This is a genomic window from Novosphingobium sp. SG754 (assembly GCF_013149315.1).
GTDB lineage: Bacteria > Pseudomonadota > Alphaproteobacteria > Sphingomonadales > Sphingomonadaceae > Novosphingobium > Novosphingobium capsulatum.
Map to the genome: position 1 here is coordinate 1 of NZ_JABGCC010000012.1, position 55527 is coordinate 55527.

The 55527-nt window shown below is 65.8% G+C and carries 52 protein-coding genes and 1 other RNA gene (1 of these 53 only partly in view); 23 read left to right on the forward strand and 30 right to left on the reverse strand.

What is annotated here, in order from left to right; genetic code table 11:
* The first annotated feature begins 461 nt into the window (after positions 1–461).
* The 5 genes from FHW97_RS19580 to FHW97_RS19600 all read left to right on the forward strand — a co-directional run bounded on the left by FHW97_RS19580 (position 462) and on the right by FHW97_RS19600 (position 7064).
* Positions 462–1496 (forward strand): glycosyltransferase family A protein, encoded by a 1035-nt coding sequence (locus FHW97_RS19580; RefSeq protein ID WP_171799562.1) that lies wholly within the window; start codon positions 462–464, stop codon positions 1494–1496.
* Between the two features lie 47 nt (positions 1497–1543).
* Positions 1544–2560, forward strand: a complete 1017-nt coding sequence (locus FHW97_RS19585) for a glycosyltransferase family 2 protein (RefSeq protein ID WP_171799563.1) — start codon at positions 1544–1546, stop codon at positions 2558–2560.
* On the forward strand, positions 2557–4089 hold the full coding sequence (locus tag FHW97_RS19590) for a lipopolysaccharide biosynthesis protein (RefSeq protein ID WP_171799564.1): 1533 nt from the start codon (positions 2557–2559) through the stop codon (positions 4087–4089). The genes FHW97_RS19585 and FHW97_RS19590 overlap by 4 nt, the downstream gene beginning before the upstream one ends.
* A gap of 110 nt (positions 4090–4199) precedes the next feature.
* Positions 4200–5192: an aspartyl protease family protein gene (locus FHW97_RS19595; protein ID WP_171799565.1), complete on the forward strand. Its 993-nt coding sequence runs from the start codon at positions 4200–4202 to the stop codon at positions 5190–5192.
* A gap of 54 nt (positions 5193–5246) precedes the next feature.
* On the forward strand, positions 5247–7064 hold the full coding sequence (locus tag FHW97_RS19600; protein ID WP_171799593.1) for an ABC transporter ATP-binding protein/permease: 1818 nt from the start codon (positions 5247–5249) through the stop codon (positions 7062–7064).
* Positions 7065–7215: 151 nt separating this feature from the next.
* Here FHW97_RS19600 and FHW97_RS19605 read toward each other — a convergent pair whose 3' ends face one another.
* Positions 7216–7416: a DUF1737 domain-containing protein gene (locus FHW97_RS19605; protein ID WP_062788295.1), complete on the reverse strand. Its 201-nt coding sequence runs from the start codon at positions 7414–7416 to the stop codon at positions 7216–7218.
* Positions 7417–7481: 65 nt separating this feature from the next.
* Here FHW97_RS19605 and FHW97_RS19610 point away from each other — a divergent pair, with 65 nt between their 5' ends.
* On the forward strand, positions 7482–8882 hold the full coding sequence (locus FHW97_RS19610; RefSeq protein WP_171799566.1) for a peptide MFS transporter: 1401 nt from the start codon (positions 7482–7484) through the stop codon (positions 8880–8882).
* 18 nt (positions 8883–8900) lie between these two features.
* On the opposite strand, the gene hslU is transcribed toward FHW97_RS19610, so the two are convergent.
* From hslU to FHW97_RS19625, 3 genes are read right to left on the reverse strand one after another with little or no spacing between them, the layout of a single operon-like run.
* The gene (hslU, locus tag FHW97_RS19615) at positions 8901–10202 is read right to left on the reverse strand and encodes an ATP-dependent protease ATPase subunit HslU (protein ID WP_022676925.1); all 1302 of its coding nucleotides are present in this window, start codon (positions 10200–10202) and stop codon (positions 8901–8903) included.
* A complete protein-coding gene (gene hslV, locus FHW97_RS19620; RefSeq protein WP_305082211.1) occupies positions 10202–10759 on the reverse strand; it encodes an ATP-dependent protease subunit HslV in 558 nt (185 codons plus the stop codon). Before hslV ends, hslU begins: the two co-directional genes overlap by 1 nt.
* Before the next feature lie 48 nt (positions 10760–10807).
* Entirely contained in the window at positions 10808–11326 is a 519-nt protein-coding gene (locus FHW97_RS19625; RefSeq protein ID WP_107716935.1) for an outer membrane protein assembly factor BamE, read from the reverse strand.
* 233 nt (positions 11327–11559) lie between these two features.
* Here FHW97_RS19625 and FHW97_RS19630 point away from each other — a divergent pair, with 233 nt between their 5' ends.
* From FHW97_RS19630 to FHW97_RS19640, 3 genes are read left to right on the forward strand one after another with little or no spacing between them, the layout of a single operon-like run.
* Entirely contained in the window at positions 11560–12075 is a 516-nt protein-coding gene (locus FHW97_RS19630; protein ID WP_107716936.1) for a ubiquinol-cytochrome C chaperone family protein, read from the forward strand.
* Positions 12072–12593: a DUF177 domain-containing protein gene (locus FHW97_RS19635; RefSeq protein ID WP_171799567.1), complete on the forward strand. Its 522-nt coding sequence runs from the start codon at positions 12072–12074 to the stop codon at positions 12591–12593. Before FHW97_RS19630 ends, FHW97_RS19635 begins: the two co-directional genes overlap by 4 nt.
* A gap of 5 nt (positions 12594–12598) precedes the next feature.
* Positions 12599–14059 carry an MATE family efflux transporter gene (locus tag FHW97_RS19640; protein ID WP_168352557.1) on the forward strand — a complete coding sequence of 487 codons (1461 nt, stop codon included), beginning with the start codon at positions 12599–12601 and terminating at the stop codon, positions 14057–14059.
* A 42-nt stretch (positions 14060–14101) separates the two neighbouring features.
* On the opposite strand, the gene ssrA is transcribed toward FHW97_RS19640, so the two are convergent.
* Positions 14102–14498, reverse strand: a transfer-messenger RNA (tmRNA) gene (gene ssrA / locus FHW97_RS19645).
* A gap of 174 nt (positions 14499–14672) precedes the next feature.
* Positions 14673–15113: a large conductance mechanosensitive channel protein MscL gene (mscL, locus tag FHW97_RS19650; RefSeq protein WP_062788302.1), complete on the reverse strand. Its 441-nt coding sequence runs from the start codon at positions 15111–15113 to the stop codon at positions 14673–14675.
* Between the two features lie 169 nt (positions 15114–15282).
* Between mscL and FHW97_RS19655 the strand changes: the two genes are divergently transcribed.
* Genes FHW97_RS19655 through FHW97_RS19670 form a run of 4 tightly spaced genes read left to right on the forward strand, consistent with a single transcriptional unit; the run spans position 15283 to position 17908 of the window.
* Positions 15283–15888, forward strand: coding sequence for a LemA family protein (locus FHW97_RS19655; RefSeq protein ID WP_043609664.1), 606 nt, complete (start codon positions 15283–15285; stop codon positions 15886–15888).
* A 4-nt stretch (positions 15889–15892) separates the two neighbouring features.
* Entirely contained in the window at positions 15893–16693 is an 801-nt protein-coding gene (locus tag FHW97_RS19660) for a YgcG family protein (protein ID WP_171799568.1), read from the forward strand.
* 1 nt (position 16694) lies between these two features.
* A complete protein-coding gene (locus tag FHW97_RS19665; protein WP_171799569.1) occupies positions 16695–17366 on the forward strand; it encodes a TPM domain-containing protein in 672 nt (223 codons plus the stop codon).
* Positions 17363–17908 (forward strand): NUDIX hydrolase, encoded by a 546-nt coding sequence (locus FHW97_RS19670; protein ID WP_171799570.1) that lies wholly within the window; start codon positions 17363–17365, stop codon positions 17906–17908. The genes FHW97_RS19665 and FHW97_RS19670 overlap by 4 nt, the downstream gene beginning before the upstream one ends.
* Before the next feature lie 49 nt (positions 17909–17957).
* Here the strand turns inward: FHW97_RS19670 and FHW97_RS19675 are convergent, their stop codons facing one another.
* Positions 17958–19262: an MFS transporter gene (locus tag FHW97_RS19675; RefSeq protein WP_168352554.1), complete on the reverse strand. Its 1305-nt coding sequence runs from the start codon at positions 19260–19262 to the stop codon at positions 17958–17960.
* A gap of 69 nt (positions 19263–19331) precedes the next feature.
* On the reverse strand, positions 19332–19802 hold the full coding sequence (locus tag FHW97_RS19680) for a MarR family winged helix-turn-helix transcriptional regulator (RefSeq protein ID WP_168352553.1): 471 nt from the start codon (positions 19800–19802) through the stop codon (positions 19332–19334).
* Between the two features lie 77 nt (positions 19803–19879).
* On the opposite strand from FHW97_RS19680, the gene FHW97_RS19685 reads away from it, so the two are divergent.
* Together FHW97_RS19685 and FHW97_RS19690 are read left to right on the forward strand one after the other, a co-directional pair.
* Complete coding sequence (locus FHW97_RS19685) at positions 19880–21349, forward strand: carotenoid oxygenase family protein (protein ID WP_028658022.1); 1470 nt, start codon at positions 19880–19882, stop codon at positions 21347–21349.
* Positions 21350–21397: 48 nt separating this feature from the next.
* Entirely contained in the window at positions 21398–21859 is a 462-nt protein-coding gene (locus FHW97_RS19690) for a DUF3237 domain-containing protein (RefSeq protein WP_062788312.1), read from the forward strand.
* 146 nt (positions 21860–22005) lie between these two features.
* On the opposite strand, the gene FHW97_RS19695 is transcribed toward FHW97_RS19690, so the two are convergent.
* The 7 genes from FHW97_RS19695 to FHW97_RS19725 all read right to left on the reverse strand — a co-directional run bounded on the left by FHW97_RS19695 (position 22006) and on the right by FHW97_RS19725 (position 30065).
* Complete coding sequence (locus tag FHW97_RS19695; protein ID WP_171799571.1) at positions 22006–23625, reverse strand: MFS transporter; 1620 nt, start codon at positions 23623–23625, stop codon at positions 22006–22008.
* Between the two features lie 2 nt (positions 23626–23627).
* A complete protein-coding gene (locus FHW97_RS19700) occupies positions 23628–24467 on the reverse strand; it encodes an NAD(P)H-binding protein (protein ID WP_054132671.1) in 840 nt (279 codons plus the stop codon).
* Positions 24468–24501: 34 nt separating this feature from the next.
* On the reverse strand, positions 24502–25557 hold the full coding sequence (locus FHW97_RS19705; protein WP_168352549.1) for an amidohydrolase family protein: 1056 nt from the start codon (positions 25555–25557) through the stop codon (positions 24502–24504).
* Positions 25558–25594: 37 nt separating this feature from the next.
* A complete protein-coding gene (locus FHW97_RS19710) occupies positions 25595–26272 on the reverse strand; it encodes a DUF2490 domain-containing protein (protein ID WP_171799572.1) in 678 nt (225 codons plus the stop codon).
* 93 nt (positions 26273–26365) lie between these two features.
* Positions 26366–27802 (reverse strand): NAD-dependent succinate-semialdehyde dehydrogenase, encoded by a 1437-nt coding sequence (locus FHW97_RS19715; protein ID WP_168352547.1) that lies wholly within the window; start codon positions 27800–27802, stop codon positions 26366–26368.
* A 10-nt stretch (positions 27803–27812) separates the two neighbouring features.
* Positions 27813–28568 (reverse strand): nuclear transport factor 2 family protein, encoded by a 756-nt coding sequence (locus tag FHW97_RS19720; protein ID WP_022676907.1) that lies wholly within the window; start codon positions 28566–28568, stop codon positions 27813–27815.
* 54 nt (positions 28569–28622) lie between these two features.
* The gene (locus FHW97_RS19725; RefSeq protein ID WP_168352546.1) at positions 28623–30065 is read right to left on the reverse strand and encodes an MFS transporter; all 1443 of its coding nucleotides are present in this window, start codon (positions 30063–30065) and stop codon (positions 28623–28625) included.
* Positions 30066–30242: 177 nt separating this feature from the next.
* Between FHW97_RS19725 and FHW97_RS19730 the strand changes: the two genes are divergently transcribed.
* Positions 30243–31187 (forward strand): SDR family NAD(P)-dependent oxidoreductase, encoded by a 945-nt coding sequence (locus FHW97_RS19730; RefSeq protein WP_171799573.1) that lies wholly within the window; start codon positions 30243–30245, stop codon positions 31185–31187.
* Complete coding sequence (locus FHW97_RS19735; protein WP_022676904.1) at positions 31184–32104, forward strand: SDR family NAD(P)-dependent oxidoreductase; 921 nt, start codon at positions 31184–31186, stop codon at positions 32102–32104. The genes FHW97_RS19730 and FHW97_RS19735 overlap by 4 nt, the downstream gene beginning before the upstream one ends.
* Positions 32105–32241: 137 nt before the next feature.
* Here the strand turns inward: FHW97_RS19735 and FHW97_RS19740 are convergent, their stop codons facing one another.
* The 3 genes from FHW97_RS19740 to FHW97_RS19750 are packed head-to-tail and all read right to left on the reverse strand — an operon-like array spanning position 32242 to position 35880.
* Positions 32242–33552, reverse strand: coding sequence for a dihydrolipoamide acetyltransferase family protein (locus FHW97_RS19740; RefSeq protein WP_107716949.1), 1311 nt, complete (start codon positions 33550–33552; stop codon positions 32242–32244).
* Between the two features lie 4 nt (positions 33553–33556).
* A complete protein-coding gene (locus FHW97_RS19745; RefSeq protein WP_231627798.1) occupies positions 33557–34588 on the reverse strand; it encodes an alpha-ketoacid dehydrogenase subunit beta in 1032 nt (343 codons plus the stop codon).
* Positions 34585–35880, reverse strand: coding sequence for a thiamine pyrophosphate-dependent enzyme (locus tag FHW97_RS19750; RefSeq protein ID WP_022676901.1), 1296 nt, complete (start codon positions 35878–35880; stop codon positions 34585–34587). Before FHW97_RS19750 ends, FHW97_RS19745 begins: the two co-directional genes overlap by 4 nt.
* Before the next feature lie 143 nt (positions 35881–36023).
* Here FHW97_RS19750 and FHW97_RS19755 point away from each other — a divergent pair, with 143 nt between their 5' ends.
* Both FHW97_RS19755 and FHW97_RS19760 read left to right on the forward strand, forming a co-directional pair.
* Positions 36024–36527, forward strand: a complete 504-nt coding sequence (locus FHW97_RS19755; protein ID WP_022676900.1) for an Lrp/AsnC family transcriptional regulator — start codon at positions 36024–36026, stop codon at positions 36525–36527.
* A complete protein-coding gene (locus FHW97_RS19760) occupies positions 36524–37120 on the forward strand; it encodes a nucleotidyltransferase family protein (RefSeq protein ID WP_171799574.1) in 597 nt (198 codons plus the stop codon). The genes FHW97_RS19755 and FHW97_RS19760 overlap by 4 nt, the downstream gene beginning before the upstream one ends.
* A 74-nt stretch (positions 37121–37194) precedes the next feature.
* On the opposite strand, the gene FHW97_RS19765 is transcribed toward FHW97_RS19760, so the two are convergent.
* From FHW97_RS19765 to gabT, 5 genes are all read right to left on the reverse strand, one after another.
* The gene (locus tag FHW97_RS19765) at positions 37195–38052 is read right to left on the reverse strand and encodes a nucleoside hydrolase (RefSeq protein WP_370525482.1); all 858 of its coding nucleotides are present in this window, start codon (positions 38050–38052) and stop codon (positions 37195–37197) included.
* Between the two features lie 214 nt (positions 38053–38266).
* Positions 38267–39145 carry an XdhC family protein gene (locus tag FHW97_RS19770; protein ID WP_171799576.1) on the reverse strand — a complete coding sequence of 293 codons (879 nt, stop codon included), beginning with the start codon at positions 39143–39145 and terminating at the stop codon, positions 38267–38269.
* Between the two features lie 23 nt (positions 39146–39168).
* Positions 39169–40284: an alanine dehydrogenase gene (gene ald / locus FHW97_RS19775; RefSeq protein ID WP_054132664.1), complete on the reverse strand. Its 1116-nt coding sequence runs from the start codon at positions 40282–40284 to the stop codon at positions 39169–39171.
* 135 nt (positions 40285–40419) lie between these two features.
* Positions 40420–41901, reverse strand: coding sequence for an NAD-dependent succinate-semialdehyde dehydrogenase (locus FHW97_RS19780; RefSeq protein WP_171799577.1), 1482 nt, complete (start codon positions 41899–41901; stop codon positions 40420–40422).
* A complete protein-coding gene (gene gabT, locus FHW97_RS19785) occupies positions 41898–43184 on the reverse strand; it encodes a 4-aminobutyrate--2-oxoglutarate transaminase (RefSeq protein ID WP_171799578.1) in 1287 nt (428 codons plus the stop codon). The genes FHW97_RS19780 and gabT overlap by 4 nt, the downstream gene beginning before the upstream one ends.
* A 110-nt stretch (positions 43185–43294) precedes the next feature.
* Between gabT and FHW97_RS19790 the strand changes: the two genes are divergently transcribed.
* Positions 43295–44233: a LysR substrate-binding domain-containing protein gene (locus FHW97_RS19790; RefSeq protein WP_171799579.1), complete on the forward strand. Its 939-nt coding sequence runs from the start codon at positions 43295–43297 to the stop codon at positions 44231–44233.
* Here FHW97_RS19790 and FHW97_RS19795 read toward each other — a convergent pair.
* The 3 genes from FHW97_RS19795 to FHW97_RS19805 form a co-directional block, all read right to left on the reverse strand.
* Entirely contained in the window at positions 44210–45121 is a 912-nt protein-coding gene (locus tag FHW97_RS19795) for a LysR family transcriptional regulator (RefSeq protein ID WP_171799580.1), read from the reverse strand. The genes FHW97_RS19790 and FHW97_RS19795 overlap by 24 nt on opposite strands.
* Before the next feature lie 6 nt (positions 45122–45127).
* The gene (locus FHW97_RS19800) at positions 45128–46492 is read right to left on the reverse strand and encodes an aminotransferase class III-fold pyridoxal phosphate-dependent enzyme (RefSeq protein WP_171799581.1); all 1365 of its coding nucleotides are present in this window, start codon (positions 46490–46492) and stop codon (positions 45128–45130) included.
* 121 nt (positions 46493–46613) lie between these two features.
* Positions 46614–47582, reverse strand: coding sequence for a LysR substrate-binding domain-containing protein (locus tag FHW97_RS19805; RefSeq protein WP_171799582.1), 969 nt, complete (start codon positions 47580–47582; stop codon positions 46614–46616).
* Between the two features lie 152 nt (positions 47583–47734).
* On the opposite strand from FHW97_RS19805, the gene FHW97_RS21960 reads away from it, so the two are divergent.
* Complete coding sequence (locus tag FHW97_RS21960) at positions 47735–48211, forward strand: cupin domain-containing protein (RefSeq protein ID WP_199223729.1); 477 nt, start codon at positions 47735–47737, stop codon at positions 48209–48211.
* Positions 48212–48355: 144 nt separating this feature from the next.
* Here the strand turns inward: FHW97_RS21960 and FHW97_RS19815 are convergent, their stop codons facing one another.
* Positions 48356–49423, reverse strand: coding sequence for a PotD/PotF family extracellular solute-binding protein (locus FHW97_RS19815; RefSeq protein WP_022675408.1), 1068 nt, complete (start codon positions 49421–49423; stop codon positions 48356–48358).
* A 103-nt stretch (positions 49424–49526) separates the two neighbouring features.
* On the opposite strand from FHW97_RS19815, the gene FHW97_RS19820 reads away from it, so the two are divergent.
* A complete protein-coding gene (locus FHW97_RS19820) occupies positions 49527–51473 on the forward strand; it encodes an NAD(P)-binding protein (protein ID WP_171799583.1) in 1947 nt (648 codons plus the stop codon).
* Between the two features lie 139 nt (positions 51474–51612).
* Here FHW97_RS19820 and FHW97_RS19825 read toward each other — a convergent pair whose 3' ends face one another.
* The 3 genes from FHW97_RS19825 to FHW97_RS19835 form a co-directional block, all read right to left on the reverse strand.
* Positions 51613–52527: a DUF2806 domain-containing protein gene (locus tag FHW97_RS19825; RefSeq protein ID WP_171799584.1), complete on the reverse strand. Its 915-nt coding sequence runs from the start codon at positions 52525–52527 to the stop codon at positions 51613–51615.
* Between the two features lie 128 nt (positions 52528–52655).
* The gene (locus tag FHW97_RS19830) at positions 52656–53000 is read right to left on the reverse strand and encodes a hypothetical protein (protein ID WP_171799585.1); all 345 of its coding nucleotides are present in this window, start codon (positions 52998–53000) and stop codon (positions 52656–52658) included.
* A 268-nt stretch (positions 53001–53268) separates the two neighbouring features.
* On the reverse strand, positions 53269–54078 hold the full coding sequence (locus FHW97_RS19835; protein ID WP_171799586.1) for a GntR family transcriptional regulator: 810 nt from the start codon (positions 54076–54078) through the stop codon (positions 53269–53271).
* A 160-nt stretch (positions 54079–54238) separates the two neighbouring features.
* On the opposite strand from FHW97_RS19835, the gene FHW97_RS19840 reads away from it, so the two are divergent.
* Positions 54239–55527, forward strand: the 5' portion of a protein-coding gene (locus FHW97_RS19840; RefSeq protein ID WP_171799587.1) for an aminotransferase. The gene runs 94 nt beyond the window's last position; 1289 of the gene's 1383 nt are visible here — the first part of the coding sequence; its start codon is at positions 54239–54241; the stop codon falls past the right edge of the window.

The window sequence follows — 55527 nt, forward strand, 5'->3', positions numbered from 1 at the left end:
CTTGCTTTAAACTGGACGTCGGAGCCCAAAGACCCCCGACACCAGGCGCCGTCGCCCACATGTCCCTTCATCTAATCAACAATGTCAAAGACCAAACCCAGACAACAAAACCCGGACAACAATCAATCCCCGGTTCTCACCGGAAATCCAAGCCGTCCGTAGCTATCTGGCGACCAACGCAACCCTTCAGGAAACACCCGAAGAACCGGAAAAACCGGCTGAACCGCGTCGGTGAAGCGGCATATATGGACGGCTCACCCAACCGTCAACGACGTTTTGCAATTTTGTTTCAAAATCTTTGGAACCCATTGGAAAAGAACGCGTTTTTTCACGCACTTTGGTGCCCCTCGACCGCGTTAGCCTGCCCTTGTGGCCAGATGGCGCCGACATTCCGTGATTCTCCTGATTCTTTGGGCCATTGTAAGCCAATCCTTAAACCCGCACGGAATAAGCCCGCATCAATGGTCGCCCCACTCGCCCCGCCTCTTCCGCCTGATGGCACGCCCGCGCGCGTCAGCGTGATCGTGCCGGGCTTTGGCGTGGCGGCGTTCTTGGGCGAGGCACTGACATCGCTGCAGCGCCAGGACATGACCGCGTGGGAAGCGATCGTGGTGGATGATGGCGATCCGGCGGTGGCCGGTGCGCTCGCGCCGTTCCGGTCCGATCCGCGTATTCGTTTGTGCCAGACCGCGAACCACGGCGTTTCGGCCGCGCGCAATGCCGCCATCGCGCAAAGCACGGCGCCTCTGATCGCGCTGCTCGATGGCGATGACCTGTTTCGCCCGGCCTACCTTGCGACCATGGTGCCGGTGCTGGAAGCCGATCCCGCGCTGCGCCTCGCCACCTGCAATGCCCGCATGTTTGGCGCCGTGGCAGGAGAGCGTTATTGCGTGGAGCACCTCCAGAGCACGCGCGGCACCTGGCTTGGCGTGCTCGACCGCTCGTTCAATGTCTATATCGGCTCGGTCTTTCGCCGCGCCGATTGCCTGGCCGTGGGTGGCTTTGACGAAACCATGACCCATGCCGAAGATCTCGACCTGTGGGTGCGGCTCATGGCGCTGGGCGGCGAAGCGCATTATGTCGACGCGGTGCTATGCGAATACCGCGTTCGCGCCGGTTCCGCATCGGCCCAGGCGCTGCGCCTGCTGCGCGGGAGCCTGAAAGTGCAGAGCAAGGCCCGCGCCAGTCTGCCGCCTGGCGCGCCGGACATTGCCACGGTCGAGCGCTTGATGAACGACACGCGCGATGCATTGGCATTCGAGGAAGCCATCGATCGCATCGTCGCCGGCCAGGCGCGTTCGGGCCTGGCGGACCTGCGCCAGATCGGCACGCGGCTGAATGGGCATATGGGTGGCCCGATGTGGCAGTTGGCACTGGCATTGTGGCACTGGCTGCCGGGGCTGGCCGCGCCTATGCTGCGCTGGCGCCGCCGCGCCCATCGCCGTGGCGGCACGCGCGGCGCAGCGTCTCCCAGCTATCTCGACAACGAGCGGTGACCATGCCCGGCTCGCTTGCACCCCCATCCCCTACTCCTTTTGCAAAGATGCCCGCCATTCCTGCCTCACCTTCTTCGACACCGGCCGTCACCGTGGCCACCAGCGTGTACAACGCGGCGCAAACCTTGGGCCCGGCGATCGAAAGCGTGCTGGCGCAGACCTTTGGCGATTTCGAATTCCTGATCCTCGACGATGGATCGACCGACGACAGCCTGGCGATTGCCCAGGCCTATGCCGCGCGCGATTCGCGCGTGCAGCCGATCGCGATGCCGCGCCAGGGCCTGGTACGCAGCCTCAACCAGTTGTTTGCGCAGGCCCGCGCCCCGCTGGTCGCGCGCTTTGATGCCGACGATATCTGCATGCCGGAACGCCTGGCGCGTCAGGTGGCGTTCCTGGCAGAGCATCCCGACCACGGGCTGGTCGCCTGCGAGACCACGTTCATCGACAAGACCGGCGCCCCGGCGCCAAACCCGCCGATCCAGCGCCCGCACGATCATGCCGCCATTCTGGCCGCGCTGGAGCACGGGCCGATCCTGTGCCACAGCGCCGTCATGGTGCGCGCCGATCTGGTGCGCGCGGCGGGCGGCTATCGCGAGGCGTTTATCCACGCGGAAGACTATGACCTGTGGTTGCGCCTGGCGAGCCAGACACGCATGGCCAACCTGGCAGAGTGCCTGCTGGCCTATCGCATCACGCCCAGCCAGGTGAGTTCGCGCCATGTCGTGGCCCAGGCGCGCAATGCCGCGATTGCCTGGCTGGCCCATGGCGCGCGGGCGCGAACCGGAAGCGACCCGACCGCGCAGCTTTCCGCCCTGCCCACTCTCGACATGCTGGATGGCATGTTTGGCGCAGGCAATGCGGCCTATGTGCGGCAGCGGATGATCGATCGCCTGCTCTATGCGCCCGATCGCCTGGCAAGCGAGGCATGGCCCGTGCTGCTGGGCCATATCGCCGATGGCGCCCCCAGGGCACGGTTGTGGCGCACCGCCATCCGCCTGCTGAAAGCCGGGCATCCGCTGCGCGCCGTGCAGACCGCGATCGCCCTGGCGCGGCAAGCAGCATGACGGCGAAGCGCGACACGCCCCGGCGGCCCCATCCGGCCACCGGCAGCCCGGCGCCCAAAATGTCGGTGCGCACGGCGGCTGCCTGGGCGCTGGTGTCGCAATACGCCTCTTTTGCGATTCAGTTCGCCACCAGCGTTGTTCTGGCCCGGTGGTTCATCACGCCGGCGCAGCTCGGGCTGTTTTCGATCGCCTTTGCCGCGGTCACGATCGTCGCCTTCCTGCAGGACTTCGGGGTGGCGCGCTATGTCAACGGCGAGCGCGACCTTACGCCGGAAAAGCTGCAGACCGCGTTTACCATCTCGGTGGTGTTTGCCTGGGGCATCGCACTGCTGGCGCTGGCCAGCGCCGTGCCGGTGGCGCGGTTCTACAACGATCCCGCGCTCTTGCCGGTGCTGCTGGTGGTGGCATCGTCCTATCTCTTGGTGCCCTTGTCGATCGTGCCGCAGGCGACTTGCCAGCGCCGCATGGACTACAAGTCCAACACCATGATCGAGGTGGGATCGTCGATCGCCAATGCGGCCACGGCGGTGACCTTGGCAGTGCTGGGCCATGGCGCGCTGGCGCTGGCCTGGGGCGCCTTTGCCCAGCAGGGCGCGCGCCTGGTGGTGAGCCAGTGGCGCGCCGGCGTGATGGTGCCCTGGCCGCTGCGGCTGAAGGGGGCACGGCCGGTGCTGGAACTGGGCGGCACCAATTCGGTGCTGTCGACCTGCTATTCGATTACGGCGCGGGCGCCCGAACTGGTGATCGGGCGGCTGATCGACAATACCGCCGTGGGCCTGTTCGCCCGCGCTTCGGGCCTGGCCCTGCAACTGCGCATGCTGGTGGCGGGCGCGGTGACCGGCGTGTTCTATCCCGCGTTCCGCCGGGTGCGCGACCAGGGCGATCCGCTGGGGCCGCCCTATCTGCGCGTGGTCGCCGCCTATACCGGCGTGACCTGGCCGGCCATGGCCGGGATCGCCACGCTGGCGCAGCCGCTGATCCAGGCGCTCTATGGCGAGCGCTGGCTGGCCGCCGCGCCACTGCTGCTGTGGGTGGCACTGGCACAGCTGTGCTATATCTCGCTGCCGCTCAATGCCGATCTGCCGCTGCTGCTGGGGCGCAAGCGCGGGCTGATCCACCGCAACATCGTGGAAACCGTGCTGTCGGTGGGCCTGATCATTGCCGCCGCGCCGTTTGGCCTGGTGGCGGTGGCGATCTCACGCTTTGTCCATGGGCTGATCTGGATGGTGATCTATGCCCCGTTCATGCGGGCGATGCTGGATTTTTCCTGGTCGAGTCTGGCGCGCATCTATGGCCAGAGCCTGGCCGTGACGGCAGCGGCAGTGGCGCCGCTGCTGGCGAGCTATGCGCTATGGGCCGGGCCGGGCGCGTGCGGTTTGGGCCAGGTCTTTGCCATGGTGGCAGCAGGCATCCTGTGCTGGCTTGTCGTCATGCGGTTGACGCACCACCCCCTGCTTGGCGAAGTGCTGGGCCTGCTGGGTGAAATCGTCGCGGCGCTGCCTTGGCGAAAGCAACCGGTTTCGCCGTGATGCGGTGGTGAATATCCCGTTTCCGTTCGATCCGGGCCTGCGCAGTTGAAAATAGCAATGGCGCTGCCGTCCAACCAGGCGTAACCTGCTGGGCGGAGAGGAACCTGACGATGTTGATGCTGGCCCAAAAGGTTGCCGGCACGCTCGGCCCGCTCGCCTTGATGGCGGCGGCCCTGCCGGTGTCCGCGCAACCTGCGCAAACCGCCCCGCTGACTGCGGCGCCCCTGGTTGCCGCACCGAAACCTGCCACGGCCGATGGCCTACCCCCGATGGAAGAAATCCACCTCGGCCAGGATGCGCGCACCCGACTCACCGTGCCGGTCACGATCGGCAGTGCCGGGCCCTTTGCCTTCATGGTCGATACCGGCGCAGAACGCACGGTGTTGACGCGGCAGACAGCACAGGCGCTCGGCCTGGCGCCCAGTGGCCGCGCCACGCTGGTGAGCGTCGCTGGCCTGGAAGACGTGGACCTGGTCACCGTGGCCGAAATGTCGCTTGGCACCCGGCGCTTTTCCGGGCTGGAAGCACCGTTGGTGGACGGGCACGACCTGGAGGCTGAGGGCATTGTCGGCCTCGATGGGCTGCAGGACCAGCGCGTGACGATCGATTTTGCCGCGCACCGCATGATGATCGGCAATGCCGCGCCCGATGCGCCGCATGCCGACAGCTATGACATCGTCGTTACCGCGCGCCGCCGTTCGGGTCAGTTGATCATGACCGAAGCCATGGTCGATGGCGTGCGCACCGATGTGATGATCGATACCGGATCGGATACCTCGATCGGCAACCGCGCCCTGCAGCGCGCGCTCAACCGCCGGCAGGGCGAGCAACAGGCCCGCCTGATCGCGGTGACCGGACAGGTCATCACGGCCGACGTCGGCCAGGCGCGCGTGATGCGGATCGGCGGCATGGATATCCGCAACCTGACCTTCGCGTTTGCCGATGCCCCCGCCTTTGCCCACCTCAAGCTTAGCCGCCGCCCCGCTCTTTTGCTGGGCATGCGCGATTTGAGCGCTTTCCAGAAGGTGGGGATCGATTTTGCCCGGCGCAGGGTGATGTTCGATTTCACGCCAGCCGCGCCACAGGCACTGGCGGCACGCTGATCTGGCGGGCAATCAGCAGGTGGCATCTGCCAACAAAATGCCTATGTGAAGGCGATGCCGCCCGAAAAACCAAATGCCCCCGGTGCCCGCCACGATGGCTGGCACACGCTCAAGCGCTTTCTTCCCTATCTCTGGCCGGCCGATAATCCCGGCCTGCGCTGGCGCATCGTGGTGGCGTGCGTGTTCATCCTGGCCTCCACCGGGGTGCAGCTTTACCTGCCCTATCTGCTGAAATGGGCGGTCGACGCCATGAACACGTCCGGGCCGCGCCTGGGCATGTTGGCCATGTGGACGGTGCTGGGCTACGCCGCCGGGCGCTTTGCCGGGGTGGCGTTCGACAACCTGCGCAACATCGTGTTCGAACGGGTGGGCCAGGATGCCACGCGTTCGCTGGCAGAGCATGTCTTTGCCCAGTTGCACCGCCTGTCGCTGCGCTTTCACCTGGCTCGCCGCACCGGCGAGGTGACCAAGACGATCGAGCGCGGCACCAAGAGCATCGATACGATGCTCTATTTCATGCTGTTCAACATCGCCCCCACAATCCTGCAACTGATCGTTGTCGCGGTGATCTTCTGGATCACCTTTGGCTGGGGGCTGGTGGCAGCAACGGCCGTGGCGGTGGCGGCCTATATCTGGGTCACGCGCACGATCACCGAATGGCGCAGCCACTTGCGCGAGCGGATGAACCGGCTCGATGGACAGGCGCTGTCGCGCGCGGTGGATTCGCTGCTCAACTACGAAACGGTCAAGTATTTCGGCGCCGAAAAGCGCGAGGAAGCCCGCTATGGCCAGGCCGCGCGCGCCTATGCCGATGCGGCCGTTGCCAGCGAAAACAGCCTTGGCCTGCTCAACATCGCGCAGGCGCTGGTGGTCAACCTGCTGATGGCCGGTGCGCTGGCCTACACCGTGTGGGGCTGGTGGCATGGCCAGTTCACCGCCGGCCAGCTGGTGTTCGTGCAGACCTACCTGACGCAGTTGTTCCGCCCGCTCGACATGCTGGGCATGGTCTATCGCACGATCCGCCAGGGGCTGATCGACATGGCCGAGATGTTCCGCCTGATCGACACCGACGTGGAAGTGGCCAACAAGCCCGGCGCCCCGGCGCTGGTCGTGCGCCGGCCCTCGCTCACGTTCGACAACGTGGTGTTCGGCTATGATCCCGATCGCACCATCCTGCATGGCCTCTCGTTCGAAGTGCCAGCCGGCAGCCGCGTGGCCATTGTCGGGCCATCGGGCGCGGGCAAGTCCACCATCGGCCGCCTGCTGTTCCGCTTTTACGATCCGCTATCGGGCCGCATCCTGATCGATGGGCAGGATATCGCCACGGTCACGCAGGCAAGCTTGCGCGCGGCGATTGGCATCGTGCCGCAGGATTCGGTGCTGTTCAACGATACCATCGGCTACAACATCGCCTATGGCCGCGAAGGCGCCACGCCCGATGATGTGGCCGCAGCGGCGCGCGGTGCGGCGATCGGCGATTTCATCGCCCGCCTGCCCCAGGGGCTGGATACCGAGGTGGGTGAACGCGGGCTCAAGCTGTCAGGCGGGGAAAAGCAGCGCGTGGCGATCGCCCGCACTTTGGTGAAAAATCCGCCGATCCTGCTGTTCGATGAAGCGACCAGCGCGCTCGATACCCGCACCGAACAGGATATCCTCGGCACGCTGCGCGACGTGGCCACCAATCGCACCACGCTGTCGATCGCACACCGCCTGTCGACCATCGCCGATAGCGACACGATCCTGGTGATCGACCAGGGCCGCCTGGCCGAACAGGGCAGCCACGCCGATCTGCTGCGCCGCGCCGGGCTCTACGCCGAAATGTGGGCGCGCCAGGCCGCCGAAAGCGAGGAACTGGGCGAGGCGGCAGAGTAAGGCTCTTTTCTCCCCCTCCTCTTCAGAGGAGGGGGTCGGGGGGTGGTGGATGCGCAGCGCAAGGCTTCGCACCACCCCCAGCCCCTCCTCTAAAGAGGAGGGGGGTATGAAGCTGATTTTACAAAGTTTTCTTTTACCTCAAGCGAATCCGTCACTTCACCACATCGGCCCCGTGCCACACCACGGCCTGCGCCACCTTGATGCAGTCCATGCCGCCGTCATAGGTCATCGACGGTGAGCCATAGAGGCGCCAGCCCTGGGCCAGGGCCTCTGACACGCGCTCGCAAAAGGCGCGGTCGTCCTTGCCGGTGAGCAGGCGATAGATCGGGCGGTTGTCGGGCGTTTCGTGCATGGCCGGGTTTTACCACGGCCGCCGCCGCTTGCCAGCCCGCGTGTTTGGCGGCACCACCGGCAACCATGGAGCCCATCACCAGTCCGGAAGCCATTCCTTCACCCGAAGCCACAAAGCGCAACTTGCTTGATCACCCGCGCGGGCTGTGGGTGCTGGCCGGCACAGAGTTGTGGGACCGTATTTCCTGGCACGGCATGGTCGCCATGCTGGTGCTCTACATGACCGGCGAACTGCTGCTGCCCGGGCGGGTGGAGCATGTCGTCGGCTTTGCCAGCTATCGCGCGGGCCTCGAGCATGTGTTCGGCCCGATGAGCGTGACGCAACTCGCCACGCAAACCTTCGCGCTCTATTTCTCGGCGATCACGTTCCTGCCGCTGGTCGGCGGCTGGATTGGTGACAAGGTGATGACCCGCCGCGCCGCGGTCAGCCTGGGCGCCCTGACGATGACCGCCGGGCATTTCGCCATGGCATTCGATGCCACGTTCCTGCTGGCGCTGGTCCTGCTGGTGATCGGTGCAGGCCTGTTGCGCGGCAACCTGATGCCGCAGATCCGTGCGCTCTATGCGGCGGGCGACCGGCGGCTGGGCGATGCCTTCCAGGTCTATACGTTCTGCATCAATGTCGGTGCGTTCATCGCCCCGATCGCCAGCGGCACGATGGCCAAGTACTATGGCTGGCACGCCGGCTTTGCCGTGGCGGGCGTGGGCATGCTGGCCGGCCTGATCTGGTATCTGGCCGGATCGCGCCACCTGCCGCCGCAGGTGCCGCCGCGCCAGGCCGGACCGGCGGTGCCGCTCACCGGGCCGGAAAAGCGCAATGTCTGGCTGCTCGCCATGGTCTGGCCATTCAGCGTGGCATTCTGGACCGCGCAGGCGCAGGTGTGGAACGTCTACAGCCTGTGGGTGCGCGACCATATCGCCATGACCGTGGGCACCTTTGCCGTGCCGATCCCCTGGCTGCAATCGCTCGACGGGCTGGCCCCGGCGGTTGAAGCGCCGCTGCTGATCCTGCTGTGGCGCTGGCAGGCCACGCGCAAGGCAGAGCCCGACAGCCTGACCAAGCTGGCCACAGGCTGCCTGATCTTTGCCGCTTCCACGCTCTTGCTCGCCCTGTCGCCCACGGCCACGCGCGGGCCGATCTGGCTGCCGGTGGCGTTTCACCTGCTGTCGAACCTGGGCGCGATGTTCTTTGCCCCGGTGATGCACGCCTATTTCGCCACCCGCGCGCCGGAACGCTGGCGCGGGACGCTCATCGGGGTGGAAATGCTTTCGGTGGCCGTGGCCAGCCTGATCAGCGGGCCGATGGGCGGATGGTACACCCAGGTCAGCCCGCCGGTGTTCTGGCTGGTGACGGCAGCGATCCCGGCGATTGCCGGCGTCCTGCTCCTGGCCCTGCGCCATCCGCTGCGGGTGTTCGGCGGCCCCGACACGCTGGTGAAAAACGAAGCTGGGGCGGCGGGTCACTAACCCACCGCCCCCACGCCGTTACAGGATATACTTCGACAGATCGGCGTTGCCGGCCAGGCCCGCCAGTCGATCGGCGACATAGGCTTCGTCCACCGTAACCGTGGTGCCGACGCGGTCTTCGGCGTCAAAGCTCACTTCCTCCAGCAGCTTTTCCATCACCGTCTGCAGCCGCCGGGCGCCGATGTTCTCCACGCTCTCGTTCACTTGCGCGGCGGTGCGGGCAATCGCGCGCACCGCTTCGGGCGTGAAATCGAGCGTGACCTGCTCGGTGCCGAGCAAGGCACGATACTGTTCCACCAGATTGGCGCGGGTTTCAGCCAGGATGCGCACAAAGTCATCCTCGCTCAGCGCCTTCAACTCCACGCGGATCGGCAGGCGGCCCTGCAATTCGGGCAGCATGTCCGAAGGCTTGGCCACGTGGAACGCGCCCGAGGCGATGAACAGCACATGGTCGGTCTTCATCGGGCCATACTTGGTCGCCACCGTCGTGCCCTCGATCAGCGGCAGCAGATCGCGCTGCACGCCTTCGCGGCTGACAGAGCCGCCGCGCACGTCGGAAACAGCGATCTTGTCGATCTCGTCGATGAACACGATGCCGTTGGTTTCCGCGTTCTGCAGCGCCACGCGCGCCACGTCATCCTGGTCCATGCGCTTTTCGGACTCTTCGTCCACCAGCTTGTCCCAGGCATCGGCCACGCGCATCTTGCGGCGCTTCAAGGGCTGGCGGCCAAACGCCTTGCCCATCATGTCCGACAGGTTGATCATGCCAACGTTGCCGCCAAGCCCGGGAATTTCCATCGGGGCGGCGGGGGCATCCTCCACCTCGATTTCCACTTCCACGTCGTTCATCGCGCCTTCGCTCAGGCGCTGGCGAAAGCTTTCGCGCGTCGCTTCGCTGGCACCATCGCCCACCAGGGCCTTGAGCAGGCGGTCCATCGCCGCCTTGCTTGCCGCCTCGCGCACGGCTTCGCGGCGGCGGTCCTTTTCCAGGCGGATCGCTTCTTCGGCCAGGTCGCGGGCGATCTGCTCGACGTCGCGGCCGACATAGCCCACTTCGGTGAACTTGGTCGCTTCCACTTTCACGAACGGCGCATCGGCCAGGCGGGCCAGGCGGCGGCTGATCTCGGTCTTGCCGCAGCCGGTCGGCCCGATCATCAGGATGTTCTTGGGGCTCACCTCGTCGCGCAGATCGGGCGAGAGGCGCTGCCGGCGCCAGCGGTTGCGCAGGGCCACGGCGACGGCGCGCTTGGCATCGGCCTGGCCAACGATATGTTCGTCCAGCGCGCGGACGATGGCCTTGGGGGTCAGACTGTCGAGCATCAGATTTCTTCCAGCGTCACGCGGTCATTGGTGAACACGCAGATTTCGGCCGCCACCTGCATGGCGCGGCGGGCGATCTTTTCGGGATCGTCTTCATAGGCATCCACCGCCCGCGCGGCGGCCAGGGCATAGTTGCCACCCGAACCGATCGCGGTAATGCCGCCTTCGAGTTCCAGCACGTCGCCATTGCCGGTCAAGACCAGCAGCGTGCTGGCATCGGCCACGATCATCAGTGCTTCCAGGTTGCGCAGGTATTTGTCGGTGCGCCAGTCCTTGGCCAGCTCCACCGCCGCGCGCATCAGCTGGCCGCGGTGCTGCTCCAGCTTGCGCTCCAGCCGCTCGAACAGGGTAAAGGCATCGGCCGTGGCCCCGGCAAAGCCGGCGATCACCGATCCATCGCCGATGCGCCGCACCTTGCGCGCATTCGGCTTCATCACCGTGTTGCCCATGGAAACCTGGCCGTCACCCGCAATCACGGTACGGCCGTTCTTCTTCACCCCGATGATCGTGGTGCCGTGCCACTGGACCAGGCCGTGGCTCGCCTTGCTATCGTCCATGCCGGCGATATGGGATCGCCGGCATGGCTTTCAAGCCGCCGCCCTGGCTCAGCTGCCGTTCGGGCCCGAGCCGGCCGGGCCACGACCCTGGCCGGTGGTGCCGCCCGGCATGGCGCCGACCGAGCCGATATTGCCGAACAGATCCTGGAAGAAGCTGCGGTTGCGGCCCAGCGTCGGCGTCGCTTCGCGCACCGGATGGATCGTGGGCACGCGGGTCAGCGTGACGCGGTCGATCGTGCTGACGTTGCCGGCGGGATCGAAATTGACCTTGAGCACCTGCTCGCTGCTGGTGCGCGGGCGCTTGAACGGCTTCTGGCGGGTATCGATCGACACGTAGTACCAGCTCTGCGGGCCGAACTGGCTCTTGAACGTGGCCTGGCCCAGCGCGCGTTCCACCGACATGCGGTTGTCCACGCCCGGCTGCACCGAATCGGTCAGCGCCTTGTCCATCTGGAACCCGCGATGGTCGCGGATGCTGGCGCAGCCGCTGACCAGCACGACCAGCCCAGCCAGCACCGTGGCCTTGGCCAGCGCCGCACCGTTCAGGGCCATCCGATTCTCGCGCATTCGATCACTCCAAATTCGACCCTTGCGGGACATGCGGGCTGTCTGATGGGCCCGATCCCCACTGGCACCACGCACAAAGGCACACTTTGCCTTCGCGCCACAGCGCCCTATATCCGCGCAAGCCTTAGGGGCGAAACGGGTTGTCCGCAATGGCGGCGTGCCGGTTTGCGCCGTCCGGTTGAAATTGGCCGCGCCCCGGCGCTGCTGCCACGCTTGCAAAGGATGCCCGCCCCATGTCCCTTCTTGCCCGTCTGCTGGGCCAGACCCGCGATGATCGCGATGCCGCCCGCCCGCTGTGGCACCGCGTGGTGGAAATCGCGCGCGAAAAGGAATGGTATGCCGATTGCGGCGTGGCCGATACCGTGGCCGGGCGGTTCGACATGATCACCCTGGTGCTCAGCATCGTGCTGGTGCGCATGGAACGCGATCCTGGGCTGATCCCGGCATCGGTGTGGTTGACCGAACTGTTCGTGGAAGACATGGACGGCCAGCTGCGCGAAAGCGGCGTGGGCGATCTGGTGGTGGGCAAGCATGTGGGCAAGCTGATGAGCACGCTGGGCGGCCGCCTGGGCGCCTATCGCGACGGGCTGGAAGCGGGTGAAGACGCCTTTGCCGCCGCGCTTGCCCGCAACATGACATTGACCGAGGGCACAGACGCCCTACCCCTGGCCCGCCGTGCACGCGCCTTTGCCGCCGGCCTGGCGCTGGCGCCGGCAGACCGGGTCCTGGCTGCGGAGATTGGACGATGAGCGATACCCCCGAATACTCCTACATCGTCGATCTGCGCCAGATCGGCGACGCGCCCCTGGTGCTGGAACCCGATGCCGATGCGCGCCGGCGTCTGGCCGGGCGCTTTGGCATTACCGCAATCGATGCTGCGCGAGCGCAGGTCAAGCTGATCGCCGATGGCCCGGTGGTGCGCGCCGATGGCCGCCTGACCGCCGCGATCATCCAGGCCTGCGCGATTTCCGGCGAGGATTTCCCGGTCAAGATCGACGAGCCGCTGCACCTGCGCTTCGTGCCCGAAACACAGATCGCGGCCGAACCGGATGAAGAGATCGAGCTGTCTGCCGACGATTGCGACGAAATCCCCTATACCGGGCTGACGTTCGACCTGGGCGAAGCGGTGGCGCAAAGCCTCGCGCTGGCGATCGATCCCTTTGCCGAAGGCCCCCTGGCCGACAAGGCCCGGGCCGAACACAACCTCGCCGGTGACGAGGCCAGCGGGCCGTTCGCCGCCCTGGCTGCCCTGCGCGGCAAGGAATAAGGCACATGGCCAGACCGCAAGGCAACACCGCCCCCGGCGGGCCCGGCGCGCGCGATCTCACGCGCGGGCCGATCCTGAAAACGCTGCTGCTGTTTTCGATGCCCACGCTGGTGGGCAATATCTTGCAATCGCTCAACGGGTCGATCAACGCGATCTGGGTCGGGCGCCTGCTGGGCGATTCGGCGCTTGCGGCCACGGCCAATGCCAACGTGGTGATGTTCCTGGTCTTTGCCGCCGTGTTCGGCTTCGGCATGGCCGCCACGGTCAAGGTCGGGCAATCGTTTGGCGCGGGCAATGTCGATGCCGCGCGGCGCACGTTCGGCACGGCCGTGGGCTTTTGCGTGGGCCTGGCGATGATCGTGGCCACGGCGGGCTGGATCTTTACCCCGGCGTTGCTGCGCCTGATGTCCACGCCGGCCGATATCTTCGGCTTTGCCCTGGCCTATCTGCGCGTGATCTTCGTGGCGCTGCCGGCAACGATGATCTCGGTCATGATCTCGATGGGCCTGCGCGGCGCGGGCGATGCCAAGACCAGCCTCTATTTCATGATCGTGTCGGTAGTGCTCGATTGCGGGCTCAACCCGGTGTTCATCGCCGGGCTGGGGCCGATCCCGGCGCTCGGCATCGCCGGTTCGGCGCTGGCCACGGCGATCTCGTCCTATGTCTCGATGCTGGTGCTGGTGATCTATGCCTATGCCCGCAACCTGCCGCTGCGCCTGCGCGGGGCGGAACTGGGCTATCTGGTGCCGCGCATGGACGAGCTGCGCTACATTGTCACCAAGGGCCTGCCGATGGGCGCGCAAATGCTGATCGTGTCGGGCGCGGGCATCATCATGCTCGGCCTGGTCAACCGCGAAGGCTCGATCGTCAGCGCCGCCTATGGCGCCTCGCTGCAGGTGTGGACCTATCTGCAGATGCCGGCCATGGCCATTTCCGCCGCGCTCAGCGCCATGGCCGCGCAGGCGATCGGCGCCGGCCTGATCGATCGGCTGGGTCGGATCACGCGCGCTGGCCTGATCCTCAATTTCGCCGTCACCGGCCTGATGACCGCGCTGCTGCTGGCGTTCGACCGCCCGGTCCTGGTGCTGTTCCTGGGCTCGACCAGCCCCGCGGTAGACATGGCGCGCCATATCCAGTTGCTCGCCAGCTGGAGCTACATCCTGTTCGGGATGACGATCATGCTGTTCGGCACGATGCGCGCGGGCGGCGTGGTGATTGCGCCACTGATCGTGCTGGCCATCGCCATGTTCCCGGCGCGGCTGGGGTTCTATTCCTTCGCCTATCCCTCGCTCGGGGCCGATGCGCTGTGGCTCGCCTTCCCGGTTGGCTCGCTCGCGGCCGTGGCCATGGCGGCGATCGCCTATGCCCGGCCCGGCTGGCGCGAAAAGGCGCGGGTGGTCAGCCAGGCGCGTCGGCAGGAAAGCGAAGCGGCCGCCGAATGCGCAGCCGAAGGCGTGCCGGCCTGAGGCCGGTGCGGGGCTGCCGCAGTACGCTGGAAAACGGAGAGAGGTGGGGGGATTTCTGTTGCCCGGCACCCCCCGGGCCGCTGGTATCACTTCTGTTGACCGGCGTGTCCAGCCGCGCTTTCGCTTTGTAAGATCAGGCCGTTAGGCCGTCAGGTTACGCGGCGAGAGCAAGTGCTTCGTTGTCGTTGGCACTTGTTGGTTTTGAGCCTTGAACGGGTTACTCAGCCCGGGCGAAAACAACGCTTTTCAACACACGTCGATCCTAGTTCGGCCCCGTCATCTCTCCCGCCTGGCCCAAGAGCCGGAATGAGAGAGGTGGTGGAGCCGCCGGGTACCGCCCCCGGGTCCGCTGCGTCTATTGCACGCCGCAGTTTATCGCCATAGCCGGGTCAAACCCGGCACGACCCCATATAGGGATTCCTTCGGCGTTGGGAAGGGGGTGCCGTGCAGCGAGATTCTCGCAGCAAGTCGCCCCTCCGTCGGCCTGCGGCCGACACCTCCCCATCGCCGATGGGGAAGATCTTGCCGATCCTCCCTGCCGGAGGCGGGGAGGGGGACCGCCGCGCAGCGGTGGTGGAGGGGTTTGTCCGCCATCTACCGCCGGTTTCGCCCCTCAGTCCTTCGCCTTGAGCGCGTCCCTGATCTCGATCAGCAGGTCCACCTCACTCGGCCCCTTGGGCGCGGCGGGCTTGGCTTCTTCCTTGCGGATCAGCGAATTGGCCGCCTTCACGATCAGGAAGATGATGAACGCCACGATCAGGAAGTTCACCGCCTGGGTGATGAAATCGCCATAGCCGATCATCGGCACCCCCGCCGTCTTGAGCTGGGCATAGTTTTCCGGATCGCCCTTGAAGCTGGCCGGAATCGGCCCAAGCCGCACGAAGTACTTGGTGAAATCCACGCCGCCCGTAACAAAGCCGACCACCGGCATGATCACGCTTTCGGTCAGCGAGGTGACGATCTTGCCAAAGGCACCGCCGATGATCACACCGACCGCCAGGTCGAGCACGTTGCCACGCGCGATGAACGTCTTGAACTCTTCGAGAATGGCCACGGCGCATTTCCCCTTCTTAACCACACAATCGCAAATGATTGCCACCACCGCCAGCCGGCGGCAAGCGCGCAGGCAAATCGTTTACAGTTCGATCAACGACAAGGCACTGCCCTTGATCCGCAACCATGCCGCGCTATGTCTCTTGCGCATCTGCAACGAGGATCGATCCATGTCCCGCGCTTTCAACCGCTTCCTGCCCCGCTTTGCCTTGGTCGCCGTGGCGGCCGGCAGCCTTGCCGGCTGCGGCGTCAACACGATCCCCACGGCCGAGGAAAACGCCAAGGCCAAGTGGGCCGAAGTGCAGAACCAGTACCAGCGCCGCGCCGATCTGGTGCCCAACCTGGTTGCCACAGTCAAAGGCTATGCCAAGCAGGAACAGGATACCCTGGTCAAGGTGACCGAGGCCCGCGCCAAGGCCACTTCCGTCCAGATCACCGCCGCCGATCTTACCGATCCGGCCAAGGTGGCCGCCTACCAGAACGCCCAGGGCCAGCTGTCGCAGGGCCTGGGCCGGCTGATGGCCAATGTCGAAGCCTATCCCGACCTCAAGTCGAACGAAAACTTCCTGGCCCTGCAAAGCCAACTGGAAGGTACGGAAAACCGTATCGCCGTGGCCCGCCGCGATTACAACGACGCGGTACAGTCCTACAACACCACGATCCGCACGTTCCCGGCAGTGATCGGGGCCAAGGTGATCTATGGTGCCAAGCCGATGGTGCCGTTCCAGGCGACGACGCCGGGCGCCGATACCGCGCCCAAGGTCAATTTCAATTAAGCCGATGAAACAGAGCGCGGCGCAGCGGCTGGCCGCCCTTGCCCTGCTGGTGCTGGCGATCTTCGCCACGCCAGCCTGGGCGCAGACGTTTCCGCAACTCACCGGGCGCGTGGTGGATGATGCCCATCTGCTCAACCCGCAGCAGGTTCAGGCCCTTGATGCCAAGCTGGCCGCGCTGGAACAGCAATCCCAGCGCCAGCTGGTAGTGGCCACCGTGCCCGATCTTCAAGGGTACGAGATAGAGGATTATGGCTATCGCCTGGGCCGCGCCTGGGGTCTGGGTGACAAGCAGCGCAACGACGGCGCGATTCTGCTGGTTGCCCCCAAAGAGCGCAAGGTGCGGATCGAGGTCGGCTATGGCCTGGAGGGTATCCTGACCGATGCCTTGTCTGAAATCATCATCCAGCGCGAGATCGTGCCCCGCTTCAAGGCCGGCGATTATGCCGGCGGCATCAACGCCGCCACCGATCAGTTGATCGCCCAGCTCAAGCTGCCCGAAGACCAGGCCCGCCAGGTCGCGGCGAAGGCCGAGCAGGCACAGAAGCAGGCGCGCGAACCGCATTTCGATGCCGGCACCGTGGTATTCCTGGTGATCTTCGGCCTGTTCTTCGTCCTGCCGTTCATCCGCGCCATGCGCGGCGGCGGTCGCCGCTATGGCGGTGGTGGGCCGGGCGTGTTCATCTTTCCCAGCGGTGGCTGGGGCGGTGGTGGCGGCGGCGGCTCCGACTGGGGCGGCGGCGGGGGCGGCGGATTTTCCGGCGGCGGTGGCAGCTTTGGCGGCGGTGGCGCTTCGGGGAGTTGGTGACATGATCCTGACCGAGGCGGAACAGGCCCGCATTGCCGCAGCCGTGGCCCAGGCCGAGGCCGAGACCGCCGGCGAGATCGTCCCGGTGATCACGCCGGCGTCCGATCCCTATGCCGACGTTGCGCTGGCCTGGGCGGTGTTCATCGCGTTCCTCGCCCTCGCCGCGCTGGAGACAGCCCCGGCATTCTATGTCGCGCTGGTCGATCGCGTGCTGGGCCTGTGGGCCACGGAATGGACCGCCCGGGCCTATTTCGGCCTGGCGCTGAGCGTGGCCCTGCTCAAGTTCACCGCGATGCTGGCGCTGCTGCAATGGCGCGCCTTGCGCCTGTGGCTCACCCCGGCGCCGATCAAGCGGGCACGGGTCCATGCCCGCGCGCTGACTGCCTTTCGCCTGAGCGCGGAAAGCCGCACCACCGGGCGCACCGGCGTGGTGCTCTATGTCTCGCTGGCCGAACGCAAGGCCGAGATCATCGCCGACAGCGCCATCGCCGATCGCGTCAGTCCCGATGTCTGGGGCGAGGCGATGGCCGCGCTGCTCGGCCCCTTGCGCGAAGGGCACCTCGCCGAAGGCATGGAGGCCGCCCTCGCCCAGATCGGCGCCGTGCTGCGCGAGGCCGCTCCGGCGCGGGCGCACGATCACAATGAACTGCCCGACGGACCTATCCTGCTATGAGTCTGGAAGACGAATACCGCGACAATCCCGAAGAAACCCGCTGGGAAGGCCGCTTCATCACCGCCAAGACGCGCGGCCGCTGGGAATATGTCGGCCGGGCGCGCAATATCCGCGCCGCCGTAATCCTGGCGATCACCGACGCGCGCGAGGTGATCCTGGTCGAACAGTTCCGCGTGCCGCTGGGCCGGCCCTGCATCGAATTGCCCGCCGGCTTGATCGGTGACGATGACAGCAGCGCCGGCGAAGATGCTGGCCTGGCCGCCCTGCGTGAGCTGGAAGAGGAAACCGGCTATCGCGCCACGCACATGGAACCGCTGGGCGAATTCTGGTCCAGCCCCGGCATGGTCTCGGAAAGCTTCACCCTGTTCCGCGCCCATGGCCTGGCGCGCGTTTCGGCCGGCGGCGGGGTGGAAGGCGAAGGCATCACCGTGCACCACGTGCCGCTGGATGGCATGGCCGACTATATCGCCGCGCGCCGGGCCGAGGGCATGGCGGTGGACGTGAAGATCCTCACCCTTCTGGGGCCGGGTATCCTGGGCTGAACACGACAGGCGCGGCACCCAGGGTGCTACGCCCGCGCGCTCACTCCCCTCAATCCGCCGCGCGCAGCCGCAGCGCCAGCAGCGTCGCGGCCGCGCCAAGCGACCCCAGCGCCATGATGACCGACACGGTCAGCAGCGGCAGGCCGGCGGTGTGGAACAACTCGCCGGCCAGGATCGGCGAACCGGCCGCGCCGATGCGGCCCGCACCGATGGCAAAGCCGGTGCCGGTGGCGCGCACCTTGGCCGGAAAGCCATGGGCAAAGGCCGAATAGAACCCGACAATCGCAGCATTGGTGGTGAACCCGGTGAAGAACACCGCCAGGCGCCAACCGGCCAGGCTCTGCGCCCCCAGCCCGAACAGCGACACCGCCACGGTGCCGGCCACCAGCATGGCGATCGTGGGCCACTTGATGCCAAAGCGGTGCATCAGGAAGCCGAACATCCCGCCGCCGATCGCCCCGCCGATATTGGCCCAGACCAGCACGCTGGCCGCCTGCGGCTGGGTATAGCCGAAATCGGCCACGATCTTGGGGCTCCACTTGAGGATGTAGTAGAACGTGATGCAATGCAGGGCATAGCCCAGCGTCAGCAGCAGCGTGGTGCCGACCAGGCCGGGCCGCAGGATATCGAGCAGGCTGGCCCGCGGCGCACCTGGCTCCACCGGAGGCAGCGCCTGGGCCGTGGGCAAGCGCAGCGCGGCGAGCGAGCGATTGGCACGAGCCAGAGCATCGGCCGGGCGGCTGACCAGGAACCAGGCCGGCGTTTCGGGCACCAGGAAATAGACCAGCGGGATGAACACCAGGGTGGCGATGGCGCCGAATTCGAACACCACGCGCCAGTCCCCGCTTTTCAGCAGCAGCGCCGCGATCGTGCCACCCACCGTGGCGCCGATGGGATAGCCGATCACCATCAACGACATCGCCAGGCTGCGGCCCTTGTTGCTACAGATCTCGGCCGTCACCGCGTTGATCGCCGCCAGCATGCCGCCGATGCCCAAACCGGTGAGCAGGCGCCACAAGCCCAGCGTGTAGGGATTAGCCGCCGTCGTGGCCAAGCCCATCCCGATCGCCATGACAACCAGGCAGCCCAGCACTGTGGGACGCCGGCCGAACCGGTCTGCCGCGCCGCCCAGCAGGATCGAGCCAAAGCCCATGCCGATCAGTTCCATCGACAGGACCACGCCCAGCGCATCGCGCCCGATGCCCCATTCCTTGGAAATGCCCGGCGCGGCAAAGGCGCTCGACAGCACGTCGAACCCATCGAGCGCGTTGAGGGCGATCATCAGCGCCACGGCGATCCACTGCCGCGTTCCCATCGGGGATTGGCGAATCACCTCGCGCGGATCGTGCAACATCGTATCTCTCCCGTCCGCGCCCGGCTGACGCGTTATTGCTATGGTTTATAACATGCCGGAGCGATCTGGCTACTCGTGAATGCGCGCCAGCAATTCCAGCAGCAGTTTCACTTCCTTGTCGGAAAAGTGGCGCTTCACCCAGGCCTCATGCTCGCCAATCGCGAACTTGGCGCGCGAGAGCATGGTCTGGCCTTCAGGTTCCAGGAACAGCGCCTGCTTGCGCCCGTCCTCGGCCGATCGGTCGCGCCGCAGATAGTGCTTGGCCTGAAGGCGGTTGATGATCGCCATGGTGGTGGCACGGTCCATCCGCAGGCGCTGGGCCAGGTCGGTCTGGGCAATGCCGGGGTGATCGTCGACCAGCCACAGCACCGAAACCTGCTTCTGCGTCAGGTCCAGCTCGGTGAAGGTCTCGGTAAAATGGCGCAGGCAGGCGCCATGGGCCAGGCGGATATGGAAGCCCAGGATGCCGTTGATTTCGCCGATATCGGCCTCTTCGCCCGGTGGCGGGGTCACCACATCGGCAAACTTGTCCTTGATCAATGCCTGCTCCCCATTGCCTTGCGCATCAGATAAGCGCAATTGTTAGCCAACCATACAAAACTAGCAGGAGGATGCCAGTGTCTCACTTTCCCGCCTCGCCCAGCTTTACCGGCTTCAACACCCCGTCGCGGGTCGAGGCCGACATTGCCGACCTGGCCCACGATGGGGAAATTCCCCGCGAACTGAACGGGGCGTTTTACCGCGTTCAGCCAGACCCGCAATTCCCCCCGCGCCTGGGTGACGATATTGCCTTCAACGGCGATGGCATGATCACCCGGTTCCACATCCACGATGGGCAGGTGGATTTCCGCCAGCGCTGGGCCCACACCGACAAGTGGAAACTGGAAAAGGCCGCCGGCAAGGGCCTGTTCGGCGCCTATCGCAACCCGCTGACCGATGACGAGAGCGTGCAAGGGCAGATCCGCTCCACCGCCAATACCAATGCCTTCATCCACGCTGGCAAGCTCTGGGCGATGAAGGAAGACAGCCCCGCCCTGCTGATGGACCCGGCCAGCATGGAAACCATCGGCTTTGAAAAGTTCGGTGGCCGCATGACCGGCCAAACCTTTACCGCCCATCCCAAGGTCGATCCGGCCACTGGCAACATGGTGGCGATCGGCTATGCCGCCAGCGGCCTGTGCACCGATGACGTGACCTATATGGAAGTAAGTCCGACCGGCGAACTGGTGCGCGAGGTGTGGTTCAAGGTGCCCTATTACTGCATGATGCACGACTTCGGCATCACGCAGGACTATCTGCTGCTGCACATCGTGCCCTCGATCGGCAGTTGGGAGCGGCTGGAGGCGGGCCTGCCGCACTTCGGCTTTGACACTACCAAGCCCGTTCACCTGGGCGTGATCCCCCGGCGCGATGGCGTGACCCAGGAAGACATTCGCTGGTTCACGCGCGACAACTGCTTTGCCAGCCACGTGCTGAACGCCTGGCAAGAGGGCAGCAAGATCCACTTCGTCACCTGCGAGGCGAAGAACAACATGTTCCCGTTCTTCCCCGATGTGCACGGCGCGCCGTTCAACGGGCGCGAAGCGATGAGCTATCCCACCGATTGGGTGGTGGACATGGCTAGCAACGGCGATGCCTTTACCGCGATCGAGCGCCTGTCGAACACCGCCTGCGAATTTCCGCGCATCGACGATCGCTTTGCCGGGCAGCACACACACCACGGCTGGTTCCTCGAAATGGACATGCAGCGCCCGGTCGAGCTGCGCGGCGGCAGCGCCGGCGGGTTGTTGATGAACTGCCTGTTCCACAAGAACTTTGCCACTGGCGAAGAGCAGCACTGGTGGTGCGGCCCGGTCAGCAGCCTGCAAGAGCCGTGCTTCATCCCGCGCAGCAAGGACGCGCCCGAAGGCGATGGCTGGATCGTCCAGGTGTGCAACCGCCTGGAAGAGGCCCGCAGCGACCTGTTGATATTCGATGCGCAGGCGATCGCCCAGGGGCCGCTTGCCACCGTGCACATCCCCATTCGCCTGCGCTTTGGCCTGCACGGCAACTGGGCCGATGCGGCCGACATCGGCCTGGCGGCATGATCGCACCATGCTATGACGCATAACGATCTGGCCGATGGGAGAGCATGCATGATCAAGCCCGAACTGGAATTCGTCTATGAGGCGAGCGGCGACCTGGAGCCGCCGCGCCAGATCGGCCAGACCTATGACGGCGCCCGCCGCATCATTCCCATCGTCGGCGGCGGGCGAGTCGAAGGGCCGCTGATCAAGGGACAACTGGTCGGCAATTCCGCCGATTGGCAGCTCACCCGGCCCGACGGCGTTACCGTGGCCGATGCGCTCTATGCGATCGAAACCGACGATGGCGTGCTGATCCAGATCCGCAACAAGGGCCTGCGCCACGGCCCGCCCGATGTCATGGCCCGGCTTGCCGCCGGCGAGGAAGTCGATCCGGCCGAATACTATTTCCGCACCGTGCCCGAATTCATCGCGCCGGTGGGCAAGTATGAATGGATGAACCGGTCGATCTTCGTGTGCAGCGGCGCGCGCTATCCCCTGGGCATCAAGCTGTGGGTATGGCGCGTACTGTAAGGTTGCTTGTGGTTTCCACCACCCCCAACCCCCTCCTCTGAAGACGAGGGGGCTTTTACGCCCTTTTACGTCAATGCCTTAACCCCCCTCCTCTTCAGAGGAGGGGGTCGGGGGGTGGTGCGACGCCTGTCCCAACCCCGCCCCCCTCACGCCCGCAGGCGCAACCCCGCCTCGTCCCGCGCGCTACGCCGCGCGATCAGCAGCATCAGGACCACGATGGGAATGGCCACGGCATTCATCGTCAGCATGGCGTGGGTCAGGTTGCCCGTGGCATCGGAAATCAGGCCCACGGCATAGGGGCCGATGCCCATGCCCACGATGGTCATCGTCAGCAGATAGAGGCTGGCAGTGATCCCCCGCATGCGCGGCAGCACCTGGTCATACATGATGGCATAGAGCGGTGGCATCCACCCGGTCAGCACCAGGCTGTAGATCGCAAAGTGCCAATAGAACGTGGTCGGATCGGGCGAAAGGTACGTCCAGAACGACAGCAGCGGCGAAACCCCCATGGCAAACAACGCCACCAGCGCCCGGCCCGAAGACGGCAGGCGGCGGTGCAGCAGATCGGCCAGCGGCCCCCAGATCAGCGGGCCGATAATGCCCATCGCCGCCGACAGCAGCCCGAACTGCAGCGCGGTGTCCTTCATCGACAGGTGATAGGTCTTGATCAGGAAGCTGGGGTTGAACGCCATCATCCCATAGTTGATCGCCGATTGCAGCGTGCCCACCGCGATCGCCATGATCAGCGTGGGCGATCCGGCAATCACGCGAAAGGCCTGGGCATCATCGGCGCGCATCCGCTGCATCAGGTTGACCAGCACGAACAGGCCAAAACCGATCACGCCCCATTGCAGGCTATGTGCATCGACCGTGACCGGGCCCAGCGGCAGCGGCGGCCGGGCCGAGAGGCCCCGGCACACCAGCGCCAGCGCGGCCATGACCGCCGCAATCCCGGCCAGCGCCGCCAGGTTGGTGGCAAAGGCCGCCGCCTTGGCCCGGCGCAGCGCCATGGCGATCCAGTGCAACCCCGGCGTCACCCCACCGAGCAGCGCGATGCTGGCGCGAAAAGGGTGCGGATCGGCTGGCGCGAGCATGCCATCCATCGCCCCGCGTGCCGGTTCCTTCATCGTGCCGACGAATGCGGCAAGGACGAAACCAGGCGCCGCCGCCACCAGAAACGCAAACTGCCAGCCTTTGAGGCCGAGCGGCGCGCTGCCCCCCGCCCAATGCTCGGTCCAGGCTTGCGCGGCAACGCCACCCAGGATCAGCGAGCCGCCCAGCCCCAGCGCAATGGCCGAGGCCATCACCGCCATGACGAAACCGCGCCGGTGCTTGGGCCAGAAATCATAGATCAGCGACGTGCCCGCCGGCTGGGTAGCCGCCTCGCCGATGCCCACGCCCAGCCGCGACAGCGCCAGCAGGCCAAAACTGGTGGCCAGGCCCCCCAGCCCGGTCGCCGCCGACCACAGCACCAGGCTGATGCCCAGCAGCCGGGTGCGCGTCCAGCCATCGGCCAGGCGCCCTACCGGCAGCGAGAACAAGGCATAGAACAGCGCAAAGACAGTGCCATAGAGCAGCCCCATCTCGGCATCGCCCACGCCCAGGTCGTGCTTGATCGCCGGGGCTAGGATCGCCAGGATCTGGCGATCAAGCAGGCTCATCGCATTGGTCAGCGCCACCAGCACCAGGGCATACCAGCCCCCGCGCGCGATCGTGCGCGATGGGCCGGCAGCCCTTTCACCAGCCGCGCTATTGCTCTCTGTCATGCTTAGGCCAATGCCGCAGCGATGGTCTGGGCGATCGGTGTGGTGGGCCGGCCGATCAGCGCGCTCAACGTGCGGCTGTCGTCAAACAGCTGGTCCTTGCTCGATTCAAAGCTGGAATTGGCCAGCATCTGCGCCAGGAAGCCAGGCAATCCCACCCCTTCGAGGGCGGCGGCATAATCGGCCTTGGACATATCGACATAGGCCACCGGCTTGCCCGCCTGCCGCGCCACTTCGGCCGCGAATTCCGCCATGGTAAAGGCGGTATCGCCGGCCAGTTCATAGACTTCGCCGCCCTTGGCGCCGATCAGCGCCTGGGCCGCAGCCGCGGCATAATCGGCCCGGGTGGCGCTGGCGATGCGGCCCTGCCCGGCCGCGCCCAGAATAGCGCCGTGGGCAATCGCCGGCGCCAGGGCGCCGGTGTAGTTTTCGTTGTACCAGCCATTGCGCAGCAGCACGAAAGGCACGCCGCTGGCGCGCAGCAGCGCCTCGGTCTCGCGATGCTCCTGCGCCAGGCCGATGGTCGAGGTATCGGCATGGAGGATCGAGGTATAGGCGATCAGGCCGACGCGGGCCGCCTTGGCCGCGTCGATCACGGCGGCGTGCTGCGGCACGCGTGCGCCCACGGCATTGCCCGAGATCAGCAGCAGCCGCTCCACCCCGGACAGCGCCGGCGCCAGCGTTTCGGGCTTGTCGTAATCGGCCACGCGCACGGCCACGCCGCTGCCTTCCAGCTTGGCCGGATCGCGCGCCAGCGCCACGACATTGCCCGCGCCCACCTTGGCCACCAGTTCAGCCAGCACCAGACGCCCCAGTTGGCCCGATGCACCCGCAACAGCGTACATGCTCATTCTCCTTCGGCCTGCGTGATCGACAAGATTACAGCTTGAACCAGCGTTCCGCGTTGGTCTGGAAGAACTTCTTCTTCGTTTCGGGCGTGATGTCCATCGCGTCCATCGCGCGCACTTCATCGGCAACGTACTGATAGGGATAGTCCATCGCATACATCACGCGGTCCGCGCCCATCACCTCCTGGCAGAACTTGATCGCCGGCTCCCACGCCATGCCGGAATTGGTCACCAGCACGTTGGAGCGCAGGTATTCGGCAATGGTCTTCTTGAGCGGCTTCATCCGGGCATAGCGCTGTGACCGCACGCCGGCCTGGTGCATGAAATCAAGGCGATAGAGCCAATAGGGCAGCGCCTCGCCCATATGGCCGACCATGATCTGCAAGCTGGGATACTTGTCAAAGATGCCGATCGTGATGAGCCGCAGCAGGTGCATGCCGGTTTCCACGCCAAAGCCAAAGATGGCGCCATCCAGGCCTGCCTCCAGCATCGGCCCGATCATCGCATCGGGTGGCGTGCAGGGATGGATATAGAGCGGCTGGTCCACCTCGACCAGGGCGCGGAAGATCGGGTCGAAGAATTCCTCGTCGAGATAGCGCCCTTGCGTGTGGCTGTTGATCTGGATGCCCTTGAAGCCCAGTTCCTTGGCACCGCGATGGATTTCGCGGGCAGACCATTCCGGGTCCTGCGGGGCCACGGTGCCAAGCCCGATGAAGCGGTCGGGATAGGCTTCACAGGCGCTCGCCAGCCGATCGTTGGCGCGGGTGGCAATCGCCTTGGCTTCGTCGAGGTTGGTCAGCGGCTGAACCCCGGGCGAGGTCAGCGCCAGGATCGCCTTGTCGATGCCGGTCGCGTCCATGTCGGCAATGCGCCGCTCGCCCAGGTCGAGCAGGCGCTCCATGATCTGCACCGCGCGCTCCGACGGCGATTGGGCGTAAAACCCCCAGAGCGAGACCATGCCCTTGTCCGCCTCGCCATCGCGGATCATGCGCAGATAGGCATCGACCTGTTCTTGGGTGGCAAAGGCTTCCTCGGTGGCGATGCGCAAATATCCTTGCGCGCCGCCGGTTTTCAGATCCTGGGTCATGCGGGCCTCTCCTGGTTATGGGCCGGCCCGCGCGCGATCACCTGCGGATCATGAGCGACAGACTGGCAATGTGATTCATGCGATCCTCGCGCGCCGGGCGCGAGACATACTGGCCGGAATAGCCCGCCTCCACGCTGATGCCGCGGCCCACCGGCAGGGCCACGCCGGCAAAGCCGCGCAGCTGGTCGAAACCCGATTTCTGGCCCCACCCGGTGCGGTTGAGGCCCACGAACGGTTCGGCCCAGACCACCGCCTGCGGCGTGCCCGGCTTGCCCAGCGGCACGTCGAGCCGCACCAGCTGGCGCAGCCGCCAGCCCGTTCCGCCCTGCCCGTCGACCAGGCGCTGTTCCAGCCGGGTGCGCCCGGTCAGCGTCGGGCGCGTGGTGCCATTGCCCGCCCCATCGCCAAACGCGCGCCAGGTCACCTGCTCGAACACGCGGTGTTCGTGGCTCACCCGCCCGCCCAGCGGATCGCTGCGGATATAGCCATAGCCGCCCCACAGCGTGGTCGACCGGTCGAGCTTGACCCCAAGCGCCCCGCGCACGATCGCTTGCCCGGCGCGCTGCGCATCGTCGGTCAGGCGCAGTTGCACGTCGGTGAACAGCACGAGGTCCTGGTTGAGGTTGAGGAACGATTGCTGCGCCAGCCACACCTGCGCGTCGTCCTCCACCGCCAGAGCGGGAGTGGCGGCAAGGACCAGGGCAAGAAAAATCATTCGGCGCATCGGGCACTCCGGCAGGCAGCAGACAAGCCTGCCCCGCTATGCCGCTTGCTTTTCCCGAATGTTTCCCGCCCATGACGTTGCGCATCAGGCTTCGTGCACGGTCTTGGTCACCAGGCACGCCATCAGGCCTTCGGGGCCGTCTTCGTGCCCGTGGCCCGACCATTTCACCCCGCCAAATGGCGCATCGGCGCCGCCGATCATCGTCGTGTTGATGCCCAGCATGCCGGTTTCCACCTCGGCCGCCACGCGGGCGCGGGTGGCATGGCCCTGGCACCAGGCATAGGCTGCCAGGCCGTAGGGCAGGCGATTGGCCTCGGCGATCATCGCATCGGCATCGGCAAAACGGTTGATCAGCGCCACCGGCCCGAACGGCTCCTCGTTCATGATCGCGGCATCCAGGGGAATGTCAGACAGCACGCTGGGCGCAAAGAAGAACCCGGCATTGCCCACCCGCTCACCACCGGTGTGCAGGCGTGCGCCGCGCGCCACGGCGTCGCCGATCAAGCGCTCCATCGCCTCGGGCCGGCGCGGATTGGCCATCGGGCCCATCTGCACGCCATCCTCCAGCCCGTTGCCCACGCGCACCTGCGCCGCGCGGGCGGCAAAGCCATCGCGGAAAGCCTCGAACACCGGCTCTTCCACGATGAACCGCGTCGGGCTGACACAGACCTGCCCGGCGTTGCGATACTTGTGCGCCACCGCCGTTTCGATCGCGCGATCAAGATCGGCATCGGCAAAGACCAGCACCGGGCCATGGCCGCCCAATTCCATCGTCGTGCGTTTCATGTCGTCGGCCGCCAGCTTGGCCAGATGCTGGCCCACCTGGGTCGATCCGGTGAACGACAGCTTGCGGATCACCGGGCTGCCGAGCAGATGCCGGCTGACCTCGTCGGGCACACCGAACACGGCCTGCGCCACTTGCGGCGGCAACCCGGCATCGAGCAGGCATTGCAGCACGCCCAGCGCGCTGGCCGGGGTTTCCTCGGCAGCCTTGAGAATCACCGAACAGCCTGCGGCGATCGGCGCACCCAGCTTGCGTCCGGGATTGCCGAGCGGGAAATTCCACGGCGCAAAGGCCGCCACCGGGCCAACCGGCTCGTGCGTGACGGTAGAACGCATGCCGGTGGGTCGCACCAGCGCCCGGCCATAGATGCGCTGCACCTCGCCGGCATAGAACTGGAACAGCCCGACGTTCATCAGAACCTCGATCCGCGCCTCGGGCAGGGTCTTGCCCTGCTCCAGCGTGGCGATCCGCGCCAGGTCTTCCTGGCGCTCCAGCATCAGCCGCGCTGCGCCATTGAGCACGGCGGCACGCTGCTGCGGGGTGGACTTGCGCCACAGCGCAAAACCTTGCGCCGCCACATCAAGGGCGGCGTCAAGGTCTGCGGCATCAGCCAGCGGCAGTTCGCCCAGCACCGCGCCCGTCGCCGGGTTGACCACGGCGTGGGTGCGCCGCCCACCCCCGCTCACGCGCTGGCCGTTGATGATCATGCAAAGCGAGGGATAGGTCGTCGTGGTCATGGGCTGGGGCTTACTTTGCGGCGATCGCGGCATCGTGATCGAGGTCGCGCTGCAGGCGCTGCGCCTCGATCGGCTTGCCGGTGATCGGGTGGTTCATGTGGAACGGGGTGATCTTGTGCGTGGGCCACAGCCAGTGGCCTTCGAGCAGTTCATCCGGTCCGCTGGGATCGGTGGGATAGGTCACCTTGGGGAACGGCACGTATTCGGGCGGCGTATGCGCCCAGCCCTTTTCGAAATCACCATGCCAGATCGGCATGTAGTTCAGGATGTGCATGCGCCATTTGCCGTCCACCTTCTTGTAGGTGTTTTCGTAAATGCCGCCTTCCCACCACTGCCGGGCCTTGAGGTGCGGGGCGTCGCCCTCGAAATCCTTGTGCCGCCCGGCCTGCATCATCGAGCGCGCGCGCGCCAGCGCGGTGACGCCATCGGGCTGGATATCGATGATATCCTGCAACTGCGGGTGATCGAGCAGGAAGCCATCGATCGGGCCGTTGTTGCCATAGGTGAAGCGCTTCTGGAACCGCTCGACATAGAGGCGGCGAATGCCTTCCTTGCCTTTCCACACGCCGCCGAAAAAGCGCACTTCGCCATCGTCGGTGAACAGGTCGACCGTTTCGTTATAGAGGCACTTGTCGATCAGATAGCCATAGAGATGCTGGAGCTTGCGCACGTCCAGCTCGTCCTCGCGCACGGTCAGGCGGGCTTCCACCTGGGCCAGCTTTTGTTCAAGCAGCGCAATACGATCGCCTGCCGCTTCGCCCGTCATCGCTCTCTCCATTTTGTATGTGTCACTAACAAATTGCGGATCAGCAAGCGGCTGTCAACGCCCTTGCGCTTCCAGCCGCGCCACTTCTTCCCGATAGGGCCGGATCGCCAGGATCATCGACACCGTGGCGATCGGCAGCAGCGCGCCAGCGGTGATCACCAGCGCTTTCCACAGCTGTGCTTCCACGCCCACGATGCGCTGCGCCACCACGCCCACCACAAAGCTGCCCATCGCCCCAAAGAAGGTGAACATGAACAGATAGATCGCGGTGACCTGGCCGCGCATCTCGTTGGGTGCGATGCGCTGGATCGCGGCGTTCTGCGGCACCGCGCCGGCCAGGCCGAACATCCCGCCCAGCGCCATGACCGCCAGGCTGGTTTCGCCGGTCGGCATCAGCGGCGCGGTAATCGCGCAGATCGTGACCAGCGCAAACAGGATCGCCGCGCAGCGCACGTTGGCGTCCTTGTGCCGCTTGGCCATCCATTCCACGAAAACGCCGCCCAGGAAGATGCCCAGCAGCGAGCTGACCAGCAGCATCGGCGCCATGACCATGCCGATGCGCCCCTCGTTCCAGCCATAAGTGCGGATCATGAACGGCACCCGCCAGAACGCCAGGCCAAAGGTTTCGATCGCGGCCAGCGCCAGCCCCAGGAACAGCGGATAATAAACGCGGCCACGCGCATGGATGGCGCGCACCGCATCCAATCCGGTGAACGCCAGAACGCGCCGGCCCAGGCTGGTTTCAGCCGCCACGCCGCCCTGGCGCGCGGCCGGTTGATGGCCGCGTCGTGCCGGTTCACGGATCGTCAGCAGCAGCAGGGCCGCCAGCACGCCCGCCACCGCCTCGCCCAGCAGGATCAGCTGCCAGGAATGGATGCGCAGGCCCAGCAGTACCGGATCGGGCCGGCCCGCCAGCCACATGATCAACTTGCCGCCCAGCGCCACGCCAACCGTGGTGCCGCCGATGAAACCCAGTTGCAGCACGGCAAAGGCGCGGGTGATCTTCTTGGGCGGGAAGAAATCGGCGAGCAGCGAATAGGACGCCGGCGCATGGGCAGAGCCGCCGGCCCCCAGGAACATGCGGCTGCCCACGAACTGGCCAAAGCTTTGCGCCATGCCGCCCAGCGCCATGATCGTGGCCGTCGCCAGCATGCCGCCGGCCAGCACCAGGCGGCGCGGATAGATATCGGCCAGCCGCGCCAGCGGGATGCCCACCACCACGAAGAAAATCACGCTGGCCGGCCCACCCAGGAACCCGAGTGCCTCGTCGCTCAACGCGAAATCCTGCTTGATGCGCTGGGCCAGCATGCCAAACACGGTCTGGTCAAAGAAGTTGAGGAACGTGGCCAGCACGATGGCGAACAGCGCGAACCACGCCGCGCCCGCCGCTGGCCAGGGCTGCGTTGTCGGCACGGCCGATTCGCTGTCGAACGCTGCCTCTGCCTGAAGGGCGGCTACCCCGTCATCGGGGATCGTCGGTGCCATTGCACCTGCCATCGCGTCTCTCCTCTCCCGGCCGCCCTTTCTTGGAATCGGGCCATTTTCATCCGGATCATTGTTAGTCTTGCATACAATTCTCAGGTAGTGAATAGGGTAGGCACAAAAACAAATGACGGGCTGCGATCAACGCGCGCCACCATAACAAACGTTATCTTGCAAAAACGGAGAGGAACCATGCAGAATCTGCCGGGCAAAACAGCACTCGTCACCGGAGGGGCCAGCGGAATTGGCCTGGGAATCGCCAAGGCGCTGCTGGGCGCGGGCATGAACGTGGCGATTGCCGATATTCGCGACGATCACCTGGCGCAGGGTAGCGCCGAACTGGCCGACGTGGCCGGCGGGGCGACCGACCGCGTCCTCGCGCTCAAGCTCGATGTGACCGACCGCGCCAACTATGCCGCGGTGGCCGATGCGATCGAGGCGCGCTTTGGCAAGATCCACATCCTGGTCAACAATGCCGGCGTCGCCGTGGTCGGCCCGACCGACCTCGCCACGTTCGCCGATTGGGACTGGGTCATGGGCGTGAACCTGGGCGGCACGATCAACGGCATCGTTACCGTGCTGCCGCGCATCCTGTCCCATGGCGAAGGCGGCCATATCGTCAACACCGCCTCGATGTCCGCCCTCGTGCCGGCGGCGGCGACCACGATCTATTCCTCGGGCAAGGCGGCCGTCACCTCGATGATGGAATGCATGCGCCCCGAACTGGAATCGCGCGGGGTGATCTGTTCCGCGTTCTGCCCCGGCGCGGTGCAATCCAACATCGCCGAAGCCGGCAAGACCCGCCCGGCAGAGCTGGCCGAAACCGGCTATGCCGAAGCCGACAAGCGCCGCCAGGCCGGCGGCAATTTCTCGCACCTCTACCAGACCAAGGAGCAGGTCGGGGAGCGCGTGCTCGAAGGCATCCTCAACGATGAACTCTATATCCTCACCCACTCCGAATTCCTGGTGGGCGTGAAGGAACGGGGCGAGGCGACCACCTCCGCGGTGCAGACCCACCTGCCGGAAAACCCCGAATACAAGCAGACGTTCGCCATGCTGTTCCGCAACCCGGCGATCACCGCCGAGATCGAGCGGCAAAACGCACTCAAGGCCACCCGGATGGGAGTAACCGCATGAAGGATTTTGCCGGCCGCACGGCCTTCGTCACCGGCGGCGCCAACGGCGTCGGCATCGGCCTCGTCCGCCAGTTGCTCAACGAAGGCTGCAAAGTGGCGATTGCCGACATTCGCCAGGATTCGATCGACCAGGCCCTGGCCAGCCTCGACAACCGCGAAGTCATGGGCGTCCAACTCGACGTGTCGAGCCGCGAGGCGTTTCGCGAGGCGGCTGACCGCGTGGAGGCCGAATTCGGCCCGGTCTCGCTGTTGTTCAACAACGCCGGGGTCAACCTTTTCCAGCCGATCGAGGAATCAAGCTATGACGATTGGGACTGGCTGCTCGGCGTCAACCTTCACGGTGTGATCAACGGGGTGATGACCTTCGTGCCGCGCATGGTGGAACGGGTAAAGGCCGGCACGCAAAAGGGCGGGCATATTACCAACACCGCCTCAATGGCCGCCTTCCTCGCCGCCGGCACGCCGGGGATCTACAACACCACCAAGTTCGCCGTGCGCGGCCTGTCGGAATCGCTGCACTACTCGCTGCTGCAATATGGCATCGGGGTTTCGGTGCTGTGCCCGGGCCTGGTCAAAAGCTATATCTACGCCAGCGACGCGATCCGCCCCGACAGCCTGAAGGGTGGCGCCAAGCCGGTGAACCAGGAAGCCGTGGAGCGCCTGGCCGGTGTCCACGAATTCGGCATGGAGCCCGACGTGATCGCGCAGCGCACGCTCGACGCCATGCGCGAAAACCGCCTGCACATTTTCTCGCACCCCGATCACAAGGAAGAGATGCGCGAAATCTTTGACGAGATCATCGCCGAATACCGCGATTATCCCAAGGATGCCGGTCACGACCAGCGCGTGGCGTTCGAGGCGTTCCGCCGCGACTCATTCGCCAAAGCCCGCGCCGCCTCGCGCGCGTCGGATTTTTGACGTTTGCGCCGAAACTGACGTTTCGGCGTTGCGGCACCGGCCCGCTCCCCCACCCGACCTCCCAACGATAGTACCCTATGGGAGGTCGGGTGGGGGAGCGGGCCGGTGCCGCAACCGTAATTCCGGCAAAGCCGGAATTACGCCAAAATAAGCGCTGGCGTTTCGATCAGCTTCTTCACCGCCTGGACAAAGCTCGCTGCATCCCAGCCATCGACCACGCGATGGTCGCAACTGATCGAGATGTTCATCAGCTTGCGCTTGGCGATGCGTTCGCCGCCCAGGCCATCGGGCACGAACATCGGCCGCTCGACAATGCGATTGGGGCCGATGATCGCCACTTCCGGCCGGTTGATCACCGGCGTCGTCGCCACGCCGCCCAGCGGCCCAAGCGAGGTGATGGTAAAGGTGGAGCCGGAAAGCTCGTCCGGCTTGGCCGTGCCGTTGCGCGCGGCATCGGCCAGGCGGGCGATTTCCCGTGCCAGGGCCCAGGGATTCATCGCCTGCGCATTGCGGATCACCGGCACCATCAGGCCCGCCGGGGTCTGCGTCGCCATGCCCAGGTGCACCGCGCCGTGACGCGTCACCACACCGGCTTCATCGTCATAGCGCGCGTTGAGCATGGGAAACTGCGGCAGCGTGCGGCAGATCGCCACGATCAACAGCGGCAGCATGGTCAGGCGCGGACGATCGAGACCGCCGGCATTGAGCTGCGCGCGCAGTTCCTCCAGCGCGGTGACATCGCATTCCTCGACATAGGAAAAATGCGGGATCGCGCGCTTGGACGCGGCCATGTTCTCGGCAATGCGGCGGCGCAGGCCAATCACCTTGACCTGCTCATCCGCCCGCGCCGCCGCGCCGGGGGCATAGCTGCGATTATAGGCGAGGAACTGGTCGAGATCGCCATGGCGCAGGCGCCCATCCTGCGACGGACGCACCTGGGCCAGGTCGATCCCCAGTTCCCGGGCGCGCTGGCGCACCGCCGGGCTGGCGAGCACGCGGGCGCTCTGGTGCCCGGTAGCAGGTTCTGCGCGAACGGGTGCGGTTTCCTCCTGCCTCGTTTCCGTTCGGGCTGAGCTTGTCGAAGCCCCCTGCGCAACCTCCACGTCCGGCAAGCGCCCTTCGACAGGCTCAGGGCGAACGGGTGCGGGTTCGTCGTGCTCAGGTTCCGTTCGGGCTGAGCCTGTCGAAGCCCCTTCCCCAACCTCGCCGGCCACCTCGATCTCCACCAGCATGGAGCCGATCGGAATGCGATCACCCACTTCGCCGGCGATCGAAACCACGCGGCCCGCCACGGGGCTTTCCATTTCCACGGTGGCCTTGTCGGTCATCATGTCGGCCAGCGGGCTGTCCTCGCCCACCGTGTCGCCGGGTTGCACGTGCCAGGCAACGATCTCGGCCTCGGCAATGCCTTCGCCGATGTCGGGCAGGCGGAAGGTGTAAAGCGCCATGGGATCAATCCTTGCAGATACGGTCGAGGGCTTCGCCGATGCGTACGGCCCCCGGGAAATAGGCCCATTCCAGGCTGTGCGGATAGGGCGTGTCGAAACCGGTCACGCGCTCGATCGGCACTTCCAGCTCGTAGAAGCAATGCTCCTGCACCAGGGCGGAAAGCTCTGCGCCAAACCCGCCGGTGCGGGTCGCCTCATGCACGATCATGCAGCGCCCGGTCTTGCGCACCGATTCGCGGATCGTGGCGATATCCAGCGGCACCAGCGTGCGCAGGTCGATCACTTCGGCATCCACGCCCTTGTCGATGCATACGGCATGCGCGACGTGGACCATCGTGCCATAGGCCAGCACCGTCACCGCCTCGCCTTCGCGCACCACGCGCGCCTTGCCCAGCGGCACGGTGTAATGGCCCTCGGGCACCTCGCTGTCGGGGTGCTTGCTCCACGGTTCAACCGGCTTGTCGTAGGCGCCGGTGAACGGCCCGTTGTAGATCCGCTTGGGTTCGAAGAAGACAACCGGATCGTTGTCTTCGATCGCGGCGATCAGCAGCCCCTTGGCATCGTGCGGGTTTGACGGGATCACCGTCTTGAGGCCGGCAACATGGGTGAACAGTGCTTCCGGGCTCTGGCTGTGGGTCTGCCCGCCAAAGATGCCGCCGCCAAAGGGCGATCGCACCGTCAGCGGCGCGATAAATTCCCCGGCCGAGCGATAGCGCAGCCGCGCCGCTTCCGACACCAGCTGATCCAGGCCCGGATAGATATAGTCGGCAAACTGGATTTCGGGCACCGGGCGCAGGCCATACGCGCCCATACCTACCGCCACGCCGATAATCCCGCATTCGCTGATCGGGGTATCGAACACGCGGGTCTTGCCATACTTCTTCTGCAGGCCGGCAGTGGCGCGGAACACCCCGCCGAAATAGCCCACGTCCTCGCCCATGATCACCACGGCGGGGTCGCGCTCCATCATCACGTCGAGGGCGTCATTGATCGCCTCGATCATCGTCATGCGACGGCTCGTTCCCTGGTCCGTCATGGCATATCGTCTCCATCTTCGGGCCGCCAGTCGGGCCACTTGATCCGCCGCTCGCGCATGGCCTGCTCGCTCTGCTCCTGCAGGTGCCAGGGCAGCGTCTCGAACACGTCTTCGAACATCGTGTGGAACGGATGGTGCAGGCCGTGGCCCAGCACGCCGTTGGCCTCGGCCGCGCGCGTGGCGGCCTTCACCGCCTCGGCCAGTTCCTGGTCCATCGCTGCCTGGCGATCCTCGTCCCATTCGCCGAGCGCGATGAGATGGTTCTTCAGCCGGACGATCGGGTCGCCCAGCGGCCAGGTGCTGCGTTCCTGCGCGCTGCGGTATTGCGAGGGATCGTCAGAGGTCGAATGCCCCTCAGCGCGATAGGTGAAATGCTCGATCAGCGTGGGCCCGGCATTGCTGCGGGCGCGGTTGGCCGCCCAGCGCGTAGCGGCATAGACCGCCAGCGGATCGTTGCCATCGACGCGCAGCCCGGCCACGCCATAGCCGATCGCCCGCGCGGCAAAGGTCTGGCGTTCGCCCCCGGCAAAGCCCGAAAAGCTGGAAATGGCCCACTGGTTGTTGACCACGTTGAGCACCACCGGCGCGTTGTAGACGGTGGCAAAGGTCATCGCCGAATGGAAATCGCCCTCGGCGGTCGATCCCTCGCCCACCCAGGCAGCGGCAATGCGGGTATCGGCCGAAATCGCGCTGGCCATGGCCCAGCCCACCGCCTGCGGCAACTGCGTGGCCAGGTTGCCCGAGATGGTGAAAAAGCCATAGTCCCGCGCCGAATACATGATCGGCAGCTGGCGGCCTTTCAGCTTGTCGGCCTTGTTGGAATAGATCTGGTTGATCATCTCAATCAGCGGATAGCCGCGCGTGATCAGGATGCCCTGCTGGCGATAGCTGGGAAACACCATGTCATCGGCCGCCAGCGCCATGGCCGGCGCCACCGAGGTCGCCTCTTCGCCGGTGCACTTCATGTAGAAGCTGGTCTTGCCCTGGCGCTGGCCACGAAACATGCGCTCGTCAAACGCGCGGGTCAGCGCCATGTTGCGCAGCATGGCGCGCAGGGTTTCGGGATCGAGGCGCGGGTTCCACGGGCCCACGGCCTGGCCATTTTCATCCAGCACGCGGATCAGGTCGGTGCATAAGGGCCAGGTATCGGCAGCGGCGCAGGCCTCGTCCGGGCGAGGCTGCGCGCCCACCGGCGGCAGGTTGAGGCCGCTCCAGTCCGGCTCGGCACCGGGCCGCGCCTTGGGCTCGGGCACATGCAGCGCCAGGGGCTGCTGGTTGGCGAATTCTGCCACGATTATCCTTTCCCAGGCCTTTCGGTTTCCCTGGCAGCATAACGCGAAAGGGTTGGAAAGGGTTGCCAATTGCGGGGCAGGTAAAAGCACGGGAGTGCACTTTGCACTACCATCTTGGCAAAATGTAGTGCATTCATGCTTACATGTCGGAAACCACCGCACCACCCGAACTCGACTCCTGGGATATCCGCATCCTGCAATGCCTCACCCGCGATGGCCGAATGAGCTGGCGCGATCTGGCCGAGGAAATCGGCCTCTCGCTCACCCCCACGATCCGCCGCGTGCGCCAGTTGGAGGCAGCCGGCCTCATCACCGGCTATTTCGCCCGGCTCGACGAACGCGCGCTGGCCGGCAAGATGAGCGTGTTCGTCTCGGTCACGCTCGAACGCCAGCAGCGCGAGGCGCTCGACCGGTTCGAGGCGCAAGTGGCGCAACTGCCCGAAATAATGAGCGGGTTCCTGATGTCGGGCGGGTCAGACTTCCTGCTGCGCTGCGTGGTGCGCGATCTCGATCACTACCGCGAACTGCTCGAACGGCTGACGCAGATCGAGGGCGTCGCCCATGTGCAAAGCAGCTTCGCGCTCAAGACCTTCATCAACCGCCCGGCCCCGCTAATCAGCGAAAGCCGCATCCGGCGCGCGCGATGAGCCGGAACATCGCCCTGGTCCTGCTCGCCGCCGGGCGCGCCAGCCGCTTTGGCGGTGGCAAGCTCGCGGCCCTGCTCGGCGGCAAACCCGTGATCGAACACGTCGCCGCTGCCACCGCCGCCCTGCCCGTGGCGCAACGCATACTCGTCGCCGCGCCCGATGTGCCAGCCCTGCCAGGCTTTACCCGCGTGGCACTCGATCCGCCCCAGGCGCCGCAATCCCGCTCGCTCGCGCTGGGCATTGCCGCCGCGCCGGGGGCAGACTCCGTGCTGATCGCGCTGGCCGATATGCCGCTGGTGCCGGCGGCACACTTTGCCACGATGCTGGCCGCATTCGATGGTGATCGCCTGACCAGCAGTTGCAACGGCCAGCCGCTGCCGCCGGCCCTGCTTGGCGCGCAGCACTTTCCCGCGCTGCTGGCGCTGACCGGCGATCGCGGCGCAGGCGCCTTGCTGCGCGATGCGCCCGCGCTGGCGCTGACGGCCGAGCAGGCACTGGACATCGATACGCCCGAAGACCTGGCACGCGCCGCAGCGCTGCTTCCCCCTCCGTCAGCCCTACGGGCTGCCACCTCCCCCGAGGGGGGAGGATAACCCAGCCAGATCCTCCCCTCTCGGGGGAGGTGGCGGCCGCAGGCCGTCGGAGGGGGCGTCAGCAGCCCAGCGCATCAGTGCCCCTGCGCATGCTGCCGCATCAAGGCGTAGAAGTCCGCGAACGTCAGCCGTGCATCGAGCGTCTCATAGACGCGCACGGTTCGTCCCGCGATTTCCGCCCCGTATGTGCCATCGGCATTGATCCGGCGCGCCGTCCGATCGACAAAAGTGCTGCTCTCGGGCGAGATCGCCGTCAGCAAAACCGTAGGGCTATCTCCCAGCGGCCAGCTCCCGCCAACGTTGATGAAGGCCGGCGGCGTGGTAAACCGATCATAGAGCCACGCTCCGAACGGCGAGATCGGCCTGAGTTGGTCACCCAGTTCGGCCACCGAGGCCTGCATCTGCCGATAGGCCGCCTGGGGAATCTGCCACAAGGGAACGGCGGAGCGCTCGACAACCTCTTGCGCCGCCGCAACATCGGTTGCCAGATTGTATTCCCAGTTGCCATTGGGATAACTGCCACCGCCGATCCACACCACCGTCATCCGCTGGGCAATCCGCGGTTCGATGCGCAGCGCGGCGGCAAGGTTGGTCAACGGCCCGCCACAGGTAAAGAACAGCGGCAAGGGATCATCGCGCATTGCCTCTGCCACGATCGCCAGCGCCGCCTTCGATGCGGGTGCCTTGCTGTTGCCCATATCCTCGCTCCCGGCATAGACCGGCGGCGGCGCGACCAGGCCGGCCTGGCGCATCAGTTCTTCGGCAATATCCTTACCGGCGGCAGCGGTCTTGCCGGCAATGGCGGGATCGGTAAGCTTGGGGTTCAGCGCCGAGCTGGTGATCAGCACCGTCCGCGTCTTGGGCGTCAGCAACTGATGGGCAAGCGCGACGAGGCCATCGGGATCGCCGGCAAAATCATTGTCGACGATCACCCGCGCCGATGGTCTTTGCGGGATGGCCCGAAAATTGGCGGCGCCGGCACGGCCCGCCAGAACCGATGCTCCCGTTCCTGCCAGCGAAACTGCAAACGCCCGTCTTGTCAGCATCTTTGCCCTCAATCCCCTGTGGTGCACCAAGGCGGGCACCCTTGTTATCGCTATCATATGGTAATTGGGCAGGTGTGCAACAAGGCCGCCGCCTTGCGCGTTACGCCAGCGGATGCAGCGCCTCGTAAGCGCCCAGGATTTCCGCCAGCGCCGACAGCGCCAGCACGCCGGGCTCGCGCGTGCGGGGAATCAGGCCGATCGGACTGGTCACCCGCGCCAGCTGGGTTTCATTCACCCCGTCGCGCGCCAGATCGTCCAGCCGCGCCATCCGCGCCCGCATGCCGCCCTGCGCGCCGATGTAGAATGCCGGGCTATCGAGCGCCCAGCGCAGGATCGTGCGTTCCCATTCGTGATCATGGAACAGCAGCAGGATCGCGGTCCAGGCATCAGCCTGCGCGCCCTGCGGCACCCCGCCCAGGCGCAGCGAAGCGGTGTCTTCCTTGGCAAAGACCTGCGTGGCGATGCCCATCGTGCGGGCCAGCGCCGCCGTCGCGGCCAGTTCCGCGCCCTCGCCCAGCAAGACCAGCGAGAGCGCTGGAATATAGGGCCGCGCACGCAGCAGGTGCGGCGGCGCATCGGCCGGCACGGGCAGCGGCAGGCTGGCCGGCTGGCGCGCGTCTAGTGCTTGCACCACCTGCGCCAGCGCAGCGCGATCGGGCGCGGGATCGAGCAGGATGTCGAGCCCGCCACCGCACGGCAGGCGAAAATCGATGATCGGCGAACCCCGGCCATAGCGCTGCAGCGCCGGCACCGCGCCCGGCGCCATCTGCGCCAGGTCTCCGGCCAGTTGCCGTTCCAGGCAGACATCGGCCAAAGAGCCGGCCACGGATGCATCCGCGCCGGCTCCTTGCTCGACTCCTTGGGTCGCCATCTGCGCGCCCACCCGGCGCGAGAAGCTGCCATCGATCCCCACCACCGTGCACAGCCCGGTGCCCCCAGCATGGGCGGCCCGCAGCGCGGCATGGTCGGTGTGGATCATCGCATCTCCAGGTGGGCTTGGCGTCAGCCGATCAGGTCGGCCGCCGGGGTATAGGCATAGCCCAGGTCGTTGGCCACCGCTTCATAGGTCACCTTGCCAAACGCCACGTTCAGGCCATTGGCGAGGTGGACGTTGCGCGCCAGCGCGGCCTTCCAACCCAGGTTGGCAATGGCCAGGGCATGGGGCAGGGTCACGTTGTTGAGCGCATAGGTGCTGGTGCGCGCCACGCCGCCCGGCATGTTGGCCACGCAATAGTGCACCACGCCATCGACCACATAGGTCGGCTCGGCATGGGTCGTGGCATGGCTGGTTTCGAAGCAGCCGCCTTGGTCGATCGCCACGTCCACCAGCACGGCGCCGGGCTTCATCGTGGACAGCATCTCGCGCGTGACCAGCTTGGGCGCAGCGGCGCCGGGCACCAGCACCGCGCCGATCACCAGATCAGCCTCGGCCACGGCGGCGGCGATGTTGGCCTTGCCGGCATAGAGCGTCTTGGCACGGCTTTCGAAATGGGTGGCCAGGCGTTCCAGCACTTCGGGGCTGCGATCGATGATCGTGACATCGGCACCCAGGCCTGCCGCCATCTGCGCGGCATTGAAGCCGACCACGCCGCCACCGATCACCGCCACCTTGGCCGGCAGCACGCCGGGCACGCCGCCCAGCAGCACGCCGCGCCCGCCATGGGCCTTTTCCAGGGCGGTGGCGCCGGCCTGGATCGCCATGCGCCCGGCCACCTGGCTCATCGGCTTGAGCAGCGGCAGGCCACCGGTTGCATCAGTCACGGTTTCATAGGCGATGCACACCGCGCCCGACTTCACCAGGTCTGCGGTCTGTTCGGGATCGGGCGCCAGGTGCAGGTAGGTATAAAGGATCTGGCCTTCGCGCAGCATGGCGCGTTCCACCGCCTGCGGTTCCTTGACCTTCACCACCATGTCGGCGCGGGCAAAGACTTCAGCCGCGGTGCCCACGATCTGCGCGCCGGCCGCCACATAGGCTTCGTCGGCAGCGCCGATGCCGGCGCCGGCACCGGTTTCCACCAGCACGGTGTGCCCATGCGCCACCAGTTCATGCGCGCTTTCGGGGGTGAGGCCGACGCGGTATTCGTGGTTCTTGATTTCCTTGACGGTGCCGACAAGCATGCGTGATCTCCCAAAGCGATCGATTACGATCCCAGTGGGATGATATGGGAAAACGCTGCGCTATTTTTCCCTATTTTTGGCGCACATTCGCCGGATGTCGGGATTTTCTCCCGACCATCCGGCGATCCGCGCAAATTATAGCGCCGGCACCGCGATGCAGGCCAGCTTCACATCGAGATAGTCATCCACGCCCAGGTGTGAACCTTCGCGGCCCTGGCCCGATTCCTTGACCCCGCCGAATGGCGCCACCTCGGTAGAGATCAGCCCGGTGTTGATGCCCACCATGCCGTATTCCAGCGCTTCGGTCAGGCGCCATTGCCGCGCCGCGTCGTTGGTATAGGCATAGGCCGCCAGGCCCGCGCGCGTGTCGTTGGCCATGGCCACGGCGTCCTGCTCGCTCGAGAAGCGGATCAGGCCGGCCAGCGGGCCAAAGGTTTCCTCGCGGTTGAGCAGGGCATCGGCCGGCACGTCAGCAATCACCGTCGGCTCGAAAAAGCGCGCGCCGATCGCCTCGGCCGGCTTGCCACCGGTCAGGATCTTTCCGCCCTTGGCCACTGCATCGGCGACATGCGCGGTGATCTTGGCCACGGCGCGATCATCGATCAGCGGTCCCTGGTCGGTCGGTCCGTCAAGGCCCGGCCCGACACGATAGGCCGCCACGCGGGCGGCAAGCTTCTGCGCAAAGGCATCATAGACCGCATCGTGCACCAGCAGGCGATTGGCGCAGACGCAGGTTTGCCCGGTGTTGCGGAACTTGGAAGCCAGCGCCCCTTCCACCGCGGCATCGAGATCGGCATCCTCGAACACGATGAACGGCGCGTTGCCGCCCAGTTCCAGGCTCACTTTCTTGACCGTGCCGGCGCACTGCGCGGCCAGCAGCTTGCCCACGGCGGTCGATCCGGTGAAGGTGAACTTGGCCACGCGCGGGTCACCGGTGAGCACTTCGCCGATCGGCTTCGCCTGCCCGGTGACGACGCTCAACAAGCCATCCGGCAGCCCCGCCTCCTGCGCCAGGACGGCGAGCGCAAAGGCAGAAAACGGCGTGAGTTCCGATGGCTTGATCACGATCGGACAGCCAACGGCCAGCGCCGGGCCGGCCTTGCGCGTGATCATCGCCAGCGGAAAATTCCACGGCGTGACCGCGCCGACCACGCCCACCGGCTGGCGGGTGACGACCAGGCGCCGATCGCCCTGGTGCGGGGCAATCACGTCGCCACGCACCCGCCGCGCTTCTTCGCCAAACCATTCCAGGAACGATGCGGCATAGCCCACTTCGCCCTTGGCCTCGGCCAGGGGCTTGCCCTGTTCGGCGGTCATGATCGTGGCCAGATCGTCGGCATGCTCCAGCATCAGCGCGGCCCAGCGCTTGAGCACCGCGCCACGCTCCTTGGCGGTCCTGGCCTTCCAAGGCCCGAATGCGGCCTGGGCAGCGTCCACCGCCTCGCGCGTTTCGGCCGCGCCCATGTCGGGCACTTGGCCGATCACCGCGCCGGTGGCGGGATTGTCCACCGCGATGGTCGCCGCCGCGCCGCGCCATTGCCCCGCCACGAACGCCTGTTCGCGCCACAGGTCGGGGCGCTTGAGCGCGGGGCGGGTCACTTCCACAATATCACTCATGCCATCACCTTGCCGGCCACTGTCGCCAGGGCCTGTTCCACCAGATCGAGCCCTTCGTCGATCAGTTCGTCCGAAGCGGTCAACGGTACAAGCACGCGAATGGTTTCGCCCTTGGTGCCGCACGACAGCAGGATCAGCCCGCGTTCCAGCGCAGCAACGGTCACCGCCTTGGCCAGGGCGCCATCGGTTTCCCCGGCGGCATTGGTCACGTCAAAGCCGAACATCGCGCCCAGCCCGCGAATGTTGGCCACCGGCAGGCCGGCGGCGGCAAAGCCTTGCACCCGCGTGCGCATGCGCTGCCCGATCGCGGCGGCGCGGGCGCAGAGGCCGTCTTCCTCGATCACCTCGAGCACGGCGAGCGCCGCAGCGCAGCCGATCGGCGAACCGCCATAGGTGCCGCCCAGACCGCCAGGATCGAGCGCATCCATGAGCGGAGCCCGGCCGATCAGCCCGGCGAGCGGAAAGCCGCCGGCCAGCGACTTGGCCACGCAGACCAGATCGGGTTCCACCCCGGAATTTTCGATGCCGAACATTTTGCCGGTGCGGGCAAACCCGGCCTGGACCTCGTCGGCGATCAGCAGGATGCCGTGCTGGTCAGCAAGGGCACGCAGCGCCTCCAGGAATGCCGGCGGCGCCACGTGAAAGCCGCCTTCGCCCTGCACCGGCTCGACGATGAAAGCGGCCACGCGCTCGGGCTCCACATCGGCGGCAAACAGGTACTGGATCGCCTCCAGCGTGCGCTCCACCGTGTTGCCATTGAGGCCGGTGGGGAACGGCGCATGGAACACCTCGCCCGGCATCGGGCCAAAGCGGCGCTTGTAGGGCGTGGTCTTGCCGGTCATCGCACTGGCCAGCAGGGTGCGGCCGTGGAAGCCGCCGGTAAATGCGATCACCGCCGACCGGCCCGTTGCCGCGCGCGCCACTTTCACCGCGTTTTCCGTGGCTTCTGCCCCGGTGGTGAGCAGCAGGGTCTTGGCCGGCCCGGAAAATGGGGCGAGCGCGTTCAATTTTTCCGCCAGCGCAACGTAGCTTTCATAAGGGCAGACCTGGAACGCGGTGTGGGTAAAGCGTTCCAGTTGCGCCTGCACCGCAGCCATGACCTTGGGGTGGCGGTGCCCGGTGTTGAGCACTGCAATGCCACCGGCAAAATCGACGAAGCGGCGCCCTTCCACGTCCCACAATTCGGCGTTTTCCGCGCGATCGGCAAACACCGCGGTGGACGACGCCACGCCGCGCGGCACGGCCTGTTCGCGGCGGGCAAGAAGAGACGCGTTATCGGCCATGGCGGCACACTCCGGGCAAGAGAAACAGATACTCATGCTTGTCGCACCATCGGCTTGCGCGCAAAAGCCCACTAATGCTACCCGGATGGTGACCAGGGGTTACCATCGCCATGCCAGATCGCCCACACCTGCCGCCCTTTGCCGCGCTGCGCGCGTTCGAGGCGTTTGGCCGCCATGGTGGGGTGCGCCGCACGGCCGCTGCACTGGGCGTTAGCCATGCCATCATCAGCCGCCATTTGCGCGCGCTGGAAGACTGGCTGGGGGTCATGCTGGTCGATCGCCACGGCGGCGGGCTGACCCCGGCGGGGGAAAGCTATCACGCGCTGATCGGCCCGGCGTTCGACCAGTTGTGCACCGCCACCAGCCAGATGCGCGGTGGCGCAGCGGGCGGGCGGCTCGATGTGTGGTCGGTGGCGGGCCTCGCCTATCTGTGGCTCACCCCCAACCTGCCCGGCTTTGGCCGCCGCTACCCCGGCATGGCGCTGGACCTGCGGCCCAGTGACAGCCCGCCCGACCTTGTCCGGCGCGAGGCGCAGGGCGATATCCGCTGGTATCTCGATACGGCCCCGGCGCTGGCCACCCCACGCAACCTCACACGCCAGGCGATCGTGCGGCCACGCCTGTTTCCGGTGGCGCGGGCCGATGCGCCCTGGCTGGCCGGCGCCCGCGTCGCCAACCCGCGCGATCTCCTGGCCCTGCCCCTGCTGCACGAGGATTCCGACGCCGAATGGCGCGCCTGGTTTGCCGCGCAAGGCCTGGAAGAAGCCCAGCCGCCGCTCGCCGCGCGGCTGTGGCAAGCGCATATGACCCTGGCTGCGGCTGCCGATGGCCAGGGGGTGGCGATCACCAACGGCTTCCTGGCGGCAGAGCACCTGCGCAGCGGGCGCCTGGTCGAACTGGGCGCGGGCAATCCGGCCTTTTCCCCCTGCGCGCCGGGCGCCTATTACTTTACCGCGCGGGCAGACATGTGGAATGCCCAGCCCATCGCCCGGTTCCGGGCCTGGCTGGCAGAAGCGGTCGCGGCATCACCGGTCGATTGGCTGGCCTGACGCGGCAGCCGCGCGCAGCCAATCGGCCAGGGCATGGACATGGGCATCGCCCCGCCCCTTGGCCCGCACCACCATGGTCAGTTGGGCGGCGCCCAGGCAGATGCGGTCACCCACGGGCACCAGCTCGCCACGCGCCACCCATGGCGCGGCATAGCCTTGCGCCGCCAATGCCAGGCCCAGACCATCGGCGGCCGCGCCCAGCAGGGCGGGCACGGCGGTAAACGTCGGCCCGGCGATGAGCGCATCGCCGCCCGGCATGGCGAGGCCAAAATGGGCGAACCACGCCGCCCAATCCATCGGCCCTTCATCGTGCAGCAGCGGCACGGTGCCCCGCCCTTCGAGAAACGCCGCCGCCGCCCCAGCCAGCGCCGGCGCGGTATAGACGGCATAGTCCAGCCCCAGCAGGGTTTCACTGGGCAAGCCCGTGTCGCCGCCATCGGGCGCGTCGGTCAGAAAGATATCGAGTTCGGTCGTCTCGAAATCCACCGCCAGACCGCGGCTGTCGAGCCATAGGTCCATCCCCGGCAGATCCGCCATCAGGCGCGGCAGGCGCGGCTGTAGCCAGCACCCAGCAAACCCGGCATCGGCATAGACGATCACCGAATTGGCCTTGCGATAGGGCGCCAGCCGGCTCACCCCGCCGCGCAGCACCTTGAGCATGTCGCGCACCGTGCGGTGGAAATCGCGGCCAGCATCGGTCAGGACCACCTGGCGATAGACCCGGCGGAACAGGGCATGGCCCAGCGCCTCTTCCAGGTTGCGCACCTGGTGGCTGATCGCCGATTGCGTCAGTCCCAGTTCCTGCGCCGCCGCGGCAAAGCTGCCCAGCCGCGCCGCAGCCTCGAACCCTTCCAGGGACTTGAGCGGGGGAAGCCGGTCACGCGCCATGGCCGATCACGCCAGGTCGACAAGAATCTCGCGCAGCATGCCAAAGATCGTGTCGATCTGCGCGGCGCTGATCATCAAGGGCGGAGACAGCGCGATGATATCGCCGGTCACGCGGATCAGCAGCCCGGCATCGAACGCGCGGTGGAACGCCTCCATCGCCCGCGCGCCCACCTTCCCATCGCGCGGGGCCAGTTCGATCCCGGCCACCAGCCCCAGATTGCGCACGTCGATCACATGCGGGCAATCAGCCAGCGCGTGCGCCGCCGCTTCCCAATGCGCAGCCAGCACGTCGGCATTCTCGAACAATCCCTCGTCGCGATAGAGCCCCAGCGTCGCCAGCCCGGCCGCTGCCGCCACGGGATGGCCGGAATAGGTATAGCCGTGGAAGAATTCGATGCCCTCTGGGCTGCCGTTGACCACGGTATCGTGCACCTCGCGGCTGGCGATCACTGCCCCCATCGGCACGGTGCCGTTGGTCAACCCCTTGGCCGTGGTGATGATATCGGGCGTCACGCCAAAGTATTCCGCCGCCGTGGCTTTGCCCAGGCGGCCAAAGCCGGTGATCACCTCGTCAAAGATCAGCAGGATGCCGTGCTTGCGGGTGATATCGCGCAGCGCCTGGAGATAACCCTGCGGCGGCACCAAGACCCCGGTGGAGCCGGCCACCGGCTCCACGATCACCGCCGCGATCGTTTCGGCGCCATGCAGCGCCACCAGTTCTTCCAGTTCCTCGGCCAGGGCACCATTGCCCGGCTGCATGCCCCGGCAAAACCGCACGGCCTGGCCATGGGTGTGCGACAGGTGATCCACCCCCCACACCTGGCTGACAAAGCGGCGCCGGTTGCCGCCGATGCCGCCCACCGAAAGCCCGCCGAAATTGGTGCCGTGATAGCCGCGCTGCCGCCCGATCAGGCGAAAGCGCGTGTGATCGCCGCGCGCATGGTGATAGGCCAGCGCCATCTTGAGCGCGGTATCGGCGCTTTCCGAACCCGAATTGGTGAAGAACACGCGGTCCATCCCCGCCGGCATGATCCGCGCCACGTCGCTGGCAAGGCGGAACGCCAGGGGATGGCCCAGTTGGAACGTCGGCGCGAAATCGAGCGTCTGCGCCGCCCGGGTCACGGCATCGGTAATCGCCGCGCGCCCGTGCCCGGCGTTCACGCACCATAGCCCCGCCGTGGCATCGAGCACCTGGCGCCCATCGGCGGTGGTATAGTGCATGTCGCTCGCCGCCACGAACAGGCGCGGGTTCTGCTTGAAGAACCGGTTGTTGGTGAACGGCATCCAGAAATGATCGAGATCGACGCCATCCATGCTGGCGAAATCGATCGACGCTGGGGTCGCTGCGGGCGGCTGGGTCTGGCTGGCCATGAAAGCTCCTGCAAACGGCGATGCCGTGAATCTTTTTCAGGTTACCTTTCGAAAATGGCGCGCCAGTGCGGGAGGGGGAAAAGCGATCGTCGGTGGTGCATGGGGCGCACCACATATCGGCTCACTCCACCTGCTGGCGCAGGAAGCGGCGCAATTGCGCGATGGCCGGATTGTTGGCGCGATCGGCGCGCGTCACCATGCAATAAGACCCGATTGCCACGGCCCGCGCGCCCGGCACCGCCAGTTCCACCAGCGCGCCACTGGCCAGGTCATCAGCCACCAGATAGCGATTGGCCAGGGCCAGCCCGCGCCCGGCGCGCGCGGCGGCCAGCGCCAGGTGGGCATGCCACAGCAGCGCGCCGGGCAGCGGCTGGCGCCCCAGGTCCAGCCCATTGCCACGCAGCCAGAACCGCCACTGTTCGTGGTGTTCCTCGTGCAACAGCGGCGCGGCCAAGAGATCGTCCACCCCGCCAATGCCGGCCAGGCCTTGCGCCACGGCCGGGCTCGCCACCACCAGTAGCGGCGGTCGCGCCAGCACCAGCGTGTGCAGCCCCGGCCCGCCCGGCTGCGGCAGCCAGCCATCGCCGTAATAGCGGATATCCACATCGGCTTCGAACTGGATCAGGTTGGCCGGCCGGTCGGTGGGGCGCAGTTCCACCTGGAAACCCGGCCCGGTCTGCTCGAACGCGGCAATCTGCGCAGACAGCCACTGCGTGGCAAAGCCCGGCACGCACCACAGCCGCAGGTCGTGGATCCGGCCCTGGGCCATGATCTCGCGCGTGGCCGACACCACATCGAGCATCGCGGCCGAAACCCGCGCGTGATAGGCCTGCCCCGCCTCGGTCAGCGTCACGCGGCCGCCCTGGCGATCGACCAGCATCACCCCCAGCCATTCCTCCAGCGCCTTGAGATGGCGGCTGACCACCGTGTGATCGAGCCGCAGCAGCGCGGCGGCGCGGCGCACCCCGCCCACGCGGCCCACCACCTCGAACGCGCGCAGGGCCGCAAACGGCGGAATGGCCTTGCCCGACAGGAAATCGCCGGAATTCAGGTCTGCGGAAGGCAACGGATCGGGCACAGGCATCCTCATTGCTGGTGCGATCGCATGATATCACCAATCGAGCGGTGCACCAGATGCACCAACACCCGGAAATTGACAACATTTCCGGCCTCACGTGCAGTTGACGCCCTGACATCCAACCGCAATTGTGATCGCAGCACTTTACAACAGGAGACCGTCCGATGCGCGTCCACATCCGCTCTGCGCGGCATTTTGCCCTGGGCCTTGGCCTGGCGCTGGCCCTGCCCGCCACCGCAGCCCTTGCTGATACCGGCGCCGCCAGCATCGCCAAGCCGGCCAAACTGGCAAGCAGCGCGGTCACCGCCGCCCTCGCCGGCAGCGCCGCACACCACAGCGACGAAGGCGGCGCGGCTGTATCAGACCTGCCGCAGCTGCATTCGGCCGACAAGAAGTTCATGAGCGGCGCCTATGCCGTTGCCGGCCCCAACCACGACAGCTTCACCGGCGAAGGCTATCCGGTGAACGAATTCATGGTCTTCCTATCGGGCGGCGTCACCCTCACCTCGGCCGATGGCACCGTGCTGGAGGTGAAGGCCGGGGATGCGGTGTCGATCCCCAAGGGCTGGCTCGGCCGCTGGGATTCCAAGGGCTATGAAAAGTTCTACGTGGTCTATGACCCGGAAAAGCCGGTGGAATAACGCAAACGTAAGCCCCCTCCTCTTCAGAGGAGGGGGTTGGGGGGTGGTGCGAAACCTTGCGCTACGCCTCCACCACCCCCGGCCCCTCCTCTGAAGAGGAGGGGCGAAAAACCCACTTTTCCCGCCCCCGCTTACCCGATCCGCCTATGCCGCGCGCACGCGGGTGATCACGTCCTGGAACGCACGATAGGCATCTTCGCCCAAGTAGTTGGCGTATTGGCACTTGGCGAGCGCCGCCTCGGGCGGGAAGATCGCGGGGTTGTCGCGATATTCGGCGTCCATCTGCGCCAGCGCAGCGCCATTGGGCGTGGGATAGCGAATGGTGCGCGAGATATCGGCGCCGGCGTCTGCGCTCAGCAGGTAGTTGATGAACGCGTGCGCCGCATCGGGATTGGGCGCGCCAGCGGGGATGCACAGCTGGTCGGACTGCAGGATGCTGCCTTCCTTGGGCACCACGAACGCGAGATCCTTGTCCTCGCGCATCACCTGGGCAATGTCGCCATTGTATTCGATCACGATGTCGCAATCGCCCGACAGCAGCAGATCCTGGCCATTGTCGTCATGGAACGTGGCGATGTTGCCCTTCTGGCGGATCAGCAGGTCCTGCACCTTGGCGAGCGTCGCCTTGTCGAACGTGTTCATATCGGCGCCGAGGTAGATTTCGGTCAGCCGGCACAGGTCTGCCGCATCGGAAAGCACGGCAATGCGGCCCTTGTATTGCGGCGAATCCAGCACCCATTTCCAGCTGTCGGGCACGCCCTGGATCTTTGACTTGCGATAGCCGATGCCCAGCACCAGCCAGGTATAGGGCATGGCATATTTGCGGCCCGGATCGAACGGCGCATCCTGGAACCGCGGCAGGATGTTCTTCATGTTGGGAATCTTGGCATGGTCCAGCGGCATCAGCATGTTGGCCTTGGCCATGCGCTGCACGAAATCGTTGGCCGGCACCACCACGTCATAGCCCGGATTGCCGCCGCGCAGCTTGGCAAACAGCTCGTCGTTGTTGGAATAGAGGCTCATGTTCACGCCGATGCCGCTGGCCTGCTCAAAGCCCGACAGCGTGTGCTTGCCGACGTAGGTATCCCAGTTGTAGAAATTGACCATCTGCGAAGGATGCTTCTTGCACCCCGCCAGCCCGGAAAACGTGATGCCGACCGCTGCCGTGCCCAGGCCGGCCAGGAATCCGCGCCGCGAAGGGGTTGCTTGCATGATTGCCCTCATGGTTGGCCCGGTTGGATTTTCGGGCATTGCTTTTACCCACGATATGTGATCACAGGATACAGGTAAAGCCTTTCATCACGGGGAAACGACAATGGCACGCGATGGCTCACCCAAGGGCATGGCCGGCGGACGGCTGACGCGCCGCGCCTTCGTGCAGACCGGTTCGGCCACGGCCGCCGCCGCGCTCACCCCGCCCGCCATCGCCGCCCCGGCCAAGCCCGCTGCTGCCGCCCCCGCCCTGCCCGCGCATCCCGGCGAACCGGGGGGTTACTATCCGCCGCTGCGCACCGGCCTGCGCGGGTCGCATGCAGGTTCGTTCGAAGTGGCCCATGCCCTGCGCGATGGCCAGGCGGTGGGCCAGGCGCTGGCCGGCCCGGCGCACGAAAGCTATGACCTGGTGGTGGTCGGCGGCGGGATCAGTGGGCTGTCTGCGGCGCTGTTCTACCGTGATCGCAACCCGGCCGCGCGCATCCTCATCCTCGAAAACCACGATGATTTCGGCGGCCATGCCAAACGCAACGAATTTCGCGTGCGCGGCCATACCCTGCTGATGAACGGCGGCACCGCCGGCATCGAAAGCCCCACGCCCTACAGCAAAGTGGCCGATGGCCTGCTGCGCCGCCTGGGGATCGATGTGCCGGCGCTGGCCAAGGCCTATGGCGGCGATACCGAGGTGGAGGAAGGCACCTTTGCCGGGCTCAAGCTGGGCCGCGCCGCCTTCTTCGACAAGGAAAGCTTTGGCAGCGATGCGCTGGTGCGCCTGCCCGATGATGTGCCGCTGGCCGATGCCCTGGCCAAGTCACCGCTTTCGGCCACTGCGCGCAGCCAGATCGCCGCGCTGGAGGCTGGCGCCACCGATCCGCTCGGCACCATGGCGATGGACCAGCGCAAGGATTACCTCGCCACCATCAGCTATCGCGACTACCTGATGAAGCATGGCGGCCTGGGCGAAGAAGCCATGCTGTTTTACCAGAACCGCCCGCTCGGCTGGTGGTGCGTGGGCGCGGACGGGATCAGCGCGCTCGATGCCTGGGGCACCAGTTTCTTCCCCGGCTTCAAGGGCCTCAAGCTCGATCCCGGCGGCACGATGCGCATGGGCTATACCCCGCGCGGCTTTGCCAGCACCGGCGGCAGCTATGATTTCCATTTCCCCGACGGCAACGCCACGATCGCCCGCCGCCTGGTCGCCCAGTTGATCCCCGGCTTCATGGCGCCGGGCCTCACCGTCGAACAGTCGATCCTCGCTCCCACCGACTATGCCGCGCTCGACCGGCCAGACAACGCAGTGCGCCTGCGCCTCTCCAGCATCGTCGTCCACGCCGTCAACCGCGCCCAGGCCGGGGCCGACGTGGTCTATTCCCACGCCGGCAAGGTGCACAAGGTGGCCGCGCGCCACGTGGTCATGGCCTGCTACAACATGATCATCCCCTACCTCGTGCCCAGCCTGCCCGCCGCGCAGAAGGAAGCCCTGCACGAACTGGTCAAGGAGCCGCTGGTCTATGTCAGCGTCGCGCTCGACAACTGGCGCGCCTTTGCCAAGGCCGGGCTTTCGGGCATCCAGTTTCCCCAGGCCTGGTTCCAGAACGCCGGGCTGGACAAGGCCGTGCCGATCGGCGGCTATGCCGGCCCCAAATCACCCGACGATCCCATCGTCCTGCACATGACCGGCATTCCCCACCAGCCCGGCCTGCCCGAACACGACCAGAGCCGCGCCGGCCGCATGGAACTGCTCGGCACCGACCTCGCCACCTACGAAACCCGCGTCCGCGACCTCCTCACCCGTGCGCTCGGCCCCTATGGCTTTGACGCAGACAAGGATATCGCCGCGATCACGGTCAACCGCTGGCCACACGGCTATGCCCCGGAATACAACGCCTTGTGGGACAAGCACCAGGACGACGACCCGCAAGCCCCCAACAAGATCGCCCGCCAGCGCTTCGGCGCGATCACCATCGCCAACTCCGACAGCGGCCGCGCCGCCTATACCGACAGCGCCATCGACCAGGCCTGGCGCGCGGTGGGGGAATTGCTGGGGTGAGATGAGCCAGCGTGAACACTTGCATGCTCGAAGCACCATTCAAACGAAGCAAATTTATAGCAATATTCACGTTTAAAAAGCAGAAAAACTCTTTAAATTACTAAATATCAATTAGAACTTAATGATTTATTGAAAATATTTATATTACAATTTCAAATATTCCGGGCAAAATTAGCTTACAATGAGCAATAATCTGGTTATTATTTTTTATTTTTAAAGCAGAATCCTTAATCAATTCTAATGCATTTTCAGGCTGAGGGAATAGCGTCCTCAACTGCATTGCGACTTTCGTCAACTCCAAAACCGGAGCATTGATTTTCTGATAGGCCGGAGCATGAATTTCGAGGAAAGTATTGCCCAAGGCATGTATCGCCAGGCCCTGAGCATTAACCTCTACAACGCGAGAAACCTGTCCTGCGGTAGCACTAATAAAGCCGTGCAGCGCTAGCCTGTTAGCAAAATTAAATTTCTCACCACTCAACCAGCTTTCGTCAGTATAAACACAGTCTCCTACGACAATCTGAGAAAATCTTTTGATGTCCAGCGCCATCTCCTCATCCATCTCAGAAACAATTCTTAACGTAGATGGAGAAAACGACCCGGGCTTTCTTATCTCCCCACTAAGTATTTTTCCCAGTAGGGCCTGCATGCGCTCTGATGAGGCATCCTCCGCTTGTCTAGCAAAAATATTGAGCCAGTCCTCATCAACACTCTTCTCATCGCACGTCGAATCTTTATTTTCATCTACATCTTCTTTCAAGTTTTGCGCAGCACTTTGCAAAACCCTAAATCTGTTTCTTGACTTCCGTATCGACGAAGGCAAGTACGCTTCAATAGCAGCATTTATCAACTCATCATCTTGAGCAATTCTTTTCTTTGCTGCAATGACTATTGCTTTCTGAAGCGCAAATTCTGCTTCAGAGTTAGCCGTGATGGATTTCGCCGTGGAATCAATCCATGCCTTAGGAACTTTTGCCATGGAACCAATCAGACTGGAAACCACCTGTTGTAGACGGTTTTGAACGGATACGGGCAAAGACTGCAGGCCGCTCACGACTGAAATTATATCCATAAGTCCCTCACGCCGCGATCTGTTAGAATTATTTACCTTTCCCTGACGGTTCTTGGATATATCTCGTCAACAATTTCTCGTAAATACGCTTACCTAACTTTAACGCCCCCTTACCGCCCCTTCTTCGTCACGCTCGCGGTAAAGTCCGGGTCCTTGTTCGCCACCCAGTCCACGAACTTGCGGATCGGCGGGTGGGCGAGCAGCACGTCGACATCCAGCCCGGCGCGTTGCAGCTCGGAATTGGTGAAGTTGGCGATCAGGGTCTGCTGACAGATGCCGTGCATCGGCACCACGTCGCGGCCGCCACGGCTTTTGGGCACGGGGTGGTGCCACACGATGGTGGTGCCGGTGGGCCGGCCGCACAGCCAGCAGGGAACAGGCGGCGGGGCTTCGTCTTCGGTGGCTTCTGGTTCGTCGTCCGTCCAGCCGCCGCGCTTGGCGTGTTTTCTTGCCATTTAGGGTTCAAACTCGATTGGCATAGGGTCGTGACGGCGCGCATTTTGGCGCCAGGCGAGGAGCAAGGAGGGAGCGATGGCATTCCATCGTGACCGACGCGCGACGCTGCCTGGCGCCAAAAGGCGCCCGCCGCGAAGCGGTCCCCCATGGAAGCCCGCCGAGCAGCGTCGCTTGCTTGCGCGTAGCAGTGCTACGCGTCTGCGCTGCACTCCTTGTCGGCGGGCTTCCATGGGCGATCACGATCCCTATGCCAATCGAGTTTGAACCCTAAAGGCTCAGCCGTTCCCAATCCTGCATCAGATCGGCGCAATCGCCGATATCGCCGGCGATGGCATCGTGCAGCCCCTGCGCATCGCCCTTGGCGATCGCCTTGGCCGCGGCCTGGTGGTGATCGACCATCGCCGCCGTGCCATAGCGGCCATAGACCACGCGCATGAACGGGCCGAACTGCATCCACAGGCTTTCGATCATGCGGTTGGCCAGGGGCATCGGCGCGGCGCCATAGATCAGCGAGTGGAAGCGGAAGTTCGATTCCATGTAGGCATTCACGTCACCCTCGCCCAGCGCGGCGTCGGTCGCCTCGTCGGCGGCGCGAATGTCGCGGAGGCGCTCGGCGCTGATGTGCGGCAGCGCGGCCACGGCGGCCACCGGTTCGAGCAGGGTGCGCAGGCGCATGATCTCGTCAAAGCGCTCCAGCGTCATCTTGGGCACCATCACCGCGCGCTTGGAGCGGATATCCACCGCCCCTTCGGCGGCGATGCGGCTGAGCGCATCGCGCACCGGCATCTGGCTCACGCCCAGTTGCTGCGCCAGACCGCGCGTGGAAATGCCCACGCCCGGCGCGATCTTGCCGGTGATCAGGCGATAGCGCAGGTCTTCATAGACCTGTTCGCGCAGCGACGACGTCGCTTCGCCCTCGTCAGCCTGGGCCACCGCCACCTTGGCCGCGCGGGCCGCCCGCGCGATGGGCGCCTTGGCCGCTGCCACCTTGGCAGCGCCGGTTTTTGCGGCGGATTTGGCCGCGCTCTTGGCCGCTACCTTGGCCGGGCTTTTGGCCGTGCCGGCGCCGTTTTTCATGCCTGTCTGTTCCAAATGAACCTGTCTGCCGTGATCTTGGGCCATGCCCGTTCAATTGGCTACCGTGATGAACCTTTTGCACGCCAAGGCCAAGGCTTTTCGTTTGACGGCCCGATCGGGCAACCGTATCTGTGATCTTAGAATCCATCAGGACCGTTTCATGACCACCGTTCGCAATCACGACATCGCCACCCTGCGCCAGCTTGACATGGCGCACCATCTGCCCGCGCAATCCAGCTATGCCCTGCAACAGCAACTGGGCGGCAGCCGTGTGATCACGCACGCACGCGGGTGCACGATCACCGATGGCGAAGGGCACAGCCTGCTCGATGGCATGGCCGGGTTGTGGTGCGTCAACGTGGGCTACGGCCGCGAGGAACTGGCCGAGGTGGCGCGCGCGCAGATGCTGGAGCTGCCGTTCTACAACACCTTTTTCCGCACCGCCACGCCGCCCCCGATCGAGCTGGCCGCACGCCTGGCCGGCCTGCTCGGCGGCGACCTGCAGCACGTGTTCTTCAACAACAGCGGATCGGAATCCAACGATACGGTGTTCCGCCTGGTGCGCACTTATTGGGCGCTCAAGGGACAGCCCCAGCGCACCGTGTTCATCAGCCGGCGCAATGCCTATCACGGCTCCACCGTCGCCTCCGCCAGCCTGGGCGGCATGGATTTCATGCACGTGCAGGGCGGCATGCCGATCCCCGGCGTGGAACACGTGATGCAGCCCTATCATTTCGGTGAAGGCTTTGGCGAAGACCCCGAAAGCTTTGCCGCGCGCGCTGCCGCCGCGATCGAGGAACGCATCCTGGCGGTCGGCCCGGAAAACGTTGCCGCGTTCATCGGCGAACCGGTGCAGGGCGCGGGCGGCGTGATCATTCCCCCGCCCACCTACTGGCAACGGGTTGAGGCAATCTGCCGCAAGTATGGCATCCTGCTGGTGTCTGACGAGGTAATCTGCGGCTTTGGCCGGCTGGGTGCCTGGTTCGGCTTCCAGCATTTCGGCTTCACCCCCGATATCGTCTCGATGGCCAAGGGGCTGTCGTCGGGCTACCTGCCGATTTCGGCCACCGGGGTCAGCCGCGAGATCGTCGAGACGCTGCGCGCTTCGGGCGAAGAGTTTACCCATGGCTACACCTATTCCGGCCATCCGGTCTGCGCCGCTGTCGCGTTGCGCAATCTCGATATCATTGAGCGCGAAGACCTGGTGGGCCGCACCGCGCGCGACACGGGCCCCTACCTTGCCGCCGCGCTGGCAGAGCGGCTGGCCCCGCACCCGCTGGTGGGCGAAGCGCGCTCGCTCGGCCTGATCGGCGCGGTGGAGATCGTGGCGGAAAAGGGCACCAACCGTCGCCATGGCAAGGGCGGGCAAGCCGCGCCGATCGTACGCGACCATTGCATCGCGCGCGGGCTGATGGTGCGCGCGGTGCGCGATGCCATCGTGATGAGCCC

Coding starts and splice junctions, on each gene's coding strand:
- FHW97_RS19580 (WP_171799562.1), top strand. CDS start 462: ATGGTCGCCCCACTCGCCCCGCCTCTTCCGCCTGATGGCACGCCCGCG.
- FHW97_RS19585 (WP_171799563.1), top strand. CDS start 1,544: ATGCCCGCCATTCCTGCCTCACCTTCTTCGACACCGGCCGTCACCGTG.
- FHW97_RS19590 (WP_171799564.1), top strand. CDS start 2,557: ATGACGGCGAAGCGCGACACGCCCCGGCGGCCCCATCCGGCCACCGGC.
- FHW97_RS19595 (WP_171799565.1), top strand. CDS start 4,200: ATGTTGATGCTGGCCCAAAAGGTTGCCGGCACGCTCGGCCCGCTCGCC.
- FHW97_RS19600 (WP_171799593.1), top strand. CDS start 5,247: ATGCCGCCCGAAAAACCAAATGCCCCCGGTGCCCGCCACGATGGCTGG.
- FHW97_RS19605 (WP_062788295.1), bottom strand. CDS start 7,416: ATGCACGAAACGCCCGACAACCGCCCGATCTATCGCCTGCTCACCGGC.
- FHW97_RS19610 (WP_171799566.1), top strand. CDS start 7,482: ATGGAGCCCATCACCAGTCCGGAAGCCATTCCTTCACCCGAAGCCACA.
- hslU (WP_022676925.1), bottom strand. CDS start 10,202: ATGCTCGACAGTCTGACCCCCAAGGCCATCGTCCGCGCGCTGGACGAA.
- hslV (WP_305082211.1), bottom strand. CDS start 10,759: ATGGACGATAGCAAGGCGAGCCACGGCCTGGTCCAGTGGCACGGCACC.
- FHW97_RS19625 (WP_107716935.1), bottom strand. CDS start 11,326: ATGCGCGAGAATCGGATGGCCCTGAACGGTGCGGCGCTGGCCAAGGCC.
- FHW97_RS19630 (WP_107716936.1), top strand. CDS start 11,560: ATGTCCCTTCTTGCCCGTCTGCTGGGCCAGACCCGCGATGATCGCGAT.
- FHW97_RS19635 (WP_171799567.1), top strand. CDS start 12,072: ATGAGCGATACCCCCGAATACTCCTACATCGTCGATCTGCGCCAGATC.
- FHW97_RS19640 (WP_168352557.1), top strand. CDS start 12,599: ATGGCCAGACCGCAAGGCAACACCGCCCCCGGCGGGCCCGGCGCGCGC.
- FHW97_RS19655 (WP_043609664.1), top strand. CDS start 15,283: ATGTCCCGCGCTTTCAACCGCTTCCTGCCCCGCTTTGCCTTGGTCGCC.
- FHW97_RS19660 (WP_171799568.1), top strand. CDS start 15,893: ATGAAACAGAGCGCGGCGCAGCGGCTGGCCGCCCTTGCCCTGCTGGTG.
- FHW97_RS19665 (WP_171799569.1), top strand. CDS start 16,695: ATGATCCTGACCGAGGCGGAACAGGCCCGCATTGCCGCAGCCGTGGCC.
- FHW97_RS19670 (WP_171799570.1), top strand. CDS start 17,363: ATGAGTCTGGAAGACGAATACCGCGACAATCCCGAAGAAACCCGCTGG.
- FHW97_RS19675 (WP_168352554.1), bottom strand. CDS start 19,262: ATGTTGCACGATCCGCGCGAGGTGATTCGCCAATCCCCGATGGGAACG.
- FHW97_RS19690 (WP_062788312.1), top strand. CDS start 21,398: ATGATCAAGCCCGAACTGGAATTCGTCTATGAGGCGAGCGGCGACCTG.
- FHW97_RS19695 (WP_171799571.1), bottom strand. CDS start 23,625: ATGACAGAGAGCAATAGCGCGGCTGGTGAAAGGGCTGCCGGCCCATCG.
- FHW97_RS19700 (WP_054132671.1), bottom strand. CDS start 24,467: ATGTACGCTGTTGCGGGTGCATCGGGCCAACTGGGGCGTCTGGTGCTG.
- FHW97_RS19705 (WP_168352549.1), bottom strand. CDS start 25,557: ATGACCCAGGATCTGAAAACCGGCGGCGCGCAAGGATATTTGCGCATC.
- FHW97_RS19710 (WP_171799572.1), bottom strand. CDS start 26,272: ATGATTTTTCTTGCCCTGGTCCTTGCCGCCACTCCCGCTCTGGCGGTG.
- FHW97_RS19715 (WP_168352547.1), bottom strand. CDS start 27,802: ATGACCACGACGACCTATCCCTCGCTTTGCATGATCATCAACGGCCAG.
- FHW97_RS19720 (WP_022676907.1), bottom strand. CDS start 28,568: ATGACGGGCGAAGCGGCAGGCGATCGTATTGCGCTGCTTGAACAAAAG.
- FHW97_RS19725 (WP_168352546.1), bottom strand. CDS start 30,065: ATGGCAGGTGCAATGGCACCGACGATCCCCGATGACGGGGTAGCCGCC.
- FHW97_RS19730 (WP_171799573.1), top strand. CDS start 30,243: ATGCAGAATCTGCCGGGCAAAACAGCACTCGTCACCGGAGGGGCCAGC.
- FHW97_RS19735 (WP_022676904.1), top strand. CDS start 31,184: ATGAAGGATTTTGCCGGCCGCACGGCCTTCGTCACCGGCGGCGCCAAC.
- FHW97_RS19740 (WP_107716949.1), bottom strand. CDS start 33,552: ATGGCGCTTTACACCTTCCGCCTGCCCGACATCGGCGAAGGCATTGCC.
- FHW97_RS19745 (WP_231627798.1), bottom strand. CDS start 34,588: ATGACGGACCAGGGAACGAGCCGTCGCATGACGATGATCGAGGCGATC.
- FHW97_RS19755 (WP_022676900.1), top strand. CDS start 36,024: ATGTCGGAAACCACCGCACCACCCGAACTCGACTCCTGGGATATCCGC.
- FHW97_RS19760 (WP_171799574.1), top strand. CDS start 36,524: ATGAGCCGGAACATCGCCCTGGTCCTGCTCGCCGCCGGGCGCGCCAGC.
- FHW97_RS19770 (WP_171799576.1), bottom strand. CDS start 39,145: ATGATCCACACCGACCATGCCGCGCTGCGGGCCGCCCATGCTGGGGGC.
- ald (WP_054132664.1), bottom strand. CDS start 40,284: ATGCTTGTCGGCACCGTCAAGGAAATCAAGAACCACGAATACCGCGTC.
- FHW97_RS19780 (WP_171799577.1), bottom strand. CDS start 41,901: ATGAGTGATATTGTGGAAGTGACCCGCCCCGCGCTCAAGCGCCCCGAC.
- gabT (WP_171799578.1), bottom strand. CDS start 43,184: ATGGCCGATAACGCGTCTCTTCTTGCCCGCCGCGAACAGGCCGTGCCG.
- FHW97_RS19790 (WP_171799579.1), top strand. CDS start 43,295: ATGCCAGATCGCCCACACCTGCCGCCCTTTGCCGCGCTGCGCGCGTTC.
- FHW97_RS19795 (WP_171799580.1), bottom strand. CDS start 45,121: ATGGCGCGTGACCGGCTTCCCCCGCTCAAGTCCCTGGAAGGGTTCGAG.
- FHW97_RS19800 (WP_171799581.1), bottom strand. CDS start 46,492: ATGGCCAGCCAGACCCAGCCGCCCGCAGCGACCCCAGCGTCGATCGAT.
- FHW97_RS19805 (WP_171799582.1), bottom strand. CDS start 47,582: ATGAGGATGCCTGTGCCCGATCCGTTGCCTTCCGCAGACCTGAATTCC.
- FHW97_RS21960 (WP_199223729.1), top strand. CDS start 47,735: ATGCGCGTCCACATCCGCTCTGCGCGGCATTTTGCCCTGGGCCTTGGC.
- FHW97_RS19815 (WP_022675408.1), bottom strand. CDS start 49,423: ATGCAAGCAACCCCTTCGCGGCGCGGATTCCTGGCCGGCCTGGGCACG.
- FHW97_RS19820 (WP_171799583.1), top strand. CDS start 49,527: ATGGCACGCGATGGCTCACCCAAGGGCATGGCCGGCGGACGGCTGACG.
- FHW97_RS19830 (WP_171799585.1), bottom strand. CDS start 53,000: ATGGCAAGAAAACACGCCAAGCGCGGCGGCTGGACGGACGACGAACCA.
- FHW97_RS19835 (WP_171799586.1), bottom strand. CDS start 54,078: ATGAAAAACGGCGCCGGCACGGCCAAAAGCCCGGCCAAGGTAGCGGCC.